The sequence below is a fragment of the Microcystis wesenbergii NRERC-220 genome, from assembly GCF_032027425.1.
GTDB classification, from domain to species: Bacteria; Cyanobacteriota; Cyanobacteriia; order Cyanobacteriales; family Microcystaceae; genus Microcystis; species Microcystis wesenbergii_A.
In genome coordinates this window covers 3,360,001-3,417,671 of the sequence record NZ_JAVSJA010000001.1, presented here as the reverse complement: position 1 = coordinate 3,417,671, position 57,671 = coordinate 3,360,001, and the positions used below count along the sequence as shown (strand labels likewise).

Annotated in this window: 41 protein-coding genes and 5 pseudogenes (2 of these 46 only partly in view); 26 read left to right on the top strand and 20 right to left on the bottom strand. The window is 43.7% G+C overall.

Going from position 1 to position 57,671, the window contains the following annotated elements; all coding sequences use genetic code 11:
- On the top strand, positions 1 to 2,499 hold the 3' portion of the coding sequence (locus tag RAM70_RS16645) for a tetratricopeptide repeat protein (protein WP_376750921.1). Its footprint begins 234 nt before the window's first position; only the last 2,499 of its 2,733 coding nucleotides appear in the window; its start codon lies beyond the left edge, outside the window; the stop codon is at positions 2,497 to 2,499.
- 206 nt (positions 2,500 to 2,705) lie between these two features.
- Here the strand turns inward: RAM70_RS16645 and RAM70_RS16640 are convergent, their stop codons facing one another.
- From RAM70_RS16640 to RAM70_RS16630, 3 genes are all read right to left on the bottom strand, one after another.
- Positions 2,706 to 3,245: a DUF4164 family protein gene (locus tag RAM70_RS16640; protein WP_312674697.1), complete on the bottom strand. Its 540-nt coding sequence runs from the start codon at positions 3,243 to 3,245 to the stop codon at positions 2,706 to 2,708.
- Positions 3,246 to 3,485: 240 nt separating this feature from the next.
- Positions 3,486 to 4,319 (bottom strand): M48 family metallopeptidase, encoded by an 834-nt coding sequence (locus RAM70_RS16635; protein ID WP_045357754.1) that lies wholly within the window; start codon positions 4,317 to 4,319, stop codon positions 3,486 to 3,488.
- Between the two features lie 167 nt (positions 4,320 to 4,486).
- Positions 4,487 to 4,771, bottom strand: a complete 285-nt coding sequence (locus RAM70_RS16630; RefSeq protein ID WP_045357752.1) for a hypothetical protein — start codon at positions 4,769 to 4,771, stop codon at positions 4,487 to 4,489.
- A 463-nt stretch (positions 4,772 to 5,234) separates the two neighbouring features.
- Between RAM70_RS16630 and RAM70_RS16625 the strand changes: the two genes are divergently transcribed.
- Positions 5,235 to 6,230, top strand: coding sequence for a LysR family transcriptional regulator (locus tag RAM70_RS16625; protein ID WP_045357750.1), 996 nt, complete (start codon positions 5,235 to 5,237; stop codon positions 6,228 to 6,230).
- Between the two features lie 40 nt (positions 6,231 to 6,270).
- Here RAM70_RS16625 and RAM70_RS16620 read toward each other — a convergent pair whose 3' ends face one another.
- Positions 6,271 to 6,936: an ImmA/IrrE family metallo-endopeptidase gene (locus RAM70_RS16620; RefSeq protein ID WP_312674690.1), complete on the bottom strand. Its 666-nt coding sequence runs from the start codon at positions 6,934 to 6,936 to the stop codon at positions 6,271 to 6,273.
- 5 nt (positions 6,937 to 6,941) lie between these two features.
- Positions 6,942 to 7,298: a helix-turn-helix domain-containing protein gene (locus RAM70_RS16615; RefSeq protein ID WP_045357746.1), complete on the bottom strand. Its 357-nt coding sequence runs from the start codon at positions 7,296 to 7,298 to the stop codon at positions 6,942 to 6,944.
- 195 nt (positions 7,299 to 7,493) lie between these two features.
- On the opposite strand from RAM70_RS16615, the gene RAM70_RS16610 reads away from it, so the two are divergent.
- From RAM70_RS16610 to RAM70_RS16585, 6 genes are all read left to right on the top strand, one after another.
- Entirely contained in the window at positions 7,494 to 8,285 is a 792-nt protein-coding gene (locus tag RAM70_RS16610; RefSeq protein ID WP_312674689.1) for a PD-(D/E)XK nuclease family protein, read from the top strand.
- Between the two features lie 3 nt (positions 8,286 to 8,288).
- Entirely contained in the window at positions 8,289 to 10,532 is a 2,244-nt protein-coding gene (locus RAM70_RS16605) for a Piwi domain-containing protein (protein WP_312674688.1), read from the top strand.
- Between the two features lie 11 nt (positions 10,533 to 10,543).
- Positions 10,544 to 10,774 carry a hypothetical protein gene (locus RAM70_RS16600; protein ID WP_312674687.1) on the top strand — a complete coding sequence of 77 codons (231 nt, stop codon included), beginning with the start codon at positions 10,544 to 10,546 and terminating at the stop codon, positions 10,772 to 10,774.
- Between the two features lie 123 nt (positions 10,775 to 10,897).
- A complete protein-coding gene (locus RAM70_RS16595; protein ID WP_312674686.1) occupies positions 10,898 to 13,267 on the top strand; it encodes a glycogen debranching protein in 2,370 nt (789 codons plus the stop codon).
- Between the two features lie 280 nt (positions 13,268 to 13,547).
- A complete protein-coding gene (locus RAM70_RS16590; RefSeq protein ID WP_288000332.1) occupies positions 13,548 to 14,198 on the top strand; it encodes a TVP38/TMEM64 family protein in 651 nt (216 codons plus the stop codon).
- A gap of 204 nt (positions 14,199 to 14,402) precedes the next feature.
- Positions 14,403 to 15,410, top strand: a complete 1,008-nt coding sequence (locus RAM70_RS16585) for a DnaJ C-terminal domain-containing protein (protein ID WP_190380635.1) — start codon at positions 14,403 to 14,405, stop codon at positions 15,408 to 15,410.
- Positions 15,411 to 15,587: 177 nt separating this feature from the next.
- Here RAM70_RS16585 and RAM70_RS16580 read toward each other — a convergent pair whose 3' ends face one another.
- From RAM70_RS16580 to RAM70_RS16570, 3 genes are all read right to left on the bottom strand, one after another.
- Positions 15,588 to 15,932, bottom strand: coding sequence for a hypothetical protein (locus RAM70_RS16580; protein ID WP_312674682.1), 345 nt, complete (start codon positions 15,930 to 15,932; stop codon positions 15,588 to 15,590).
- A 119-nt stretch (positions 15,933 to 16,051) separates the two neighbouring features.
- Positions 16,052 to 17,095, bottom strand: a complete 1,044-nt coding sequence (locus tag RAM70_RS16575; protein ID WP_045357735.1) for an N-acetyltransferase DgcN family protein — start codon at positions 17,093 to 17,095, stop codon at positions 16,052 to 16,054.
- Positions 17,096 to 17,218: 123 nt separating this feature from the next.
- The gene (locus tag RAM70_RS16570) at positions 17,219 to 18,265 is read right to left on the bottom strand and encodes a dipeptide epimerase (RefSeq protein WP_312674680.1); all 1,047 of its coding nucleotides are present in this window, start codon (positions 18,263 to 18,265) and stop codon (positions 17,219 to 17,221) included.
- Between the two features lie 207 nt (positions 18,266 to 18,472).
- Between RAM70_RS16570 and RAM70_RS16565 the strand changes: the two genes are divergently transcribed.
- The 4 genes from RAM70_RS16565 to RAM70_RS16550 all read left to right on the top strand — a co-directional run bounded on the left by RAM70_RS16565 (position 18,473) and on the right by RAM70_RS16550 (position 21,920).
- Entirely contained in the window at positions 18,473 to 19,636 is a 1,164-nt protein-coding gene (locus RAM70_RS16565) for an LptF/LptG family permease (RefSeq protein WP_190380637.1), read from the top strand.
- A gap of 60 nt (positions 19,637 to 19,696) precedes the next feature.
- Positions 19,697 to 19,864, top strand: a complete 168-nt coding sequence (locus tag RAM70_RS16560) for a hypothetical protein (protein ID WP_190380638.1) — start codon at positions 19,697 to 19,699, stop codon at positions 19,862 to 19,864.
- 127 nt (positions 19,865 to 19,991) lie between these two features.
- Complete coding sequence (locus RAM70_RS16555) at positions 19,992 to 21,335, top strand: adenylosuccinate synthase (RefSeq protein WP_045357727.1); 1,344 nt, start codon at positions 19,992 to 19,994, stop codon at positions 21,333 to 21,335.
- A gap of 27 nt (positions 21,336 to 21,362) precedes the next feature.
- Positions 21,363 to 21,920 (top strand): 50S ribosomal protein L25/general stress protein Ctc, encoded by a 558-nt coding sequence (locus RAM70_RS16550; RefSeq protein WP_045357724.1) that lies wholly within the window; start codon positions 21,363 to 21,365, stop codon positions 21,918 to 21,920.
- A gap of 638 nt (positions 21,921 to 22,558) precedes the next feature.
- Here the strand turns inward: RAM70_RS16550 and RAM70_RS16545 are convergent.
- A pseudogene (locus RAM70_RS16545) lies at positions 22,559 to 22,990 on the bottom strand (hypothetical protein); the annotation flags it as partial.
- 122 nt (positions 22,991 to 23,112) lie between these two features.
- Here RAM70_RS16545 and RAM70_RS16540 point away from each other — a divergent pair.
- The 4 genes from RAM70_RS16540 to RAM70_RS16525 all read left to right on the top strand — a co-directional run bounded on the left by RAM70_RS16540 (position 23,113) and on the right by RAM70_RS16525 (position 26,187).
- The gene (locus RAM70_RS16540; protein ID WP_312674677.1) at positions 23,113 to 24,102 is read left to right on the top strand and encodes a DUF389 domain-containing protein; all 990 of its coding nucleotides are present in this window, start codon (positions 23,113 to 23,115) and stop codon (positions 24,100 to 24,102) included.
- An 86-nt stretch (positions 24,103 to 24,188) separates the two neighbouring features.
- Positions 24,189 to 24,452 carry a DUF3146 family protein gene (locus tag RAM70_RS16535; protein ID WP_002787479.1) on the top strand — a complete coding sequence of 88 codons (264 nt, stop codon included), beginning with the start codon at positions 24,189 to 24,191 and terminating at the stop codon, positions 24,450 to 24,452.
- Between the two features lie 540 nt (positions 24,453 to 24,992).
- Positions 24,993 to 26,054 carry an N-acetyl-gamma-glutamyl-phosphate reductase gene (gene argC / locus RAM70_RS16530; RefSeq protein WP_045357713.1) on the top strand — a complete coding sequence of 354 codons (1,062 nt, stop codon included), beginning with the start codon at positions 24,993 to 24,995 and terminating at the stop codon, positions 26,052 to 26,054.
- A 10-nt stretch (positions 26,055 to 26,064) separates the two neighbouring features.
- Complete coding sequence (locus tag RAM70_RS16525) at positions 26,065 to 26,187, top strand: hypothetical protein (RefSeq protein ID WP_274518324.1); 123 nt, start codon at positions 26,065 to 26,067, stop codon at positions 26,185 to 26,187.
- An 87-nt stretch (positions 26,188 to 26,274) separates the two neighbouring features.
- Here the strand turns inward: RAM70_RS16525 and RAM70_RS16520 are convergent, their stop codons facing one another.
- Complete coding sequence (locus tag RAM70_RS16520; RefSeq protein WP_045357711.1) at positions 26,275 to 27,567, bottom strand: D-alanyl-D-alanine carboxypeptidase; 1,293 nt, start codon at positions 27,565 to 27,567, stop codon at positions 26,275 to 26,277.
- Between the two features lie 149 nt (positions 27,568 to 27,716).
- On the opposite strand from RAM70_RS16520, the gene plsX reads away from it, so the two are divergent.
- From plsX to fabD, 3 genes are all read left to right on the top strand, one after another.
- A complete protein-coding gene (plsX, locus tag RAM70_RS16515; protein WP_312674675.1) occupies positions 27,717 to 28,772 on the top strand; it encodes a phosphate acyltransferase PlsX in 1,056 nt (351 codons plus the stop codon).
- Between the two features lie 321 nt (positions 28,773 to 29,093).
- Positions 29,094 to 30,095, top strand: a complete 1,002-nt coding sequence (locus tag RAM70_RS16510) for a beta-ketoacyl-ACP synthase 3 (protein ID WP_312674674.1) — start codon at positions 29,094 to 29,096, stop codon at positions 30,093 to 30,095.
- Positions 30,096 to 30,282: 187 nt separating this feature from the next.
- A complete protein-coding gene (gene fabD / locus RAM70_RS16505; protein ID WP_045357707.1) occupies positions 30,283 to 31,209 on the top strand; it encodes an ACP S-malonyltransferase in 927 nt (308 codons plus the stop codon).
- Positions 31,210 to 31,433: 224 nt separating this feature from the next.
- Here fabD and RAM70_RS16500 read toward each other — a convergent pair whose 3' ends face one another.
- Positions 31,434 to 32,654 (bottom strand): molybdopterin molybdotransferase MoeA, encoded by a 1,221-nt coding sequence (locus RAM70_RS16500; protein WP_312674673.1) that lies wholly within the window; start codon positions 32,652 to 32,654, stop codon positions 31,434 to 31,436.
- Between the two features lie 15 nt (positions 32,655 to 32,669).
- Here RAM70_RS16500 and RAM70_RS16495 point away from each other — a divergent pair, with 15 nt between their 5' ends.
- Positions 32,670 to 33,557, top strand: coding sequence for a glutaminase (locus tag RAM70_RS16495; protein WP_312674672.1), 888 nt, complete (start codon positions 32,670 to 32,672; stop codon positions 33,555 to 33,557).
- A 141-nt stretch (positions 33,558 to 33,698) separates the two neighbouring features.
- On the opposite strand, the gene RAM70_RS16490 is transcribed toward RAM70_RS16495, so the two are convergent.
- Positions 33,699 to 36,815 carry a TIGR03032 family protein gene (locus RAM70_RS16490; RefSeq protein WP_312674670.1) on the bottom strand — a complete coding sequence of 1,039 codons (3,117 nt, stop codon included), beginning with the start codon at positions 36,813 to 36,815 and terminating at the stop codon, positions 33,699 to 33,701.
- A gap of 624 nt (positions 36,816 to 37,439) precedes the next feature.
- Between RAM70_RS16490 and tumA the strand changes: the two genes are divergently transcribed.
- Positions 37,440 to 37,670 (top strand): antitoxin TumA, encoded by a 231-nt coding sequence (gene tumA / locus RAM70_RS16485; RefSeq protein ID WP_002771674.1) that lies wholly within the window; start codon positions 37,440 to 37,442, stop codon positions 37,668 to 37,670.
- A gap of 175 nt (positions 37,671 to 37,845) precedes the next feature.
- On the opposite strand, the gene RAM70_RS16480 is transcribed toward tumA, so the two are convergent.
- From RAM70_RS16480 to RAM70_RS16465, 5 genes and pseudogenes are all read right to left on the bottom strand, one after another.
- The gene (locus RAM70_RS16480) at positions 37,846 to 45,474 is read right to left on the bottom strand and encodes an FG-GAP-like repeat-containing protein (RefSeq protein ID WP_312674668.1); all 7,629 of its coding nucleotides are present in this window, start codon (positions 45,472 to 45,474) and stop codon (positions 37,846 to 37,848) included.
- A gap of 139 nt (positions 45,475 to 45,613) precedes the next feature.
- Positions 45,614 to 46,642 (bottom strand): annotated as a pseudogene (locus RAM70_RS16475) (RpnC/YadD family protein).
- A 50-nt stretch (positions 46,643 to 46,692) separates the two neighbouring features.
- A pseudogene (locus RAM70_RS23010) lies at positions 46,693 to 46,758 on the bottom strand (DUF4351 domain-containing protein); the annotation flags it as partial.
- A 74-nt stretch (positions 46,759 to 46,832) separates the two neighbouring features.
- The gene (locus RAM70_RS16470; protein ID WP_312674667.1) at positions 46,833 to 48,257 is read right to left on the bottom strand and encodes a carotenoid oxygenase family protein; all 1,425 of its coding nucleotides are present in this window, start codon (positions 48,255 to 48,257) and stop codon (positions 46,833 to 46,835) included.
- A 114-nt stretch (positions 48,258 to 48,371) separates the two neighbouring features.
- The gene (locus tag RAM70_RS16465) at positions 48,372 to 49,025 is read right to left on the bottom strand and encodes a Uma2 family endonuclease (RefSeq protein WP_190380750.1); all 654 of its coding nucleotides are present in this window, start codon (positions 49,023 to 49,025) and stop codon (positions 48,372 to 48,374) included.
- Positions 49,026 to 49,379: 354 nt separating this feature from the next.
- On the opposite strand from RAM70_RS16465, the pseudogene RAM70_RS16460 reads away from it, so the two are divergent.
- Positions 49,380 to 52,394: pseudogene (locus RAM70_RS16460) on the top strand (DEAD/DEAH box helicase); the annotation flags it as partial.
- A gap of 41 nt (positions 52,395 to 52,435) precedes the next feature.
- On the opposite strand, the gene RAM70_RS16455 reads toward RAM70_RS16460, so the two are convergent.
- Complete coding sequence (locus RAM70_RS16455; RefSeq protein WP_045357694.1) at positions 52,436 to 53,650, bottom strand: aminotransferase class V-fold PLP-dependent enzyme; 1,215 nt, start codon at positions 53,648 to 53,650, stop codon at positions 52,436 to 52,438.
- A 297-nt stretch (positions 53,651 to 53,947) separates the two neighbouring features.
- Between RAM70_RS16455 and RAM70_RS16450 the strand changes: the two genes are divergently transcribed.
- Both RAM70_RS16450 and RAM70_RS16445 read left to right on the top strand, forming a co-directional pair.
- A complete protein-coding gene (locus tag RAM70_RS16450) occupies positions 53,948 to 55,381 on the top strand; it encodes a TM0106 family RecB-like putative nuclease (protein ID WP_312674664.1) in 1,434 nt (477 codons plus the stop codon).
- A gap of 102 nt (positions 55,382 to 55,483) precedes the next feature.
- On the top strand, positions 55,484 to 55,726 hold the full coding sequence (locus tag RAM70_RS16445; protein ID WP_045357690.1) for a hypothetical protein: 243 nt from the start codon (positions 55,484 to 55,486) through the stop codon (positions 55,724 to 55,726).
- A gap of 10 nt (positions 55,727 to 55,736) precedes the next feature.
- On the opposite strand, the gene RAM70_RS16440 is transcribed toward RAM70_RS16445, so the two are convergent.
- Positions 55,737 to 56,117, bottom strand: coding sequence for a hypothetical protein (locus RAM70_RS16440; protein ID WP_045357688.1), 381 nt, complete (start codon positions 56,115 to 56,117; stop codon positions 55,737 to 55,739).
- Positions 56,118 to 56,270: 153 nt separating this feature from the next.
- A complete protein-coding gene (locus RAM70_RS16435) occupies positions 56,271 to 56,468 on the bottom strand; it encodes a hypothetical protein (protein WP_312674660.1) in 198 nt (65 codons plus the stop codon).
- On the opposite strand from RAM70_RS16435, the pseudogene RAM70_RS23005 reads away from it, so the two are divergent.
- Positions 56,454 to 56,642 (top strand): annotated as a pseudogene (locus RAM70_RS23005) (hypothetical protein); the annotation flags it as partial. The gene RAM70_RS16435 and the pseudogene RAM70_RS23005 overlap by 15 nt on opposite strands.
- A gap of 100 nt (positions 56,643 to 56,742) precedes the next feature.
- Positions 56,743 to 57,671, top strand: partial view of an RNA-guided endonuclease InsQ/TnpB family protein gene (locus RAM70_RS16425; RefSeq protein ID WP_312674658.1) — the 5' portion only. 259 nt of this gene lie beyond the right edge of the window; 929 of the gene's 1,188 nt are visible here — the first part of the coding sequence; the start codon lies at positions 56,743 to 56,745; its stop codon lies beyond the right edge, outside the window.

Below are 57,671 nucleotides of genomic sequence, written 5' to 3'. Positions count from 1 at the left end.
CCCGTCCCCGAAAAAGAAATAGATTTACAGGAAGCTTTAATCAGACAATTGCAACGCCATCGCCACCTAATTATTATCGATAATCTAGAGAGTTTATTAGGGGAAGATGGTTCTTGGAATAATGAATTTTATCAGCAGTTTTTCACTGCTTGGATAGAAAAAGGTGACACGAGCAAAATTATAGTCACCACCAGAGAAAAGCCAAAAACTAGGGGTTTTAACCGTTGGCGTTGGATTGAGCTAAAAGGTTTGAAACCTCCTGAAGGGGCGCAATTGTTAGCAGAATCGCAAATAACAGGGGATCTAGAGAACTTTTCTCGACGGGTGGATGGTCATCCATTACTCCTGCGATTGGTGGCGGATTTAATCTTAGCCGAATTTCCGCAAAACCCCAGTTTAGAAAGGTTAGCGGATTTAGGATTAGGAAATTTATCGCAACTTTTGAGCGATTCGCAGGTGGTGGGGAGTCATCGTCAAGAGACAGTGGGAATTGCTTTAGTTTTAGATGCTAGTTTTCAGCGACTTAGCCAAAGACAGCAAGAATTATTCACTAAAACCAGCATTTATCGCCGAGAATTTGATTCTCCGGCAGCCAAAGCGGTGATGGATAATTACCCGGAGATCGCACTGTCCGAGATCACGGCAGATCTGCGAGAATTACAGCGACGATCATTATTAGAAGAAAAAGAGGAAAATCGCCAGCGAATTTTTAGTTTTCAGCCTTTAGTTTGGGAATATGCACAATACAAAGCCGGCGATCAAAGGGAATTACACCAAAAAGCGATCGCCTATTATCTTTCTATTGCTAAACCCGACTCCTGGGAAATCCTCAACGATGTGCAACCTTACCTAGAAATTTTCTATCATCACTATCAGTTAACCGAGTACGACAATGCTTTTGATATTCTCCGTACTATCGAGGATTTTCTCACCCGACGGGGGTATTATCAAACCCTAGCGGATTATTACCTTGAATTAGTCACTGTTTACCAACAACAGGAGGAGCAAACCAACTGGAAATATACCGCATCCCTCACCAGTTTAGGCAATGCTTACGGTTCACTAGGAGAATACCAAAAAGCGATCGAATTTCATCAACAGTCCTTAGCAATCAAACGGGAAATCGGTGATCGGGGGGGTGAAGCGAAATCCTACGGTAATTTAGGCGTTGTTTACTATTTACTAGGAAAATACCAAAAAGCGATCGAGTTTCATCAACAGTCTTTAGCAATCACACTGGAAATCGGTGATCGGGGGGGTGAAGCGGCATCCTACAATAATTTGGGCCTTGTTTACAAATTCCTAGGAGAATACCAAAAAGCGATCGAGTTTTATCAACAGTCCTTAGAAATCACACGGGAAATCGATGATCAGGGGGGTGAAGCGGCATCCTACAATAATTTAGGCATTGTTTACGATTCCCTAGGAGAATACCAAAAAGCGATCGAGTTTTATCAACAATCCTTAGCGATCGAACGGAAAATCGGTAATCGGAAGGGTGAAGCGTATTCCTACATGGGTTTAGGCAATGTTTACGATTCCCTAGGAGAATACCAAAAAGCGATCGAGTTTCATCAACAGTCCTTAGCAATCACACGGGAAATCGGTGATCGGGGGGGTGAAGCGTATTCCTACAATAATTTAGGCATTGTTTACGATTCCCTAGGAGAATACCAAAAAGCGAGCGAGTTTCATCAACAGTCCTTAGCAATCTTTCGGGAAATCTTTGATCGGGGGGGTGAAGCGTATTCCTACATGGGTTTAGGCAATGTTTACAAATCCCTAGGAGAATACCAAAAAGCGAGCGAGTTTCATCAACAGTCCTTAGCAATCTTTCGGGAAATCTTTGATCGGGGGGGTGAAGCGAAATCCTACAATAATTTAGGCATTGTTTACGATTCCCTAGGAGAATACCAAAAAGCGATCGAGTTTTATCAACAGTCCTTAGCAATCAAACGGGAAATCGGTGATCGGGGGGGTGAAGCGAAATCCTACAATAATTTAGGCAATGTTTACCTTTCCCTAGGAGAATACCAAAAAGCGAGCGAGTTTTATCAACAATCCTTAGCAATCACACGGGAAATCGGTGATCGGTGGGGTGAAGCGGCATCCTACAATAATTTAGGCTCTGTTTACGGTTCCCTAGGAGAATACCAAAAAGCGAGCGAGTTTTATCAACAGTCCTTAGCAATCCTTCGGGAAATCCGTGATCGGGGGGGTGAAGCGAAAGCTTGGTTTAGTCTGGGACTTACCTACTATAAACTCGATCGTATATCGGAAGCGAAAGAAGCATTTCTTCAGTCGCGGGAATTATTTCAAGCATTGGGGTTAGCAGGATATGTTCAAAAGTGCGATGATAAAATTCGGCAATTAGAAACCCGAAAATATCCCTTAATCGTTGCTTTCTTTCTGGGGGTGGTTATGTTTCCTTTCGTTTTAATTGGGGGGATTATCGTGGCATTGTGGCGATTGTTAAAAAGATGGTTGAGGAAAGCATAATTAGGGGTAGGATGGGTTAGGAATCCCTTATTTTTAACCTGAGTTTGACATCTGCTAAGTAGTCGTGCAAAATAAATTTCCTAGTGAAGAAAGGCAAAAGGCAAGAGGCAAGAGGCAAGGGGGGGTTAGATATGTGTAATTAATTTTGCTTAGGTACTTAGTTTCCCCTTATAACTACCGTAAAGTGAGAAATTATAGTAATATTTCTAAGGATTACCAGAAAAGAAAGAGCGCCACGCTGCTGTTCCGATCGCTCCTCCTAAAAGAATAATCAACGTCCAAACTTGATTTTTTTGGGTTCCTTCCAGCTTTTCTAGTCTTCTATCCATCCCATCGACTTTCTCAGTTAGTTTTGCCTGTCCCACCTCTAGCTTAGTTAACCGTTCGTCGATTTTCTCAAATTTCTGGTTAATATCTTTCTGTAGGCTGTCAAATTTCTGGTTAACATCTTTCTGTAGGCTGTCAAATTTCTGGTTAAAATCCTTCTGTAGGCTGTCAAATTTCTGGTTAAAATCCTTCTGTAGGCTGTCAAATTTCTGGTTAAAATCCTGTTGCAAGGTATCGATTTTTTGGTTAAAATCCTTCTGTAGGCTGTCAAATTTCTGGTTAACATCTTGTTGCAAGGTATCGATTTTTTGGGTGACATCTCTTTGTAGGATATCGATTTTTTGGTTAACTTCCTTGATGCTGTCTTTGATTTCCTTGAGGACAGATTCAAGACTATAAGTAACGGTTTCGTTGGACATTTTGGTAAAGTCCCTGTGAGTAAGTTTTCTTAAGCGCTCTCCGTTGATAGTACACTAATTTTATCTTAACCTCCAGTTGACAGAACCTAAAATCCTAGACTTTCGCATCTAACGCACACTGGAAGTTTTTCGGTGATGTTTTTGCTAATTTGATTCTTACTCATCCACCTAGCAGTATGGCGATTGTTAAAACGCTGGTTTAGGAAAGCATAATTGCGTAGGGTCAATTTTATCTCTAGATTAGCGGAGAGAACGAATCTGCAATTGGTAATAATTCTCGTCTAAACCTTGATTATGCTTGTTATTAACCGAATTAAGCTGTTTTTGCAGTGCCAAAATGCGATCGCTGGTAGCGGGATGGGTGCTGAGAATTGCGGGGGTAGAAGCCCCCTGTTGTGCTAATTTTCCCATAAAGGAGATCATCGCCTTGGCTGCATAACCGGCCTCAGCTAGATTGTTTAAACCCAGTTGGTCCGCCTCTAATTCATCCTTGCGACTATTGGGCAGATTATAGGCGAGATTGACCCCCAATTGTACCCAAGTTTTTGTGTCTAATCCCGCCGCGCTGAGAAGTCCTTGGGCGAGGGCAGTATTGCGTAATTGGGTGATAGAATGACGACCGACGATATGGCCGATTTCATGGGCAATAACACTGGCTAATTCTGCCTCATTATCAGCAGTTTTAATCAATCCCGTGTGTAAATAGACAAATCCGCCCATAGTAGCGAAGGCGTTAATGCTATTGTCGCGCAGCACGTGAAAAGTGTAGGGAAGGTCAGGGCGATCGCTAGTTGCCGCTAATCGCTGCCCGATTTCTTGGACATATTGGTTAATTCTGGCATCTTTGGACAGTTGTATCTTGCCTGATTCTAATAAACCCTGATTAATCTGCTTACCGAGGGCGACTTCCTGCTGAGGAGAAATAGTGGCGAGTTGAATAACTTGCACACCGCGAAAAAGTAAATCCATCCACGAGCGTGCGAAACTAGGTTGGGGATTGATCATCCCGATACTGAGGGTGAGCAGCAGAGTAATAAGGGTTAATAGCCAAAAACGGCAGAAAATAGGGCGCATAGACGATTCGATCCCATAAAAACCTCATTCCCATTCTAGACAGTCAACATCACCCTTTGCCGGTTACGTACCTAAGCAAAATTAATTACACATATCTAACCATCTCTTGCCTCTTGCCTCTTGCAAGAGTGCCTATCTTCACTAGGAAATTTATTTTGCACGACTACTCACTGTCCCCGATTGGTTTGATAGACGTAAAAGTTAAATAAATCGAATAAACTGCCAACAAAAGCAAAGGTGACAGCGATGGTGAACATTCCTTGTAGGGGATAACCGCCGCCGAAAATGGTTAAAAATTGCAGGATTTGGCTAAAACCGGTCTGAGAAACCCAAGTAAAGCCGGGGACGTGACTGGTGGCGAATAAAGCAGCTAAAATAGAACCCACCAAGAGGACGGGGGCAACAAAACTTAATAGGGTGGAAAATAGCAGGGAACGGAGCAAAGTAAGCATGAATGCTGATCTCCAGAGAATTAGCGGGCGATCGAACGGGAATAGGAATCTACACTCGCTCCCCTCTAGGATATACGTTCATCTCGGCTGGGGGCGGTTTGTTAAAAAATCTTAAAATATCATTAAGATTCTTGGTTAACAACGATTAAGTGGTACACGGCGTCGGGTGTGGGGTGTGGGGTGTGGGGTGTGGCCCCCCAACCCCCCCGACATCGGGGGTGTGGGGTGTGGGGAGAATAAATAGAAATAATCTCCTGCCTTTTGCCTCCTGCCTTTTGCCTTTTGCCGACCGCCGACCGACGACCGACGACCGATCACGGGTAACTGATCACTGATAACTGGAACTACCTGAAGCATTGATCCCCGTGGTGTGGTACTGTCAATTCAGTGTGTTTATCGGCACTGGCTTAAGATTTGTCGCTATTGTCCTCCCCTTCTCCTGTCGCTGTTTTTGAGGCTTTCTATGACCGACATTCCTTTCACCCTAGACCAACTGAGAATTATCAAAGCGATCGCTGCCGAAGGAAGCTTTAAACGGGCGGCAGATACCCTGTATGTATCTCAACCGGCGGTCAGTCTTCAGGTACAAAACCTCGAAAAACAGCTAAATGTGCCGTTATTTGACCGGGGCGGTCGGAAAGCCCAATTAACGGAAGCGGGACACCTACTCTTAAGCTACGGCGAAAAAATTATCACTCTCTGTCAAGAAACCTGTCGGGCGATCGAAGATCTACAAAATCTGCAAGGGGGAACCCTGATCATCGGAGCTTCCCAAACCACGGGAACCTATCTTCTTCCCCGCATGATCGGGCTTTTTCGGCAAAAATACCCAGAAGTATCCGTACAGCTACAAGTTCATTCCACCCGTCGCACCTCTTGGAGCGTTTCTAACGGTCAAGTGGATTTAGCCATTATCGGGGGAGAAGTTCCCGCCGAATTACAAGAAACCCTGCGGATTATCCCCTACGCAGACGATGAACTGGCTTTAGTCCTGCCTATTTTTCATCCTCTGTCTAAGGTAGAAATGATTCAAAAAGAGGATTTATATCGACTAAAATTTATCACCCTCGATTCCCAATCGACGATTCGCAAAGTCATCGACAAGGTTTTAACCCGTTGCGAGATCGATACCAAACGCTTAAAAGTGGAGATGGAACTTAACTCGATCGAGGCGATTAAAAATGCTGTACAATCCGGGTTAGGGGCGGCTTTTGTCTCGGTGACAGCGATCGAAAAAGAACTACAAATGGGCGTGATCCACGCTACCAGAATTAAAGATGTGGAAGTACGTCGCACTTTATCGGTAATTATTAACCCGAATCGTTATCGATCGAAAGCTGCCGAGGCTTTTACCCTGGAAATACTACCCCAATTCTCCACCTATCCGGAATATCTGGCTGACGACCACAACTTTGAACCGATTCCTAACTCGCAACCCGCCGAAATTATGAGTAAATAAGTCGATCGAGACGGGCTAAATCTCCCTCGGAACATTTAAGCTATCTCTTGGGAAAATTACTGCCGGGATAAATTACTTTTTTATCGACTTTAATCCAATGGAGACTCTCTAAACGACTTCTAAGATTAGTAATAGTTACTCCCAACTCGTCGGCGATCGCATACAGATGTCCCCATTTAGTCAAGTCACGGCCCTTGATGGCTTTCTCTAACTCACTCATCGCCATTAGTAAACAACTGGCAAAATATTGGGCTTGCCATTCAATTCTTTGGCTAGAATCAACTGTCCGACATAGAAAAGGTTGAATTGTCTCTAGGGAATCTCCCTGATTGATTCGATCCAAAAAATTAGAGACAGCCGTTTGATTAATATGAAGGACAAAATGACCAATTTCATGGGCTAAACTCGAATTTTTAAAACCTTCTTTTGCTAGGGATGAATTTTGGGAATCTTTTAAGAATTTTACATCTTCATTGAGAATAATTTTCTTTTCTGTGGGAATAATCATTGCGGCGATTTCTCCCTCTTTATCTGCCTTTATATCCGTCCATTCAATAGCCAAATCAAAATGATCGGCCGTCGCTTCCGCAATATCGCAATTTTTTAAGGGACGACGACGATGAGCTTTTACTTTCTTCAGAATATCGTCTGCCTGAGTTTCAATCACTGCTTTGGGAATAAAACTATAGGGTTTAATAATATCCAAGATATCTACTCCTGCTCATCTAATTTTGTCGCCTCAGAAATAATTTTTTTGGCAAAATTGGGATTGTCTTTCATGCGACGCAATAAAATCGGCATTTGTTGGTATTTTTGAACTAATTCTTTAAAGACTTTTTGATCATCTGAACTAATTCGTCCCGCCAATTCCCCTAAGGTTTGAGCATTTAATTTTAAATGAGTCGCTAAGGACTCAATAACTTGCTGACTAGGAGGATAACCCGCATGATCATTTTCTAGCTTCGATAGATAGGTATAGTCCACCCCAATCAACTTAGCTAGTTCTCTCTGACTATATTCTTCCTCTCGACGAGCTTTGCGGATAACCTGTCCAAATGTTTCTGACACTGCTTTTCTCTCAATCGCTCAAAAAAATTATATCAAGGGTTGACTTAAATAGTCAACATAGGCTAGAGTTAGTTTATTGGCGTTGATTATTTTAGTCAACACCAGAGCAAACACTGCCGTATCATCCTAGCATTATCCTGACCGAGGGAAAAAATCGTGTCCTGCCAGTTACCCAAAAAGCCTTGGGATCCTCCGATGAGCTATAGTCTTTGGCGATCGCTTAAACCGGCGATTGGCTATGAGAATTGGCATTGTCAGACAAAACGGGGGTTTGAAAAAGCGCGAAACAAAGAACCAGAAGTCCAAAGATTAATATCGCAAGATAATCAGTCGCAAAAAATTGGTAAGTTGGCACAACGAGGAGTTTTTGAGTTTCATCAAGAGCCGGCGAGATTATCCGGTTCTGATGGGGTGGAACAAGTGGCAGAAATCCTGCAATTAAATCAAGAATCTCCAGAAATTCAAGCCAGGGTTTTAGTAATTTTAAACAATTACTATCAACAACCAATTTTATTGAATAAAGAGATTATTAATTTATCTAGAGGCGATGAAGGTTATCCAGAACCTATTGTTATCGAGCAAGGTAACTATCGGTTTAATTTGTCCGCTGCCTTTGATTGTATTTTTAGAGAAGCTGATGACACTATACATATTTTAGATTTGAAAACTGGTCAATCTAATTTTGATCGTCGTCAGGCTCATGTTTATTTACTGGCGGCTAGTTACCGTTATCCTCAGGAAAAAATTGTCGCTTCTTTTTACAATTTAGAAACCCAAACAAGCTCAGAAAATATCTCCCTGTCTTCCGAGGCAATAGAAGCAGTTAAAATCGAACTAGCTTTCCTGTCCAAAAAACATCAGCAACAACTACAAAAATATAAAGATCACCCCGAAGATTTTTATCATATTTTCCCGCCCCAAAGTGGCTATGCCTGTCGTTATTGTCCTTTTACATCGATTTGTGATTATGCAAATAAGGAGGTTTAGATCATGAATTACACAGTAGCTAACACAGCCAACTCTCCAATATTTTTGAGTGAAATTAGTTCCTTAACTCTCAACAATAGTTGTTTGAATTGTTTTAAGTTTAATCATCAAGTTACTAAAAAAATAGGCAATCGTTTTAGTTGGCAATTCAGTCATAAGTTTCCTGCTGTGGTGGTTATTTTTGAAGATAATTGTTTTTGGGTATTAGCTAAAGATGAAAAATCTATTCCTTCTCTACAACAGTGGAAAGAAGCTTTATCAGATATTCAAGAGGTTTTACGAGAAGATATTGGCGATCACTATTATTCTATTCATTGGCTAAAAGACTTTCAGATAACAGCTTTAGTTACAGCACAATTAGCAGTTAGAATTCTGAAAATATTTGGTAAATTTTCCTATCCAATAGTTTTTCCTAAAGATAGTGAGATAAGTGAAAACCAAGTACAGGTAAGGAGAGAAGTTGATTTTTGGGCAGAAATCATCAATGACACCGATCCGGCTATTTGTTTAACTGTTGACAGTAGTATTGTCTATAGTGGAGATTTAGAACAATTTTATGAAAATCATCCCTATAGACAAGATGCTGTTAAATTATTAGTAGGGTTAAAGGTTAAAGATATAGAAACCAATGGGACAGCTAAAATTATTAAAATAGCGGGTACAATTGGGGAAAAAAGAGAGGAAATATTTAAAAAAGCTACGGGTTCAATTAGTCGAAGAAAATTAGAAGAAGCTCATCTGGGGCAGCCAGTGGTGGCGGTACAATTTGGCAAAAATCCCAAGGAGTATATTTATCCATTGGCAGCTTTAAAACCCTGTATGACAGATAAGGATGAGAGTTTATTTCAAGTCAATTACGGAGACTTATTAAAGGAAACAAAAATTTCCTATGCTAAACGACAAGAACTATTAAAGTTGTATAAACAGGAAGCACAAAAGACTTTGAATAACTTTGGTTTTCAGTTAAGAGAAAGAAGTATTAACAGCCAAGAATACCCCGAAGTCTTTTGGACTCCTTCTATTTCTCTTGAGCAAACTCCTATCTTATTTGGTAAGGGAGAAAGGGGAGAAAAAAGAGAAACTCTCAAAGGATTATCGAAGGGGGGTGTATATAAACGTCATCGAGAATATGTTGATCCTGCTCGTAAAATTCGTTTAGCTATTCTCAAACCAGATAGTTTTAAAGTAGGAGATTTTAGAGAACAATTAGAAACCCGATTAAAGCTTTATAAATTTGAGACTATTTTGCCACCAGAGAATCAAATAAATTTTTCTGTCGAAGGTGTAGGATCCGAAAAAAGAGCTAGACTGGAAGAAGCAGTTGATCAATTAATTCGAGGAGAAATTCCTGTAGATATTGCCTTAGTATTTCTTCCCCAGTCTGATCGCAATGCGGATAATACTGAAGAAGGGAGTTTATATTCCTGGATTAAAAAAAAGTTTCTGGATCGTGGAGTTATAACTCAAATGATTTATGAAAAGACTTTAAATAATAAGAGCAACTATAATAATATTCTCCATCAAGTTGTCCCAGGAATCCTAGCCAAATTAGGAAATTTACCCTATGTCCTTGCTGAACCTCTAGAAATTGCCGATTATTTTATTGGTTTAGATGTGGGAAGGATGCCTAAAAAAAATCTTCCGGGGAGTCTCAATGTTTGTGCAAGTGTGCGACTATATGGCAAACAGGGAGAATTTGTTCGCTGTCGGGTAGAAGATAGTTTAACCGAGGGAGAAGAAATTCCTCAACGGATTCTGGAAAATTGTTTACCGCAAGCTGAACTAAAAAATCAGACAGTTCTCATTTACAGAGATGGTAAATTTCAAGGAAAGGAGGTTGAAAATTTACTGGCAAGAGCTAGAGCAATTAATGCTAAATTTATTCTCGTAGAATGTTATAAGACTGGCAGTCCTAGACTTTATAATCTTCAGCAAAAACAGATAAATGCTCCCTCCAAAGGATTAGCTTTAGCTTTATCAAATCGGGAATTTATCCTGATCACGTCCCAAGTTTCTGAACAAATAGGTGTTCCTCGTCCCTTGCGCTTAAAAGTTCATGAATTAGGAGAGCAAGTAAATTTAAAACAGTTAGTTGACACTACCTTAAAATTAACTTTACTTCACTATGGTTCTCTCAAAGATCCCCGTTTACCTATCCCTTTGTATGGAGCGGACATTATTGCTTATCGACGCTTACAAGGAATTTATCCTAGTTTATTAGAAGATGATTGTCAATTCTGGCTTTAGAGAGGAAAATTATGTATAATTCCCATAGCAATCTACACCATCTAGAAAAATTAGTCAGTGATTTAGTTAACCAAATTAGTTTACTGACGGCAGAAAATCGAGCAATTAAAGAAAGATTAGCCTATCTTGAATGGGACTTACACCGAGAAAATGGTTGTTTACAATCTGAAAATTTATCTCTACGTCAAATGGTTGACTACTGCTCCGAAGAATATAATCCTCTTGAGGATTCTCTAAGATAATTACTATAGCAGTTACTAGGAATTGCATAGCCGTTTTTTCTGGGGGAGCAAGCTTTAGATTTTTTTCTTATTTCTTTGAGCGAAAAATGTCTATTATCAAAGGCGATATTATCCCGCCAATTTATGTTACCAGCGATCGGTCAAAATCATCCCCAATCTGGTAATTATGCGCCCTTAGATAGCCATCTCTGGGCCGATGCCACCTATCCCCTCGGGGCGCATTATCGGGGCGATAGTGTCACCTTTGCCGTCTATTCTAAAAATGCCAGTCAGATTCTTCTGGAAATCTACGATCGCCCGACGGGAGAAAACGCTAAGTATGATTACTGGTTGACAAAAAACCGAAATGATGATATATGGCGGGCAAAAATCGCCGGTATTGCCCAGGGCAGTTACTACGCTTTTCGCTGTTGGGGTTCCAATTGGCAATTTGATCAAAAATGGCAAAGAGGCCACAGTAACGCTGGTTTTCGGGCAGATGTGGACAATTTCGGCCATCGTTTTAACCCCAATAAAGTCCTCTTCGATCCCTACGCGCGAGAACTTTCCCACGACCTTGAAACCCCGGCCATGATCGCGGCCGGAGAAAATGCGGGAATGTATGCCACGGGAGAAGGGGACTACAAAGGAGTGATCCAGCGGCAATACGATACGGGTAAATGGTCGCCCAAAGGCATTGTGATCGCGCCGGATGGGACTTCTACCGGGATTCGTCCCCGTCTGGGGTCCGAAAAAGCGATCATTTATGAGGCCCATGTGCGCGGTTTAAGCAATCACCCCTCTGCTAGTCGTTTAGAAGATATTCTCAAGGGAATTAGGGGTTTTGAGGAAGTGGCCAACGTTCCCGACCAGTACAGAGGAACTTATGCAGGGGCCGGCTATATGGCCAAATACCTGAAAGCGCTAGGATTTACCACGATCGAACTCTTACCGGTCCAAGAAACCGCTAACGATAATAACCCCGACGATCGCCCCAGCGGTAACTATTGGGGTTACATGACCTTTGGTTATTTCGCCCCCGATCGCCGTTATGCTTATGATCGCTCCCCCGGGGGACCGACCAGAGAATTTAAGGCCATGGTCAAAGCTTTCCACGACCAAGGTATGGAAGTTTATCTCGATGTGGTCTATAATCACACCGGAGAAGGGGGCAATTGGGGCAGCAACGATGTCACCGGATTTGTTAGTTTTGGTGGTTTTGATGTGGTGGAATACTATCAACTCACCGATGAACATTATCTAGTCGATGGGGCGACAGGCTGCGGAAATCAATTAAACTTTTCCCATATTGTCACCTGTAATCTGGTTCTTGATTCCCTCACCTATTGGTTAGAAACCATGGGAGTTGATGGTTTTCGTTTTGATCTGGCCCCCGTCCTCGGCCGAACTCCTTCTAGTCATCAACGAGAAGATCGGGGCAAACAAAAACAATTCTTCCCTAAACATACTTTGTTAGAAAAGATCGAGAAATTAGGCAAGAAATACGATGCGGAAATGATCGCCGAAGCTTGGGATAGCTGGGGTTACGAAGTGGGGAATTTCCCGACGGGTTGGGGCGAGTGGAATGGCCGTTATCGCGATGCAATTCGGCGTTTTTTAAAGGGAGATGGTAATACTTTTAAATTCATCGAACAGGTGAACGGAGATTATTGCAATTTTAACGACCAAGGCGGACCACAAAAATCGATCGATTTTATTGTTGCCCACGATGGTTTTACCCTGATGGATTTGGTCAGTTATAACCACAAAAATAACCTCACTCCCTGGCCCTTTGGTCCTTCCGATGGCGGCAATAATAATAACGATTCTTGGGATTCTGGGGGCGATCAGGCCTTACGTCGCCAAAGATTACGCAACTTTTGGACGATTCAATTTTTGTCTCGCGGTGTGCCGATGACTGTCTGGGGCGATGAATTTGGCCGCAGCCAAAATGGTAATAATAATCCCTACAATATTGATAGTGTGGCCACTTGGAATAATTATGATATGATTGCCACCCGTTCACCCCATCTACTGCCCACGGGTTATCGGGAAGCTTATCACAATAATTTTGGCACGGGAACTAATCAAGAAGAACGCAATCCTTTATTTATTTTTGCCGCTTATATTGCTCACTTAAGAAACAATCATATAGCACTAAAACAGCGCCGCTACGGTGATATGGTTCTCGATGCGGGCAATAATGTCACCTATTTATTTAAGAAACCCAATGGTATTAGCGATTTAACTGCCGATGATCGCTGTATTTGGTTTTTAATTGATGGTAGTGCCGTCGGCGATCACGATTTTTTGGTGTTAATTAATATGTATCATCTGCCGGTCGATTTTCGTCTTCCCTCATCATCCAATAATTATCGTTGGCTAAGAATTATTGACACGGCCGCTTGGGCAGAAACCAATTATAATTGTTGGTCTGTGGATCAAGGGACAGTAATTGCCGATAACTATAAAGTCAATGGTTTTTCGATCGTGGTTTGCGAGGAGATTAACTGATACTAAATCCGTTGAGTATAGGCTACATATCAGGAGAGGCAATAGGCAATAGGCAAAAGGCAAAACGGAGAATAAATAATCAATTTTTAATAACCGGATTTAGTATGAACTACCCACACCGATATCGGGGGTAATTTGGGGACCGATCGGGCAGCTGGCTAATATTGAGATCGAGAGCGATTCTTAGCCGATTTCTGCTATATTTTTGGCAATAGGGAAATATTGACCCCGGCTGCATCTTATGTTTTGCAACCCGAACTTAGCCCAAAATTGCCGTTAAATGTCTAAAACTAAAAGTAGTGTCATTATCCTAACCGTAATTTGTATTATCGCCACGGCGATCGGAATTTATCTGATCGGTGGTATCGACTCCCAACAATTACAGATCTGGTTAAAACAAATGGGAATTATGGCCCCCATTTTGTATATTATTCTCTATACGATCGGAACAATTTTAATCCTGCCTTCTACCCCCTTAAACCTCAGTGGTGGGGCTATCTTTGGGGTAGTTATGGGAACAGTTTGGACAACGATCGCCGCTTTGGTGGCCGCTATAGTTGCCTTTGCTTTTACTCGTACTATTGGCCGGGAATATACCGCCAAAAAATTTCAGGGAAAATGGCAAGCGATCGATGCAGAAATGCAGCAAGGCGGCCTATTTTATATGTTTGCTATCCGTCTATTACCGATTATTCCCTACGGTATCGTTAACTTTGTTGCGGGATTAACTTCTATCCGTTTTCGCGATTATTTGATCGGTACTTTATTAGGCACTGTCCCCGGAATTTTACCCTTTGTCATGATGGGTGCGGGTTTAAAATCTTTAGGAAAAGGCGATATATTGCCCCTAATGGTGGCTTTTACCCTCATTGCTCTGTTAGTAGGTGTGGGAACTTGGTATCGTCGTCGTCGGCAATTTCCCTTTCAGTGATCAGTTATCAGTTATCAGTTATCAGATTGGAGTTTTAAGTAGATAGTGTTAAGTGAAAACTTTGGCACTTTATTTTCACTGATCACCGGTTACTGGTTACTGTTCACCGATCACTGATCACTGATTCAAGCCTGACAGCGATAAAATTAAGTTAGATTAGGAATATCCCGACTGAATCCTCATTGCTAAGGAGATAGCGTATCGATGCCTGCCGCAGATTATAAAGATTATTATGCCGTTCTGGGAGTAGGTAAAACTGCCAGCGCTGAAGAAATTAAAAAAGCTTTTCGTAAATTAGCCGTCAAATATCACCCCGATCGCAATCCTAACGATAAAAGCGCCGAAGAACGTTTTAAAGAAATTAGTGAAGCTTACGAAGTCCTCTCCGATAGCGAAAAACGCCAAAAATACGATCAATTTGGACAATATTGGCAACAGGCTGGGCGATCAAATTGGCCGGGTGGTAATCCGGGGGTTGACTTCGGTTCGGACGGTTTTGACTTTAGCCAGTACAGCACCTTTGATGATTTTATCAATGAACTGCTCGGTCGCATGGGTCGCCCCGGCGGTACTCGCACCCGTTCCTATTCCTACGGTACTCCGGGGGGAGGATTTGGCGATTTTAGCAATTTTAACGACTTTGCCGGCGCTCGTACTCCACCGCAATCCGTCACTTCTGGTATCTCCACCACTAAACTGCGTCTGAGTTTTGCGGAAGCTTTACGAGGAGTACAAAAACGGGTTAATTTAGCCGGAGAAATGATCGATATCAAAATCCCCCCAGGAACCAAAACCGGTAATCGTCTCCGGGTACGGGGTAAAGGACTAATCGATCCCTTGAGTAAACAACGGGGAGATCTATTTCTCGATGTGGAATTAGAACCCCATCCTTTCTTTGCTTTTGAAGGCGATAATTTAACCTGTGAAGTGCCGATTACTCCCGATGAGGCGGTTTTAGGCACAGCGATCGAAGTTCCTACCCCCGATGGCCTGGTGACGGTAAAAGTTCCTGCCGGTATTCGTTCCGGTCAATCCCTGCGCTTACGGGGCAAAGGTTGGATCGACAATAAAGGACAACGCGGCGATCAATTAGTCAAAATTGTCATCGATACTCCCAAAGAATTAACGGCGATCGAACGGGAATTATACGAGAAAATTAAATCTCAGCGTAGCACCGATCCCCGTCGTCATCTCAGACAGGTGCAAATTTAGTCCCTATATCTTAATAGTGAGGTACGAAGTCTTCGTTTTGGGGAGTCAGGAGACAGGATCAGATTAGCCTATACTTCATCTTGATGAGAAACGCTATATCAGTTATCAGTGGTTATTGATTGGTCACTGTTTACTGCTTACTGTTTACTGATCACTGTCTCTGGGGTTTATCCTTGGCTAGAATTTAACCTTACTAGCCAACCAATTAGTAATTAATTTGGGGCTATTTTTTTTTACCCAATAGAGAGCATAAATTCTGAATATAGGCTTAGAAAAACGAGCGATCGCCTTCATAATACAATTTAAGTAACGACGATGAAACTTTTTATTAATTAAATTTAACGAACCCACATCGTAAAGACAGTCAATGATAATTCTAAAAGTCGTTTCCTCTCTTTGGAATAAACTATCTATTAACAATAGCACTTCCTGAATCCGTTGCTGTTTAAGCTGTTCTTCTTCGGAAACAGCCGAGAGAATCTGCTGCTGCTTAGATAATTTACTATCCGATGGGGTTAACATGATATGGTCGCCGAAAAACTAATTTGTTTTGATTTTATCCCTATTTGCTGATTTGGCAAGGCAAAACTCCCCATCTATCGCCGTTTTTAGGATAACAGGAGTCATTAACTGATCACTGTTTACTGATCACTGATCACTGATAATAACCCTTGACCGCCAAAACGGACAACATCGGTACAAAATAACCCCGTTTCCTCCTGCACAGTTTTTATAGCTTTAACTGCCGCCTCCGGACTAAGATGAAAAGTATTTAAACTAATCCCCTTTACCTTCACCTCCCCGAAACTTCCCCCAGCGCTGGCAGTCATTTCGTAGAGTTTAATCACTTCTGTTAGGGGAGGGATGAGAATATCGGGTAAATCTTTGATGTGAATTTGTCCGGCGCGATGGACGAGAATTAACCCCGTTGGTTGACTGCCACGCATTAAGGGCAAGGTAGCCGTGGATCCAGGGTGTAAAAGAGAGCCTTGACCCTCAATAAACAAAATATCGTTATTTTCCGCCGATTCTAACACCAAAGCCTCGATCGCACCAGCAGCATAATCGACGCGCACTGCATCCAAGGGTACACCTTTCCCCGCGATCATAATTCCCCCCTGTCCAGTGGCTAAAAATTGCGATTTTAGCCCTTTTTCTGGGGCAACCCGATGTAATTCGATGCTAGTGGACATTTTGCCCACACTCATATCCGTGCCTACGGTTAAAATACGCTGACAGGTTAAATTTTTCGCCCGCGCTTGCCCAATTTTTAAGCCTTGGGGTTCCAGACGGATATCCCAAATCCATTGATCCGGTTTAAGCTGAGGAAAAAGGGGTTTTAGGGGTGTATGGAGACCATTAACGAGGGATAACCCTGCATTTACCCCCTCTTTGATTTCTTCTAGCCAATGGGGGGGTAAAATGCCTCCTGAGGGTGCGATGCCAATTAACAGGGTATCGGGATGATAGGTTAGAGCTTCCCTAACAGTAGCAACAATCGGCAAGGGGCGATCGATTCCAGCCACTTCTTTTAAGGTGCTGCCGGCACTTTCTGCGTCAATAATCGCCACTACCTGCGCTTTCCCGTAACGCAGATAACTTAATCCGGTTTTGCCCCGGGTTCCTTTGATTCCTTCATGGAGAAGAATCGCTACTTTCTTGTCAGGAGTCAAATAATTAGTCATCTTTTAAGCTGTTCGTAATTTAAATTGCTTGTTGAGACGAGGCAAGAGGCAACAGGCAAAAGGCAACAGTAAAGGGATTGGGGGAGATTCGGCTAATCTAAGAATAAGCGGTTTAAATACGTCTTAGCTTATCCGTAAACTAACACCCAAACCGGGTGAATTATTTGGTTGTAAACGTCCCTTTTCTAAGCTTAATCCCGTGAAGGGATCATCGCGTAAATTTAAATGACTATCTAGGTCAAGATAGTTGACAAGCGGGCCAAGATGTGCTAGGGCAGTATTGGCTAAACTGCTGTCAGAGTAACATCCGAACATAATTTGCAGTCGGCAAGCTTGGGCAATATGAATCATTCTTTGCACTTCGGCTAATCCGCCAGCTTTCATTAGTTTAATATTAATGCCGTGGACTCGATCGGCTAGTTTCGGGATATCTTGACTAGAAAAACAGCTTTCATCGACGAAGATGGGTAAGGGCGATTTTTGGTATAAATCAATTAAATCTCGTTCTTGTCCCACGGATAGGGGTTGTTCCACATAAATAACGCCTTTTTCCTCTAACCATTGGCACATTTTCACCGCATCGCTAAATTTCCAACCACCATTAGCATCGACAGTTAGGGGCAAATGGGGGACAATTTCTTTAATGGCCAGAATTATGGCTTGATCGGCTTCTATACCGTCCGGTGAGCCTAATTTGACTTTTAATAAGCTAAAATCGCCGATTTCTAGCCAATCTAACAGCCTTTTCTGCACATTTTCTGGAGAATTTAAACCGATAGTAACAGAAACCGGCGGAATTAAAGAGCGATCGAGTCCAAAAATTTGCCAGAGAGGTAAATTAGCTTTTTTGCCTAACCAGTCGTGCAGTGCCGTATCAATAGCGGCACGAGTAGCCGAAGATATCTGATTTTGCCATAAAATTTTCTCAATTTCTTGGCGTTGACAGGGGTGAAAAGATTGTAAAAGAGGAGCGATCGAGTTTAATTCTTGCAGGATTTTATCGGGTTTTTTCTCCTCGCTGGTAATATCAAAAGGGGATGCCTCTCCCCACCCTTCGATATTTTCCTCGCTAATTTTCAGCCAGATATTAGTATTTTCGCTGGTAGTGCCGCGACTAATCCTTAAAGGTACTCGTTTATGAATAGTAAAAGTTTGCCAGTTTAGCAGCATAATTCACCTCGGGATGATCGGGGAATAGGAACAGAAAAATTATCTACACTTACCCAAATCCTTACTTCTGTCCACTCTCCCCGCAATCATACAACTTCCGGCGGTGTTTTTCGTCAAAGACAAAATATGATAGGCTAACCGAAGGTGTAAGCAAGACGGCCGCGGGTTAGGAAATGGGATGAAATAGGAGTGAGTTAACCAAAATCAATGATTAAGAAAAAGATTTCTTACTGGGTAAATGGAGGTATTGCCCTCATTGATCGCTATCTGATCAGCCAACTACTACCCCCATTTTTATTTAGTGTTGGTTTATTTGCCTCTTTGGGAGTAGCGATCGGCAATCTTTCCGATTTAGCTAATCAGGTAGTTGATGCCAATCTACCCCTTGCCTCGGCCCTAGAAATTCTCCTGTTAAAAGTGCCAGAATTTGTCACCTATTCCCTGCCAGTTTCCCTTTTACTGGCCACTTTAATCACCTACGGACGTTTAAGTAGTGATAGCGAAACCGTTGCCCTGCAAAGCTGTGGAGTCACTCTTTACCGTCTTTTTATACCCACTTTTTGCCTGAGTTTAATAGTTACAGTGGTGACATTTTTATTAAACGAATATGTGGTTCCCAATGCTAATTATCGAGCCACAGAAATTTTAGTGCAGAAAATTAATAAAGAAGCAAGTTTTTGGAAAAATAAAGATTTTTATTATCCCGATTATGAAATAAAAAACTTAGAAAATGGTACGATTAATCGCAATTTAATAAGTTTATTTTATGCGGAACAATTTGACGGGGAAAAGATGAAAGCCGTCACCGTTATCCGTTGGCTAAAACAAGAATTAAATCAAATTATTATCGCCGATTCGGCCCGTTGGAATGCCGTCGATAACGTCTGGGACTTTTTTAACGGCATTATCTATGAATTAACCCCCCCTAACGCCTCCTATAGCCAAGTTATCCCCTTTAAAGCCGAAAAAATCGCTTTATCTCGCTCCGCTTTCGATTTTGCTCGTCAAAGCCGCGATCCCTACGAGATGAACATACCACAGGCGATCGAATATGTGCAACTGCTCAAACTCAGTGGCGATGATAAGAGAGTCAGGTTTTTTCAAGTGCGAATCCAGCAAAAAATCGCCTTTCCCTTTGTCTGTATGGTCTTTGCTACCATAGGTTGTGCCTTGGGTTCTCTACCGCAAAGAATCAGTCGGGGAACCAGTTTCGGTCTCAGTGTCGCCATTGTTTTCCTCTACTATCTTTTAAACTTCTTAGTGGGCAGCTTGGGACTAACCGCCACCCTTTCCCCCTTCCTAGCTGCCTGGCTGCCTAACTTTTTCGGTTTTGGGTTAGGTCTGTGGTTATTATGGCGACTTAACGGTTAGACTTTTTTAAAAATTTTCGTCAAGATAGGAGACGTAGAGTTATAGCAGGCCTCTTAGTCTATGTTTCCCTTCTTCTTCAACACTGGTGGCAGCACTTCCCGCCAAGAATGTCAAGAGCGTAAATTAACATTCCTCAAATGGATGCGCGATGACCTCGAAACCCGTCTAGCGGGATTAAATGCCGCTATCGAAACTATCGAGCGTCAAATCAGTCGGGAAGGTCAATAAACCCTGAAAATAGGCGAGTTTTCCCCTCGCCTTCTCCCCACAATTAGCTAAGAGAGATAACTTGACAGTTGTATTGGCCAAGAGGGATAATAGAAGTTTGTGTGAACTTTAGCTAGACTAAAATACCTTGGCTAACGTTATTGTAATCGGCGCTCAGTGGGGCGACGAAGGAAAAGGAAAAATCACGGATCTGCTGAGTCGATCGGCGGATGTGGTGGTGCGTTCTCAAGGTGGCGTAAATGCGGGTCATACCGTCGTCGTCGAGGGGCAAACGTTCAAACTCCATCTAATTCCCTCTGGGATTCTCTACCCGGATACGGAATGTATAATCGGCTCGGGAACAGTCATAGATCCCTCGGTGTTACTCAAAGAGATGGCGCAATTACACGCCCTCAATGTTACTACCGACAATCTCTATATCTCGCAAACGGCTCATGTCACTATGCCCTATCATCGGCTGCTCGATCAAGCATCCGAGGAAAAACGGGGTAAATATAAAATCGGCACCACGGGACGGGGTATTGGCCCCACCTATGCCGACAAATCCGAGCGCATCGGCATTCGAGTCATCGACTTGATGAATACCGAGAATCTGCGGCAAAAACTAGAATGGACGATCAATTATAAAAACGTCATTTTAGAAAAGTTATATAACTTACCGCCTTTAGATGCGAAGACGGTGATCGAGGAATATCTAGAATATGCCGAGATACTGCGTCCCCATGTGGTCGATAGTTCCCTAAAAATCTACGAAGCAATCCGCAAGCGTAAGAATATTCTTTTTGAAGGGGCCCAAGGCACCTTACTCGACCTCGATCACGGAACCTATCCCTACGTTACCTCCTCCAATCCGATCGCTGGTGGTGCTTGTGTGGGTTCTGGCATCGGTCCGACGGTAATCGATCGAGTGATCGGTGTGGCCAAAGCTTACACCACTAGGGTAGGGGAAGGTCCATTTCCCACGGAATTAGAGGGGGAGATCGAGCAGTTATTGTGCGATCGGGGGGCAGAATTCGGGACCACCACCGGGCGTCGTCGTCGCTGTGGTTGGTTTGATGCGGTTATCGGTCGTTACGCAGTGCGAATCAATGGTTTAGACTGTCTAGCGATCACCAAATTAGATGTTCTCGATACCCTAGAGGAAATCAAAGTCTGTGTCGCCTACCAATTGGACGGCAAAACCTGTCGCCATTTACCCAGCAGTGCGGTGGAATTTGCCCGTTGTCAACCGATTTACCGAACGATGCCGGGGTGGCAACAACCCACCAGCGATTGTCGGAGTCTGGAAGAGCTGCCCAAACAGGCCCTCGATTATCTAAAATTCCTAGGGGCGATCATGGAAGTACCGATCGCGATTATCTCCCTAGGAGCTAGTCGCGACCAAACCATCATCGTTGAAGACCCCATTCATGGGCCAAAACGCGCTCTTTTGGACGAAAATGGCTCGCCTTGGGATAATTACGAATTTTAAATCATTGCCAAAGAGGATTAGTCAACTATGCAAGTTAGCGTTGAATGTCAAAAAAGACCCGAAAATATTAACCCCAGGGCCCTACGTCGTCAGGGTTTGATCCCAGCGGTTCTCTACGGCCACAACGGCACGGAATCGGTTTCCCTCGTGGTTCCTGAAAAAGCGGCCTTAACCCTACTGAAAAAAGCCTCGGTAAATAATACCCTGGTGGATGTGAATGTCCCCGAAATGCCCTGGACGGGAAAAGCTTTGATCCAAGAGGTACAATCTCATGCTTGGAAAAGAAATCTCTATCACCTCAGTTTCTTTTCGGTATCTGCCCACGGTAAGCTCGATATCGTCGTTCCAGTTAAAGCCATAGGAGAAGCGATCGGAACTAAACAGGGCGGTTTAATCGAACAGTTCGTCAACGAAGTTAATGTCTCCTGTACTGCTGATAATATCCCAGAAGTGATCGAATTTGATGTTTCGGGCATCGGTGTGGGGCAATCCCTGCTCGTGGGTGATTTAAAAATGCCGGAAGGGGTGACTTTAAAAGATGATCCCCATACCACCGTTTTTGCCGTTGTTGCCGCTAAACGGTAAATTCAGTGATCGGTGGTCGGGTGATAGGGTTTTGGGGTGATAGGGTGATGAGACAGCTTCCCCCTCCCCAACCCCCACTCTGCCATAACTACTACTGCATACTTTGTGCTTTTTGTCAAAAAAACTTTTTCTTTGCAATAAAACTACACAAAAAAAAGATCATCGTTGTGGGTGAAATTGACCGATTTACCCGTCTTAATTAGGATCACCCTGTAGCTGTAGCAAGGGTTTCAACCATTGCTGTCCAAAAAAGCACAAAATAACCCACTATGAAATTCTATCAAATCGCTGTTACCATTACAACATCGTTGTTAAATAAAAATCTTTCTCAATTAATTCTTAAGAATTTGTAAATATTGCGGAATGTTAATTTAAATATTCTCAAGTTTTTGGAGTCAATAGATAATTTTTGTTTATCTTTGGCGGAAAATAGAACTCCTGCAAAAATCCAACATCTACCATTGGGTTAGGATTCAGGATTGAGGATTCAGGATTGAGGAGACAGACTTCGGCGTGAGCTCAGTCGAACGCTTTTTTCTCCCTTTTCCCCTCTCCCCTGCTCCCCTCTCCCTGCTTCCATCTACTGGGGAGTTAGATCACAAAAACGCTTAAATAGCTCCTCGCGGGCGGATTCGATTGATAATAGCCGTGCGCTGTAAAGGAGGCAAGAAATAGACCCCTTCGGGCCAATTCGGGTCTAAGGCCACCCCAAAACCGTTTAATATAGTTTCACTAACCAGAGGAGCAAGAATCCATAAACGGGGCAAATTTTCCTCATTGTAGGGGCTATTTTCTCGTTTGGCCTGTCGCTGTAGTTCAGCAAAAACGGCGGTTAATTTCGAGAGACAATTACGCACATCGGCACGAGTGGGAGAATTACGATCGGGTTCTAGGAGAGTGCTATTTAGGGCAATTTGACCTAATAATCCTAGATTATCGACAGTTATTTGCCCCTCTGGATGAGGCGAAAAAAATAGATCAATCTCTCGGGTTTCGTCGGTAATTTCTTTGCTAATTTCTACTTGGCCTAGGGGCGTTAACGAAGGCAGGAGGCGGTCGGCAGAGGGCAGGAGGTTTCATCAATCGAGGCCAAGAAAAAAATGGTAAGATTAGTTAAAGAAAATGATACAAATATACATTGATTAGACAAAAAAAGCTATAAGTAAAAGAAAAGTTTATCTTCCTCAGCCCCATGACCAGAAAAGAACAACCCCACTCGTGGTTTTCAAGAAAACCCTTGACCTGGCAACAATCGCGGGCTATGTGGCGCGATTTATGGTTAGAAGCGTCCCTTGATTTTCCCTATCTAGCTTTGATTGTTAGTTCTTGTGCGATCGCTACTTTTGGCTTAGTTGCCAATAGTGCAGCCGTGATTATTGGGGCGATGATTATTGCCCCTTTAATGTTGCCGATTCGTAGTCTGGCTTTTGGTGGTTTAATTGGCAGTTGGCGATTAATTCGTAAGTCAGCCTTGGCGATTTTAGTCGGTACGATTATCGCTTTAGCGATAGCTTGGTTGCTAGGATTATTGATCGGAATTTCTGAATTTGGTAGTGAAATTCAAGCCCGTTCTCAACCGAATCTTTTAGATTTAGGAGTGGCAATTACCGCGGGGGCAATCAGTGGTTATGCCAAAATAGAACCGAAAATTTCAGGTACTTTAGCAGGAACAGCGATCGCCGTGGCTTTAATGCCACCAGTTTGTACGATTGGTTTAGGATTATCCCAAGGCAATTGGGTCCTAAGTTTGGGAGCAACTCTGTTATATATTACCAATTTATTAGGCATTGCTCTCTCCTGTTTATTGGTCTTTTTGCTGGCTGGTTATTCTAATTTTCATCGGGCGCGTAACGCTCTAATTTTGACTTCTATCCTGACAGCAGTTTTGCTAATTCCGTTAGGAATAAGTTTTGCAACTCTGGCTAATCAAGCTCGCTTAGAAAGGTTGATCAAAAAAGCTTTATTACAACGAACGATTACTTTTCAACGGGCAGAATTATTGGAATCTTCGATTAATTGGCTCAAGCAGCCTCCCCGGGTGAGATTAGTAGTGAGAACCGCCGAAAGCATTACTCCCAGACAGGTGGAATTGTTGGAAGAATTCATTACTAAGGAAATGGGGCGACCTTTTCAATTAAACGTCTTGGTTTCTAAGGTTAATGAAGTCACTTCCCCAGAATAGAGTCGAGAAAATTGGCTCAAGTAATGACAAACAAGGATTAATTCGCTATCTTAATGTTTGATATTTAATCTATAGGTAGGGTTCAGGTGAGTGGCGGCAATCGACCAGAAAGCACGGCTTATGTGCGGATAATTAAGCAATCTTGGCAAACGGGTAAATTAGAGGGGGAAGTGCGGACGGAAGAATATCAATGGCGTTTTCAATGGCATTTTCTTCAAGGCAAGTTATTAGTACAACCTTCCCTAGGTAGGGCTTTGATTTTTGAACCCTTGAATCGGTTTTTAGAACGCTACGATTATCAGTTAGAACCGGGGGGAGATTATGAATTTACAGTGCGATCAAAATTTTAAATATGGGGGATTGAATTACAGCTTTTCTCCTGAGGATGAATTTTAACCTAAGTAGTCGTGCAAAATTAATTTCCTAGTCAAGATAGGCAAGAGGCAAGAGGCAAGAGGCAAGAGGTGGTTAGATATGTGTAATTAATTTTGCTTAGGTACTTAATTTGGCATCATAAAAGGAAAACTTTGTACCTCATCATTAAGATAACAGCCTATTGATCAAGAGAAATTAAACCTCTTGCATAATTAATTTTTCAGAGTTCAAAAACGGCAAAAATAAGCATTAAATAGCATAAAGTCTATAAATAGACCATTTAACTGATTATTATTCATTCTTAATTCTCCTGACTACTGGCTACTGGCTACTGACTCCTAACCCTAACAACAATTTTTGATTTTTACAAGAGGTCTATTGACGGTTTATGGACAACCCGGCCGAGATACTAGATTTTTACAGGAAGTTTTTTGATTTAAATCCTGCCGGTTAGGCTAAAATTCGGCCATAGCAAAGCGTTATATTAACGATAAGAATTTTTAGGAACAAGGGAAATGACGCAAGGACAGAAGGTTTCAGTGGGTATTGTCGGTGCTTCGGGATATGGTGGCGTACAGTTGGTACGTTTGCTCAAAGAACATCCCCTTGTCGAATTAGTCTATCTGGGGGGCGATAGTAGTGCGGGGAAACCCTACAGTGATTTATATCCCCATCTCGGTCATAGTATTAATCTTAATGTGGAGGCGATCGATTTGGAGATAATTGCCTCCCGTTGTCAAGTGGTTTTCTTGGGTTTACCCAATGGTTTAGCCTGTGATTTAGCCCCTCCTTTGCTCGCTAAAGGCTGTAAAGTGTTGGATCTGTCGGCAGATTATCGTTTTACTAGCCTAGAAACCTATAGTAAATGGTATGGCAAGGAACGTCAGGATCAAGCGATCGCATCTACGGCTGTGTACGGTTTACCGGAACTTTATCGGGAAGATATTAAAAATGCCTCTTTGATCGGTTGCCCCGGATGTTATCCTACTGCTAGTTTAATGGCGATTTCTCCCCTGTTAAAACAGGGTTTAATTATCCCGGAAACCACGATTATTGATGCCAAATCAGGAACTTCGGGAGGGGGAAGACAAGCTAAGATTAATATGTTATTGGCAGAAGCAGATAGTTCGATCGGGGCCTATAATGTAGCGGGAAAACACCGTCATACTCCCGAAATTGAGCAGATTTGCAGTGATTTAGCCGGTCATGAGGTGCGCGTCCAGTTTACTCCCCATTTAATGCCCATGGTTCGGGGTATCCTGTCCACAGTTTACGCAACTTTGCGAGATCCCAATCTGGTGCGGGATGATTTAATCACTATTTACAATGCTTTTTATCGCGCTTCTCCCTTTGTCAAAATCCTACCCGGGGGAGTCTATCCACAAACTAAGTGGGCCTGTGGTACTAATTTATGTTATCTCGGTATTGAAGTGGATCCGAGAACCGATCGAGTGATAGTGATGTCAGCGATCGATAATTTAGTAAAGGGACAATCGGGACAAGCGGTACAATGTCTCAATCTCATGATGGGTTGGGAAGAATCCCTTGCTTTGCCGCAAATGTGTTTTTATCCTTGAAAATTCCAGGATGCGTTTAACCACGCATCCTTTGCTCAATTTCGGGAAAAACTGGCAAAATTTTGTCACTATGATGGAGATGCGATGTTTCCCGATTGGCAGCAAAGACAAGGAGAAAATGGCAGAAAAGTAGTCAGTTGATCGGCAAAAGTGAATATAAAACCTTGCTAAAGTTCCTCATCACCAAACTAAATTTGATTGTCAAGTTGATATCAACCCCTTAGAAACCCTGACTTATCCGACTGGGATCACCTAAAAAAGCCCTTTCAGGAATCGATCCTTTAGTAGCTTCCGGGAGAATTTGCCAGTGTTGATCTAAAGCTTGTAACACCCGATCCTGCTGATTTCTGAATCCCTCGATATTGCCACTACCAGCATTCATAATTACAAACCAAACTTTACCCCTTTCTTGGGTGGGAATTTCTCCGGCTAAAGCGCTAACTTGGGCTAAAGTTCCAGTTTTAATCACCACTCCTTTAGGAATGGCCCGCCACTGCATAGTTCCTTTGGTATCGCGTCCCCCCACCGGAAATAAATCAGCTACTTTAATCGGTTGATTGGCTAACTTGCGATCCAAGGCCTTGAGAATCTCAATAACTGCCCGGGGAGACAAGCGATTTTCTACACCCAATCCCGAACCATTAATTAATTGAATTTCTTCCGCTCCTACCCCGGTAATTTTAGTATTAATTGCGTCCACTGCTGCCGGACCACCGAGCAGCTCCGCTAACATTTCTGACATGACGTTATTACTATAAATATTCATCTGACGCAACAGTTCCGTTAAAGTCAAGGACTGATGACGCAATAATAATCGGGCATTTTCGGGGCGAATTGGACTGGCTCGAACCATGCCCAAAATCTTCACCTGTGGGGCTTGTGTGCCGCTAGGAAGGCTCTGAAAAGCTTTTTGGGTTTCTTTTGACCATTTCGATTGATCAAGCCCAATTTTCAACAATTCTCCCGCTTTGAGGGGATCGGTTTGAAAATTCATGGCGAATTTACCCGTAATGATCAGATCGCCTTTGACCTGACGGATACCTAATTGATCGAGGCCATTGCCCACTGCGATCGCTTCTTCCCAGACAAAGAGAGGATCCCCTTCCCCTTCAATAATTAAATCTCCCTCTAACACCCCGTTTTTTAGCTCTCCCGTGCTGTAAAAACGAGTAGCAAAACGATGATCGAGAGGCCAGGTTTCCACGGCGGCGAGAGTAGTGGCGATTTTAGTTAAAGAAGCCCCCGAAGCGGGCAGATTACCCTGATGATCGGCTAAATCAGCCCATTCCGTCTCAATTAAGACCCGTTGTTGACTAGAGTTTAAACCTTTTTTCGTCAAGTCTTGCAGATAATCGGCCACGATCGCCGCCACCCGCGGATCAGGATCGGTGGGAAGGTCGAAAATAGGTTGATTTTGCCAAGAAATTAGGGGAATATTGGCGATCGGTTGGGATTGCCCCCCCAGCCAACCGAAGAGAAAGCCGAAAACTGCCAAATTAAAAACTGAGAACATCTTTTCCTTAATCGCAATGATGCCTTATTGTATAGAGATGATTGGTAATTTTTAACAATTGCTCGATCAGAAAACACTAATCCTCGATCGGCCAGCTTTTCTCAAGAGCTGCCGCTCAACTTATTAAAGATTTCTATCCCACTGACTCAATGGCAGAAACGGCATTAAATCGGGCAAGAATCGCGGTAGATGCGATGGGAGGTGACTACGCTCCCAACGAGATTATCGCGGGATCGATGCGAGCTTCCGAAGAATTAGATGTAGAAGTATTATTAGTCGGCGATTCTGAACGGATTGAGGCTTATTTCCAGCATCATCCCCGTCCCAAGAATCTCACCATCGTCCACGCAGAGGAAGTGGTGGCCATGGACGAAGAGCCGATCACCGCTATCCGTCGCAAACCAGCGGCCTCGATTAATGTGGCCATGGATTTAGTCAAACAAAATCGCGCCGATGCGGTGGTGTCCGCTGGTCACTCCGGAGCGGCCATGGCGGCAGCGTTACTGCGTTTAGGTCGTTTAAAAGGAATCGATCGCCCGGCGATCGGTGCGGTGCTGCCGACGATGTTGGCGGGTAAATCGGTGATTATTCTCGATGTCGGGGCGAATGTGGACTGTAAACCCAAATATTTAGAGCAGTTTGCCCTAATGGGGACAATTTACAGTAAATACGTTATGGGTGTTGAAGAACCGCAAGTCGGTTTACTCAATATTGGCGAAGAAGCCAGCAAAGGTAACGATCTCGCCCTAAAAACCTACGAATTATTAGAAAATAACCAGCAAATTCCCTTTATCGGCAATGCTGAAGGCCGGGATGTGCTATCGGGACAATTCGATGTGATCGTCTGCGATGGTTTTGTCGGTAATGTCCTGTTAAAATTTGCCGAAGCGGTGGGGGGAATTATCCTACAAATTCTCAAAGAGGAATTACCTAAGGGGATACAGGGTAAAGTCGGGACGGCTTTAATTAAACCCAATCTTAAACAGATCAAACAACGCATGGATCACGCAGAACACGGTGGTGCGCTGTTATTTGGAGTCGATGGGGTCTGTGTGATCAGTCACGGCAGTTCCCAAGCGCCTTCAATTTTTAACGCCATCCGACAGGCGAAAAATGCCGTCGATAATCGCGTTTCTGAGCGCATTCAAGCCTACAATGACCACCATCATCAATTAAAAAAGTTGTCGGTGAACAGTGAAGATTAGGCCGTGAGCCTTTTCAGTGATCAGTTATCAGTAATTAGTGAAAAGACAGTAGGAAACTGCTATTTAATACTTCTCACCTAATACTCAAATCTGGTCACTGATAACTGACCCACTGATAACTGACATCATCAATTAAAAAAGTTGTCGGTGAACTGTGAAGATTAAGCCGTCAGCCATCTTGAAGCGGTCAGGAGACAGGAGACGGGAGACGGGAGACTATTTTTATTTATTCTTCCCACTTCCCCACTTCCCACTTCCCACTTCCCACTTCCCACTGATAACTGATAACTGATCACTGATAACTGAAAAAGGGGGAATATTTTGAGCGGATTCGGGGCAGCAGTCGTCATTACCGGTTGTGGATCGGCCACACCAGGGCAATTTCTTAGTAATGAAGAACTCAGCCAAATTGTCGAGACTTCCGATGAGTGGATTAAAAGTCGTACAGGCATCGGTCAACGGCATTTAGCGGATCAATCGGTGTCTTTAAGCCAACTAGCGGCCCAAGCGGCGATTAAGGCTCTAGAAATGGCTCAGGTATCACCTAGGGACATCGATCTGATTCTCTTGGCTACTTCTACCCCCGATGATCTGTTCGGTAGCGCCGCCCAAGTTCAAAGTCAGATCGGGGCAAATCGGGCGATCTCTTTTGATCTCACCGCCGCCTGTTCGGGTTTTCTGGTGGCATTAGTCACCGCCACTCAGTTTATCCGTACTGGTACTTACCGCAATGTCTTGGTTATCGGGGCCGATGTTCTCTCCCGTTGGGTGGATTGGAACGATCGCGCTACCTGTGTCCTCTTCGGGGATGGGGCAGGGGCGGTGGTTTGTCAAGCAAATGATACAAAAGATAACATTCTCGGTTTTGAACTCCATAGCGACGGCAGCCAGAATGGTTCTCTTAATCTCGCCTATCAGGGGGAAGAATTACCCCTTAAGGAGGGGGTAAGGGTTCAAAAAGGGACCTATAAGCCCCTAACGATGAACGGACGGGAAGTCTATCGTTTTGCCGTGGCGAAAGTGCCAGAGGTCATCGAAAAAGCTCTCTATCGGGCTAATTTAACCACCAGTGATATCGATTGGCTAGTTTTGCACCAAGCTAATCAAAGAATTATGGACGCGGTGAGCGAGCGCCTGAAACTGCCTCCGGAAAAAGTGATCAGCAATCTCAGCGAGTATGGCAACACTTCCGCGGCATCGATTCCTCTAGCCCTCGATGAAGCTGTCAGGAGTGGTAAGGTCAAAAAAGGTGATATTATTGCTTCTTCCGGCTTTGGTGCCGGTTTAACTTGGGGTGGGATTATCTTCCGTTGGGGAGATTAATTCAGTAACCAGTAAACAGTAACCAGTAACCAGTAAACAGTAAACAGTAAACAGTAAACAGTAACCTAAAAACTCACATCTGATCAGTGATAACTGATAACTGATAACTGATAACTGATCACTGATAACTGATCACTGATAACTGATCACTGACCCAAACACATCTATCTATCTATTTTAAGAACTTATGCAAACAGCGTGGATATTCCCGGGACAAGGATCGCAAGCGTTAGGAATGATTGGAGATTTAGCGGAAAGCGCACTTGGCCAAGAGAGATTAGAAATAGCAGAAAGAATTCTTGGTTGGTCAGTCCTGGAAAAATGTCAAGGGGATGAAGAAACCCTATCTCGTACTCTTTATACCCAACCTTGTTTATTTGTGGTGGAGAGTATTTTAGCGGATTTGTTGCAAGAAAAAGGTCATTTTCCCGATCTAGTTGCCGGTCATAGTCTCGGTGAATATTCCGCTTTGTATGCGGCCAGGGTGTTTAATTTTGAGACAGGATTAAATCTAGTTCAAAACCGTTCCCGTTTGATGGATGCGGCCGAAGGTGGTAAAATGGCCGCCTTAATGAAATTTGATCGCACCAGTCTAGAGACAGTGATTAATCAGACGGAAAATGTAGTTATTGCTAATGATAATAGTGCCGAACAAGTGGTGATTTCTGGGACTCCTGAAGCGGTGGATTTGGTATTAGGTCAAGTGAAAGTTAAGCGCGTTATGCCGTTAAAAGTATCCGGCGCTTTTCACTCTCCTTTGATGGAAAATGCCGCTATTCAATTTCAGCAGATTTTAGAATTGGTTAATTTCCAAAAAGCGAAAGTTCCCGTGATTTCTAATGTCGATCCGAGCAATCCTACCCAGGACGGGGAACAATTAAAAAAATATCTAATCCAGCAGATGACTAGCTCGGTTCGCTGGCGAGAAATTATGTTAAGATTGCCGGATGTGGGTGTGGAAAAAGCGATCGAAGTGGGACCGGGTAAAGTTTTAACTGGTTTAATTAAACGAACTACTCCCGCAATTGAGTTAGAAAATATTAGTCAATTAGCCGATATATACAAAGGTAGCGACGATGTTAAATTGCAGGGTTCATTAATTGGTGTTGGTTAAATTATCTAGCAACATTTTCACTCAAAGGAGTAAATTGATGGATACCTAAGTAGTTAGGTGTTAAAAACTATCAGACACCCCCCTTATTAAGGGAAGGTAGGGTTGATTCATGAATCAACCCTACCTTGAATCAACCCTACTTATCAAGGGGGCATCGAACCCAAAATCTATCTTCAATTTAATTATAACCAGCTACCTAGCCAAAAATTTGGTTAGGTATTTTTTTAGGAAACTATCATAACTTCTACTGTTTCTCCTGCTTGTATAGTAGTTTTACCCTGGGGAATTATGGCTAAAGCATTAGTACCGGCTAAATTAATTAAATTAGCCGAATTGTGTTGTCCAGAAGCGAGTTGAAATTGATAAACTCCCTCGATAATTTCTATTTTTCCCCAGAGATAAACTTCTCTTTGTCCCTGAGATTTGAGAGTATCGCGGGTGACAACTCGCAGAAATTTGTTCTGATAATCTGTCAATCCCGATAATTTTTTAATTGCCATTTGCACGAAGCGCCAACAGGAAACTAAAGCAGAGACGGGATTACCGGGGATACCAAAGTAAACACAACCATTAGGAAAAGTGGCAACGGTTAAGGGTTTACCCGGTTGAATAGCAACGCTGCCAATCAGAATTTTTCCTCCTAATTCCCCTAAAATTCCCTCGATATAATCATAATCTCCTACAGAAACACCACCGGTGGAAAGGACGATAGCACTAGAATTAATTGCTTTTCTGATAGTTTCTCTGAGAAGTTCGGGACTATCTTTGATTATACCTAAAGGTCTGGGAATTGCCCCTAAACTGGCGACAAATGCGGTTAAAGCGTAGCGATTTGAGTCAATAATTTGACCTTTTTGGAGGGTTTCATCGGGATTAATTAATTCATCTCCCGTGGAGAAAATTGCCACTTTCGGACGGGAAAAAACTGTTAATTCGGTAGCTTGTGCCGTGGCTAAAACTGCTATTTCTGGAGAATTAAGGGCAATACCGGCTTTTAATAAGGTATTTCCTGCTTGATAGAATGTGCCACGTTGACGCACGAAAAGACCTATTTTTTCGGGAGGGATAAGAATCGCCACTCGCTCCCCTTTTTTGTTAGTATTTTCCTGCATGATAATCGTATCACTGCCGGCGGGTAACATCGCTCCTGTAAATATTCGGGCTGTTTCTCCTGGTTGAATAATTTTTTCGGGGGCTTTGCCGGCGGGAATTTCGGCGATAATCTTTAAAGTAACGGGATTTTCTGGGTTAGTGTCTTTGACATCTTCGTAGCGGACAGCATAGCCATCCATTGCGGAATTATCCCAGTAGGGAAAGTCTAAATCACTGCTGATATCTTCGGCTAAAATGCGCCCAAAAGCTGCCTCTAGAGAAACTTTTTCGGTTTCTTGTCGGGGTTGAATTTGAGTTAAAATTATAGATTCTGCTTCTTTGACTGAGTACATGGATTAAACAAACAAATGAACCGATTAGCTAGATTAAGGGTGGAAGATATACAAGCTTGGGTCGGGGAAGTGCATTTATCGGATAGGAAGGGTCAGACTCCCTATTATATACCGGTTTTGAACCAAGTTCATCCCGAGGTTTTCGCTCTCCAGATTCACTGTCTTGAGGGGGAGATTTTGTCTTGGGGAGATGAAACTGTAACTTTTCCTTTGATGAGTGTGATTAAACCTTTTTTGTTATTATATCTTTTAACCCATTTAGGGGAAGATGCTGTTTTTCGTCGCGTGGGAAAACAAGCTTCTAGTTATCCTTTTAATTCTTTAACTCAACTGCAAGAGGATCGCTGTTTTCCCCGTAATCCTATGATTAACAGTGGTGCGATCGCTTTAGCGGATTTATTAGCAGGAGAAACGCCAGAATCTCGCTGTGAAAATTTGCTTTTATGGTTAAATGAAATGGGTAATTGTCAATTATTTCTCGATGGCTCTGTGCTTGATTCTGTTCACTCCTATCCTAATGCACACAATCAAGCTTTAAGCTTAGAATTAGAAAAAAACGGTTATATCAGTCATCGTTATTTAGCCCTAGAAACCTACAATCGAATCTGTTGTTTATCTGGAAAAATTGCCGATCTTGCTAATTTAGGTAAGTTGATTTTAGCTGCTCCTTTTGGTGAAATTATTCTAGAAATTATGACTAATTGTGGACTCTATGAAGCTTCCCAACAATTCGCCCTTGATGTAGGTTTTCCCACTAAATCGGGAGTCAGTGGGGCCCTATTATCAATTGTACCGCAACAGGGAGCGATCGCTTGTTATAGTCCTCTGTTAAATGAGCAAGGTAATTCAATTTTAGGACTTAATTTGCTAACACATATAAGTCATTTTGTCAAGGAAATTTAATCTATGAAAATAAGCTTTAATTCTCAAAAAAACACCGATACTTTTTCTGATTTTTCTGGCCAAGTACCGTGAAAACTGGGAGGGATAAAGTTGATTTTGTCAAGGATTGTTAAGATGCGCTTACCCTGATAATTCCAGTGATCAATTGGCTATCCTGATCATCTCTGGTGATTTTACCGCAGCATAAATATCCCACATTGTCCGATAAGCTTTTTCTAAATTGCGGGTAAAACGAAGGGTATCAAATAACGGATAAGTAAGACGATTTTGGGCTAGTTTCTGTTTAATTTCGTGCAATTTATCAGGAGATTTTGCTAAATTAATCGCTAAATTTTTATACTCATCTAAATTCTTAGTAATTAATTCAGGTAGGCCAATAGCTGTCAGTAAACTAGCACCAACACGGGAAGGAAAAGTTGCACCAGGACAAGTTATAATCGGTAAACCTGCCCATAAAGCATCACTCCCAGTAGTATGAGCATTATAGTATAAAGTATCAAGAAATAAATCAGCTAGTTGATGTCGCGCCAAATGTTCCGGCTTAGGTTCGAGATGGGCAAAAATTAAGCGATCGCCCTCAATTCCTCGCGCTTGTGCTTCCCGACGTAGATTTGCTTCCGCTTCAGCTACTCTCGAAAATAACCATAACACACTACCTGGAACATTAGCCAAAATTTGCATCCATACAGTGAATATTTGCGGCTCAATTTTATAGGTGTGGTTGAAACAACAAAAGACAAAACCCGATTCAGGAAGACCATACTGGGAACGAGTAACAGGTTTAGATGATATAATTTGTTGATAATCATTAGCCTGATAACTATCCGGTAAAATTACTAATTTTTCAGTAAAATTATCAGCAGACTCTGGTGGTGTAACTATGGCATCACCAATAATATAGTCGATAAAATCTGCTCCCATTGTCCCCGGATAAACCAAATAATTAACTTGAATCGGTGCAGGTTTTAAAGCCAATATTTGCGTCCGCGCTTTATCAATATATCCCATCAAATCCACTAAAATATGCACCCCATCATGAAAAATACGTTGTGCAGATTCCGTAATTGATAAAGTAGCAATATCATAAAAGCGATCGCAATCATTGGCAATGCGACGACGATACTCACTACCATCATCAGGACCATAGGAATAGGCAATTATTTCAAAGTTAGCGCGATCATGTAAACCAAAGACACTTTGCATCAAATGACTGGTGGGATGATTACGAAAATCATGGCATAAATAACCTATTTTTAATCGTCCAGATCGGGTGCGGGAATGGTTAAAGTTGAGGGGTTTAGTCCCTAAGGCTAATTGTCTTTTAACCTCTTGAGCATAGTTACAAGCTACTTTTAACTGTTGACTAGCAGACCAAGGTTTATATAAGGTATCAAAGGGAGTTACTGCGGTAGATTTTCCCTCTTGTAACTGGTTTTCGGTTAATTGCCAAAGTTGGATTAAATCAGCTTCTCTTGTCTCCCAATTACAAGTCATTTCCTTCATAGAAAATAAGCAAGCAAAAGCCTCTGGGGAATTAGGTTGAATAGCTAAAGCTTGCTTAAATACGCTCATAGCCGTTTCTACTTTGTCCTGTCTTCCTAAAGCTAAAGCCAAACTATTATAAGCTTTAATGTATTTAGGATTAAGCTTAATTGCTGTTTGAAAATAAGCGATCGCTTCTTCAGTCTTTCCCTGTAGTTGTAACACATTGCCTAAATTAAAGTGTGCCTCTGGATAATTAGGTTTTTTCCTGATTGCTTCTTGAAAATTGACCACAGCATCCCCTAACTTATCCTGCATTTGTAAGACTAAACCTAAATTATTATCAGCAAAAGCATAGTTTTGATTGCCACAAATAGCGTGGTTAAAGCAAATAATCGCCTCGTCTAAATCTCCCTTGCTAACTGCTATTATTCCTAAATTATTGTGGCTTTCTGCATAATTAGGATTAATCAATAAAGCTTGCTTATAAGCCAAAATAGCTTGATCAATTTGTCCTAAACTATCCATGATCACCCCCAACTGATGCCAAGCAGCTGCATATTGGGGATATTGATTAATTAATTGTTGATAGAGAGCGATCGCTTCTTCAAGCTTAAGCTGTTTTTGCAAGGTGTATGCTTGCTGATAAAGGGTATCTGCTGGCGAAGTATCAGGCTGATTATTTGCTATATTTACCCCAACTAAAGGAGAAATAGGATCAAGAGTAATAATTTTACTGATGTCATCATTTTGGAATCCTAAAGCTTGGGGACGTTTAACTCCTTCTAAGATTTGTATATCATAAAGTTCAGTCACTTCACCTTCTAAGCGTATCCAGTGAACAACTTCACCTGTTTTCAAGTCAATAATTAGCAGACCACAGCGAGGATCTGCTTCTTTAGCCATTAAATTATCATCTAAGATTAACCCCGAAAAAGTCTTATCTACCCCACGATTTTTAGATAATCCAACAATGGCATAATTTCTGACAAATGCTAAACCGCGCAGAAAACCAGGACAAAAAGTAACAGGCTCAAAAATGCCTTTGTCTTGATCAATATAACCAAAGTAACCCGTACCCGCATTTAATAACCATAACTTACCCTGATAAAATCGGGGAGAATGAGGCATAGATAAACCAGTAGCAATTACTTCATTAGACTGAATATCAATGACACAACCGCCAGTTTGTCTTCTGTCTCTCCACCCATCCACCACATCTGATTGACTACAAGCGGTGACATAACGCGCCTTCCCATCTACCAAAGCTAAACCATTGAGATGACAACGATCTTCATTGACTAAAGCGGAAATAAACGATGGTTTCCATAGGGGAATACAACTATGGCGATCGCTGACTGTCGCCAGACAATTTAACATCGTACTGATAAATACAATTCTTTCAGAGAGATTTTCTATTGCCAAATCGTGAATATCTAAATCCCCAGTAGTATAACTAATGCGGGGGATATAAAGTTTATCGTAACCATCATAAAGCTGTGGGGATGATAACACATTATCTAGTTGCCAGATTTGATAGCGAGAACTAAGATAAATCCTTTCTGGGGTAGTATATAAACCCATGGCGCGGTCAAATATCCGCTCAAATCCCGACATCCCCCTGTGGGGGTTAACTCCTAAAAACATCAGTCGAGAACTTTGATAGGTAGTAAAAGCCAGACTAATCTGCTGAGACTCTAACCAATCAATGAAGTTACGGGAAGCAATTATCTCTACGGGGATAGATTGATTAGTATTGGGAGTTGATTGATTCATCGGTTGTCTAGTCCAAATCTAAAGCAAATTTTATTTTTACATAAGTAGGTAGGCGTTAAAAATTATCAGATGCCCCCCTTATTAAGGGGGGATTAAGGGGGGACTAAGGGGGGATCGGCACCCCCCTTATCAAGGGGGGCAGGGGGGATCGAACCTAAAATCCATTTTTAATTTAATTATAACCAGCTACTTATCGTAGGGTGTGTTAGCGATAGCATAACGCACCAATTTAATGATAGAGGTGGTGCGTTACGGCGGCTTGTTAATTTTGGTTTTTTGACCGAATTGATGGCCGCAAATACGCACCCTACACCTAAATTAGGTGTGTCAGTCCACTACGATTTATGTTTTTGTTTGAGCGCGATCGTTTATAATCAAAATATCATTATTTTGGGTTTGCTGAATAAGTACGGGCGAAGCATTCGGATAGAAAATCTACCTTTTCACCGATAGGTTATTGTCCGAATGCTTCGCCCCTACAGGACGCGGGCCGATGAAGACGCAAGGTTTTGAACGACGATTCTCTCAAAATCTTGCACCTGTTTCGCTCGTAAAGCCCCAAAACCTTTACTTTGCCTACATTTCAAATTTATTCAGCAAACCCTATTTTGGAGTAAAAGAAAAATGCGTAAACAGACCATTCAATATACATCATCTTTAGATGCTTTGATTGCTGTTGCCAAGCGACTTAGCGTTTATGAGAACCAACATAAAATGGATTCCGAAGATTTTTATAACCAATACAATCAGGGAACATTATCAGATGATATAATATTTATAGAATGGGCAAACGATTATCGTCATTACCTTGCTTTGCGTCAAGAATTAGAACAAATATTAAATCATGCTGCTTAAACTTTTATCTGATTACCTCAATCAAGTAGAGCAAGCAATTGTGCAGCCAGTAGGGTGTGTTAGCGATAGCGTAACGCACCAATTTAATGATAGAGGTGGTGCGTTACGGCGGCTTGTTAATTTTGGTTTTTTGACGGAATTGATAGCCGACTAACGCACCCTACACCTTAGACACTTAGATAAAGAAATTACTCACTGGAATGTTCCCTAAAGCAGGTAAAGTACCAGTAAATCCGGTGATATTTATTAATAAATCATTGCTGGATTGGAAGCCAGCCGTGCTATCATTAATAATCAGGTAAGTTCCAGCTATTGCACCAGTTGTTACCTGCACTAAGGCGGCACTATTAACCCCTAATCCTTGATTACCTGTAATCGCTCCATTAGCATCAGTAAATACTTGATTGACTAAATTCTGTAAAGTGGTGACAGTGCTATTAGCAGCTCGACTGAAACTACTAGGCGCACTCATGGGAAGTCCACCTTGAGTTAATAAGTCAATTTTATCACTATTGATGGCAAAATCTGTGATACGATCGCTTGTTGATATGGTAGATTGGCCAAATTGGAAGACGAAGGTATCTGCACCTAAACCACCGGTTAAAGTATCAATTCCCGCACCTCCATTGATTTGATTAATGCCACTATTTCCGGTGATATTATTGTTACCAGCGTTACCTGTACCATTAATATTATTACTGCCAATTAGTCTGAGGTTTTCGACATTGTTGGGTAAGGTGCGAGTGAGACTGGTTTGCCAAGTATCAGTAATGATAACTTCTCCTATTCCTCCTTCGGGGTTAATGGTAGCATTAACCGGATTTGACAGGGTTACTGTAAAGGCTTCATCAGGTTCATTGAGGTTATCATTGAGGATGGGAATGCTAATAGTAGCGGTGGCAGTATTAGCAGCAATGGTGAGGGTTCCTGTCTGGCTAGTGTAATCTACATTGGCGGTAGCATTAATGGGTGCAGTGGTATAGTTGAAGGTAATTGGTTGCGGATTGGGATTATCAACTGTGACGGTGAGGATGGCATTATTATCTTTACCTTCCACTACGGTGATGTCATTGATGGAGAGTTGAGAGGTGACAGTGGTATCATCATTGGTAATTGTCCCAGTAACTGCGGTGGTCGTACCTACTGTATAACCTGTCCCCGCAGCAAGGGTTAAAATGACAGTTTCATCACTTTCTACTGTAGTATCAGCAGTGGGGTCAACTGTTACAGTCGCAGTCGCTGAATTAGCAGCAAAGGTGACTGTATTGTTAGTCCCTGTACGAGTGTAGTCGGTATTGAGAGTAGCTGTCCCTCCGAGGGTGTAATTGACAGTCAAGGCGTTAGTTGTTACACCAGTACGGGTGAAAGTATAAACCAGATTATTTGTCCCGTCTTCGGTAACACTTCCAGGAGAGACCGCAAGAGTAACATTGGTATCATCATTATTAATCGTCCCCGTCACTGCGGTTGGTGTACCTATTGTATAACCAGTCCCGGTCGCGAGAGTTAAGACGACCGTTTCATCACTTTCAACAGTTGTGTCAGCAGTTGGGTCAACTGTTACAGTCGCCGTCGTAGCATTAGCTGCGAAAGTCACTGTCCCAGTTGTACTGGTGAAACTGGCTGCACCGGTTTGGGTGTAATCTGTGTTAAAAGTAGCTGTCCCCCCAACTGTATAGTTAGCGGTTAAGGCGCTAGTTGTTACACCAGTACGAGTGAAGGTATAAATCAGATTTGTTGTCCCGTTTTCGGTGACGCTTGCGGGAGAAACTGCTAGGGTGACACTGGTATCGTCATTGGTAATTGTTCCCGTGGCTGCGTTAGGAGTACCTATTGTATAACCTGTCCCGGAAGCGAGGGTTAAAGCGACGGTTTCATTGCTTTCTACTGTAGTATCAGCAGTCGGGTCAACGATTACGGTAGCAGTAGTAGCATTAGCTGCGAAGGTGACAGTATTGTTAGTCCCGCTGCGAGTGTAGTCGGTATTAAGAGTAGCTGTCCCTCCGAGGGTGTAATTGACTGTTAAAGCGTTAGCTATTACTCCGCTACGGGTGAAGGTATAAACCAGATTACTTGTCCCATCTTCGGTGACACTTGCAGGAGAAACAGCAAGGGTGACACTGGTATCGTCATTCGTAATTGTCCCCGTAACTGCGGTAGTCGTACCTATCGTATAATCAGTCCCCGCAGTGAGAGTTAAAGCGACGGTTTCATCCGCTTCAACAGTAGTATCAGCAGTCGGGTCAACTGTTACAGTCGCAGTTGTAAAATTAGCCTCGAAGGTGACACTGGTAGGAAGCAAAGTGTAATCGGTTCCGTTGGTTGCTGTCCCACCAATACTATAGTTAACCGTTAAAGCATTACTTGTTACTCCGGTACGAGTGAAGATGTAGATGAGATTACTTGTCCCGTCTTCAGTAACACTACTAGGAGCAACCGCAAGAGTCACACTGGTATCGTCATTGAGAATTGTTCCCTGTCCCTGATTATCGGCTAAGGTGACGTTACGACCATTGGTTTGTAAATTACTCAGATTAACGAAGAAAGTCTCGTTACTTTCAACTTGGTTATCGCCATTAACAGCAACAGTAATCGTCTTAGAAGTCTCACCAGCATTGAAGATTAAGGGAGTAGCAGCAATCCCTATATAATCATTATCTGTTGTCGTAGCGGTTCCATTGGCTGTGGCGTAATTAACCGTTACTGCTGTATCAACTGCATTAGAAAGAGTGACAGTAAATACTGCATTAGTTGTCCCACTATTTCCTTCTGTTACTGTGACATCAGTAATCGCAATAGATGCACTGTCATCATCAGTAATCGTTCCCTGTCCCTGATTATCGGCTAAGGTAACGTTACTGCCATTGGTTTGTAAATTACTGAGATTGAGGAAAAATGTCTCATTGAGTTCAACTTGGTTATCGCCATTGACTGGAACTGTAATCGTTTTAGAAGTTTCTCCCGGATTGAAGGTTAAGGTGGTGGGAGGAATAGCAGTGTAATCGGTTCCGGCGGTGGCTGTACCGTTAGCGGTGGCATAATCGACGCTAACAACCGTACTGGCGGCACTAGAAAGGCTCACGGTAAAGACTGCATTGGTTGTCCCGCTATTGCCTTCGGTAACGGTAACATCGTTGATGGAAAGAGAAATTGCGGGTTGAGAAACATCGGTAATGGTGACGGTAGCGGTGGGGTCGGCATTGAGGAGGACTGAGACGTTGTTGCCGTAACTGTTCGCCGTAGCCAAATCGGATTTGCCGTCGCCGTTGAAGTTCCCTACCGTCACGGAAGTGGGATAACTCCCCACGGTAAAGTTAGTGGCAGTACCGAAACTGCCCGTGCCAGTTCCTAATAACACTGAGACGTTGCCACCGTTCAAGTTCGCCGTTGCCAAATCGGATTTGCCGTCGCCGTTGAAGTCTCCTACCGTCACGGAAGTGGGACGACTCCCCACGGAAAAGTTAGTGGCGGGTCCAAAACTGCCCGTGCCGGTTCCTAATAGTACCGATACGCTGTTGCCCAAATAGTTCGCCGTTGCCAAATCGGATTTGCCGTCGCCGTTGAAGTCCCCTATTGTTACGGAACCGGGAGTAATCCCCACGGAAAAGTTAGTGGCGGTGCCAAAACTGCCCGTGCCGGTTCCTAATAACACTGAGACGTAGCTGCTGTTAGCGTTCGCCACAGCCAAATCGGATTTGCCGTCGCCGTTGAAGTCCCCTACTGTCACGGAACGGGGAAAACTCCCCACGGAAAAGTTAGTGGCGGTGCCGAAACTGCCTGTACCGGTTCCGAATAACACCGATACGTTGTTGCTGTACAAGTTCGCCGTTGCCAAATCGGATTTGCCGTCGCCGTTGAAGTCCCCTACCGTCACGGAAAAGGGACTAATCCCCACGGAAAAGTTGGTGGCAGGTCCAAAACTGCCCGTACCGGTTCCTAATAGCACCGATACGTTGTTGCCGCCACGGTTCGCCGTTGCCAAGTCAGATTTGCCGTCGCCGTTGAAGTCCCCTACCGTCACGGAAAAGGGACGACTCCCCACGGAAAAGTCAGTGGCGGTGCCAAAACTGCCTGTACCGGTTCCTAATAGCACTGAGACGGTGCTGCTGAAATCGTTCGCCACAGCCAAATCGGATTTGCCGTCGCCGTTGAAGTCCCCTACTGTCACGGACTGGGGACTAATCCCCGCAGCAAAGTTAGTGGCAGGGTTAAAGCTGGTGCTGGAGTTGGCACCAAGGATGTAGTCTCCCCCCGATGTCAGGTTGACTTTGACGGTTTCGTTGGGGTCATTTACCGCATCCGCTACAGCGACAACGTTGAGGGTGGCGGTGGTGGCTCCGGCGGCGATGGTGAAGGTGTTGGCGGTTACTGCGGTGGTATTTGTGCCAGCAGTGAGGGAATAGTCGGCGAGAATGGTGGCGGTACTGCCGGTGGTGTTGAAGTTGACTACTATCCCACCCGTGGGCGCGGGGGTGTCTAGGCTGATGATAAAGGTGCCGACGGTTCCCCCTTCTACGGGGTTGGTGCCGGAGGCGATGGTGATTTTGGGGCGCTCATCATCATTGGTAATCGTTCCCTGACCTTGATTATCAGCTAGGGTGACATTACTGCCATTGGCTTGTAAATTGCTGAGATTGAGGAAAAATGTCTCATTGAGTTCAACTTGGTTATCGCCATTAACTGCAACTGTAATCGTTTTAGAAGTTTCTCCCGGATTGAAGGTTAAGGTGGTGGTAGGAATAGCAGTGTAATCGGTTCCGGCGGTGGCTGTACCGTTAGCGGTGGCGTAGTTGACGCTAACAACCGTACTAGCAGCACTAGAAAGGCTCACGGTAAAGACCGCGTTAGTGGTGCCGCTATTGCCTTCGGTAAGGGTTACATCGTTGATAGTAAGAGAAATTGCGGGTTGAGAAACATCGGTAATGGTGACGGTAGCGGTGGGGTCAGCATTGAGGAGGATTGATACGTTGCCGCTGTTAATGTTCGCCGTAGCCAAATCCAATTTGCCGTCGCCGTTGAAGTCCCCTACCGTCAAGGAACGGGAACCAAACCCCACGGAAAAGTTGGTAGCGGGTCCAAAACTGCCCGTGCCGGTTCCTAATAGCACTGAGACGTTGTTGCCGAAATAGTTCGCCACAGCCAAGTCGGATTTGCCGTCGCCGTTGAAGTCTCCTACCGTCACGGAATTGGGACGATTCCCCACGGAAAAGTTGGTAGCGGGTCCAAAACTGCCCGTGCCGGTTCCTAATAACACTGAGACGTTGTTGCCGAAATAGTTCGCCACAGCCAAGTCGGATTTGCCGTCGCCGTTGAAGTCTCCTACCGTCACGGAATTGGGACCATTCCCCACGGAAAAGTTGGTAGCGGGTCCAAAACTGCCCGTGCCGGTTCCTAATAACACTGATACGTTGTAGCCGTTCCGGTTCGCCGTAGCCAAATCGGATTTGCCGTCGCCGTTGAAGTCTCCTACCGTCACGGAATCGGGACTAAACCCCACGGAAAAGTTAGTGGGCGTGCCAAAACTACCCGTGCCGGTTCCTAACAGCACCGAGACGTTGTCGCTGTAACGGTTCGCCACAGCCAAATCGGATTTGCCGTCGCCGTTGAAGTCTCCTACCGTCACGGAAAAGGGACGACTCCCCGCGGAAAAGTTAGTGGGGGTGCCAAAACTGCCCGTGCCGGTTCCTAATAGCACTGAGACGTTGTTGCTGTTCCAGTTCGTCATAGCCAAATCGGATTTGCCGTCGCCGTTGAAGTCTCCTACCGTCACGGAACGGGGACTACTGCCCACAGTAAAGTTAGTGGCAGCACCAAAACTGCCTGTGCCGGTTCCTAATAGCACCGATACGTTGTTAAAGTTAGGGTTCGCTACAGCCAAATCGGATTTGCCGTCGCTGTTGAAGTCCCCTACCGTCACGAAATCGGGAATCCCCAGGTAAAAGTTAGTAGCAGGATTAAAGCTGGTGCTGGAGTTGGCACCGAGGATGTAGTCTCCCCCCGATGTCAGGTTGACTTTGACGGTTTCGTTGGGGTCACTTACCGCATCGGATACGGCGACCACGTTGAGGGTGGCGGTGGTGGCTCCGGCGGCGATGGTGAAGGTGTTGGCGGTTACTGCGGTGATATTTGTGCCAGCAGTGAGGGAATAGTCGGCGGGAATGGTGGCGGTACTGCCAGTGGTGTTGAAGTTGACTACTATCCCACCCGTAGGCGCGGGGGTGTCTAGGCTGATGATGAAGGTGCCGACGGTTCCCCCTTCTACGGGGTTGGTGCCGGAGGCGATGGTGATTTTGGGGGTGGTATTGAGGATGACTGAGACGTTGTTGCTGTTAGAGGTTGCCGTTGCCAAGTCAGATTTGCCGTCGCCGTTGAAGTCCCCTACCGTCACGGAACGGGGAAAACTCCCCACAGTAAAGTCAGTGGCGGTGCCGAAACTGCCCGTACCGGTTCCTAATAGCACTGATACGCTGTTGCCAAAATAGTTCCCCGTTGCCAAATCGGATTTGCCGTCGCTGTTGAAGTCTCCTACCGTCACGGACAAGGGATAACTCCCCACAGTAAAGTTAGTGGCGGTGCCGAAACTGCCCGTACCGGTTCCTAATAGCACTGATACGTTGCCGCTGTTAAAGTTCGCCGTTGCCAAATCGGATTTGCCGTCGCCGTTGAAGTCCCCTACCGTCACGGAAGTGGGACTAATCCCCACGAAAAAGTTGGTGGCGGGTCCAAAACTGCCCGTGCCGGTTCCTAATAGCACCGAGACGTTGTTGCTGTAAAAGTTCGCCACAGCCAAATCGGATTTGCCGTCGCTGTTGAAGTCCCCTACCCTCACGGAAAGGGGACCAGCCCCCACAGCAAAGTTAGTGACGATGCCAAAGCTACCTGTACCTGTACCTAAGAGAATTGAGACGGTGTTGCTGCCATAGTTCGCCACAGCCAAATCGGATTTGCCGTCGCCGTTGAAGTCCCCTACCGTCACGGAACGGGGAACACTCCCCACAATAAAGTTAGTGGCAGTACCGAAACTGCCCGTACCGGTTCCTAATAGCACTGAGACGGTGCCGTTGAAATTGTTCGCCACAGCCAAATCGGATTTGCCGTCGCCGTTGAAGTCCCCTACTGTCACGGAAAAGGGTTCATTCCCCACAGTAAAGTTAGTGGGCGTGCCAAAACTGCCCGTGCCGGTTCCTAATAGCACCGAGACGTTTTGGCTGATGCGGTTCGCCACAGCCAAATCGGATTTGCCGTCGCCGTTGAAGTCCCCTACTGTCACTGAATAGGCAGAACTCCCCACAGTAAAGTTAGTAGGGGTACTAAAGGCCATTTCCACACTAATCGCTTGCCCATCAACCGTAATAGTCGCCGCGTCATTTTCCTCTCGTATCGCCGCGATTTGCTCCTCTGTCAGCACTTCTCCCCGCACCAACGCCGAAAATAACTGCCCCTCATCCCCCGGCGTATCGCTGCTGTTGATTTGCGCGTCGATAAAATGCCCAATTTCTTCTAATAACACCGCGCTGAGGGTGGTAGCGTCCCCCGAATCAATCAGCGCTTGAGAAATATAAATCCTATTGGTACTGCTGGAATATGCGCCGAAAATCCCTGAATTGCCAAGGTTTTTAACTGTAATAGGGGGAAGTTGACTAAAATCTCGACTTTGCCACTGCTGTCGTAATTGCGTCGCTTTAACCACATCATAGTTTGTGCCAAAAGCAGTTTCTAAATTTGCCCAAAAACCATCAGATTGAGCGAAATCGAACAAAATATCGTAAACAGCAGGAAGAAGCGGCAACAGGGTAGAATTCATGACATTGAACGCAGAGGATGACTGGTGCTATTTTATGCAAAAAATCCCCAATCTTTCAAGGGTGCTATGACAAAAATTAACATTTATACAAGAAAACGGGTTCCTTCGAGAAACCCGTTTTCTAGATATTAGGATAAGATTATTGGATTCTTGCGAAAGACTGCTTAAATTCTGCGAGAGAATTAGCGGTAGCTGCTAATTTTAGTAGCTCTTCTAAGATAGTAGGGTTAGTGATTTTGCCGATTATCTCTTCAATTTCTGAAGAAATTTGTCCAAAACGCACAGTTAAAACTGTTTTGATGTCATCGCGGCTTTTTTCTAACGCGCCAATTTCCTTGCCAATTTCCTTGCCAATTTCCTTACCAATTTCCTTGCCAATTTCCTTACCAATTTCCTTGCCAATTTCCTTACCGCGTTCTATTCCTCGTAACTCCATATTACTCATTAAAGCCATGGTTCTTTCCTCCTCAAATTGTTTGATTTTACTCTCTAAACTTGTCTGCAATTCAGTTGATAAAGTCATCATATTGTCGATGATTTCAAACAGTTTAACTATCTGTTCCCTCTCGAACTCCTTTTCATACAATCCCCTGATTAACCTCCACTTCCACTGTTCCCGTTCTGGCAGCTTCCCAGTAGTCGCTTTTGTTTTCAGGTGTGCCATGACTATTATAGCAAAGGGATTGCTACTTGTTTCTAGTTCTGACCAGCTTTCCTCATAGTCCAGTAATTTAACCGTTGGGAATTTGAGGCTGACTTCACAACCAGCGATAGTATAATTATAGGAATCTGGTCGCCAATTTACTCGTTCATCTCCTAATATAGCGAGACTGATAACCGGTTTCTGATACAAATCAAAAGCCCGATAGTTATAAATATACATCCTCTGAGGGAAATTTTCTTCGTATTGGCTTTGAATTTCAATATGAATCAAAATCCAGACTTCTTCTCCACTGAGTAACCAGACTTTATAGAGTTTGTGAGCGAAACGTTTTTTTGTCTTTGCTGAAGCGGTAATCCGTTTGAGTTCTTTTTCTAGGGATTCGGGAGTTTTTGTCCAATCAATTAGTTGGTGAACTTCAGAAAAAAAGAAGTATAAAAACGCTTCAAAATACTCGGTTAATGCTTCTTTTCAAGGTTCATCATAATTGGCGGTTGTTTGTTTCATTATGACAATTTTAGTGGGTTGTTGTCAGAAGGATATCGCTAACGTCAAAGCTAGGCAGTTAAAGTATTTAACCAATTGATTAAATCTTCAACCGTAGAGAAATCGAATAAAGCTTCTCTCTCACAAGTCCAGAAAACAGGTTTCTCGAAAAAAACCGTTTTCTAAATAGTTTCTCGCAGAAACCCGTTTTCTAAATAGCACCTTTTTCTGATTTTTCTTGCCAAGTACCGTGAAACCCTGGAGGGATAACACTGGGTAATTGCAGACAGCAAAGGGGTTCTTTTTCTAGCTGCTGACTATCATAGATTCTTACTTGGCTGCTGTGATTATTGCCGTCGTAAACCACGACGATTAACCATCCCGTTTCTGGAGATAAACCATCGGAGATAAAAATCGGTTCACTACCATAACAGTTATTTTCTAGATAGGCAATAGTTAACTTACCTGTGGAGTGATTATAACAAGCGGGAAGTCCGATAATTTCCCGACGAATATCGCTATCGGGACGATGGACAGCTAAAAAAGTATTTTGCCATTTTTGTCCCACCAGTTGCGGGGAAACCACGGGAAAATCACAGCTTAAATCCGAGAGAATTTCCTGATTAATTACCTTTGCTGATAGGGGATTAATGGTAATACTTGCCAATTTTCCGATGGCTAAAGTTTCGGTTTTACCCGTGGCAACTTCTTTTAAAAATTGATTAGTTTTAAAGTCGTCATAACGGACAAAAACAATTTCAAGATTGCCTTGGTCATTCACACAACCATTAGCGAAGTGCCATTGAAACCATGAATCTGTAACACTTTCACTGACTAATTGCAGAGAATCTCGCTCAAAAATTAGTATTCTTGTTCCTAATTCTGGCTGCCACTGCATGGCATCACTAAAAGTTTTAAATCCCAACAGTATCGATAATTTATCCGCTTTTATCGGTGGGACAAAAAAGACGAGATACTGTCCCGCTAAAACAAAGTCATGCAGCAGAGACAATCTATCTAAATTAAAAGTTTTTTTCTGGATAATTTGACCAGTGGAGTCAGACTTATAGAGATTTAAACTAACTTTGGCACTGATTGTCACCCCGAAATTAAAAATCTCTCCTCTGGACAAATCTAGCTTAGGATGAGCGGAAAAAGTTTCCTTTGCTTGTAAGCTAGATAAATTATCTAAGCCTAGGGTTTCTAAAGATTGTAAATCTAATTTATGGGGAAAACCTCCTTCCCAGAGAGCTAATAATTTATCTGGTAAAGCTAACACCGAGGTATTAGCGGCATTTTTTACCTCTTTTCCCCAATTATTCCAAAAAAAGCCGGGGGCATTCATGCCATAATTAGGAAATAAATATTGATTAGCGGCGCTTTCTTGCTGATAACCAGCAGTCTGAACATAACGATAGGTGGCACTGGCTCCATTATCATGAAAATTTACAGCTAAAACTGCCCCATCTCCATCAAACCAATGACCAACTTTCTGCTTACCTCTTTCTAATCTCCCCGGACCATTGCGATAGAGACTCCCCCGCAATCCATCGGGAATTTTCCCCGATAATAAGGTTAATTGCGTTTCAGAAAATTCCACTGCTGGTTTTTCTAAAGATTTTGCCCAAGCTTTCATAGATTTGTTTTTTTAGTGATTACATAGTTTAAGTATAGCCCTAGACTAGGTTCAATGACGATAATTTCGCCAGTTTACCAGTTAATTAGTATTCACCGCAACCCATCAATTATGTCATGATAAAGTGTCGGGATCAATTCCCAGAGAACGGATATATTCAGCTAAACGTTCAGCTTTAAGACGCTCTTGTTCTAACCTTTTAGATAACTCAATAGAAGTTAAAAATTTCTGACCATCTAAACTATAAATTTCTAACTCATCTCCTCTCAATTCAAATCGGATATTTAACCGAGGACTAATCCATCCCTTAATCTCAGGTATAGAACTTAATATTCCTTCCCGTCTCAACCATCCTTGAAAATTATGAGAATCTGGATCATAGAGATAGTATTCTTCCACTCCATAACGTTGATAAAACAGGAGTTTTCGCTCCATTTCTTCTAAACTATTAGAAGGGGAAAGAATTTCAAAGACCACTTGAGGAGCAATATTATCTTCTTCCCATTGTTTATAGGAACCCCTTCTTCCTTTCGGACGACCAAATACTACCATAACATCGGGAGCAACGGGTCCAGTAATTTTTTTATCTTGGACGGGATACCAGAGCAGATCCCCCGCAATAAAAACGTTAGGAGAATTAGCAAAGAGAATCTCTAGGTTTTCTTTAATTTTCACGATCCATTCATATTGTTCGGTATTATCGGCCATGGGTTTACCGTCACTATCTGGGTATTCAATATCTGGATCAATAGCTGGTGTAAAGGTCATAATTTATGCTCTGAGGTTATTTGTCTGAAGATTATAATTTTAGCATCTGTAAGACCTGATCTATTCCCCTATATCTAGGGAGACATAACATCGTTATATCCCGACAGGTTACGTTGATAGGATTGATTTGCCTAAGTCTATATTTGTAGAGACTTGTCATGTTTAGTCTCTACAAAAGGGGTTAGAAAATAACGGACATATTGATCACTGATGGGACTACTTCTAAGCTAAGACGCATTTAAAGCGCTTATTCTTAAGATTAGCCGAATCTCCCCCAATCCCTTTACTGTTGCAAGAGTGCAAGAGCGCAAGAGTGCCTCGTCTCAACAAGCAATTTAAATGCGCGGGCAGCTTATCTGTCTCTACTGGATGAGTAGCAACATCGCTAAAAAACATCTGCTCCGCCTACTGCTGCCCCTCTACAAAGATGCCAAGGCGGCCGGCTACCATTGGTTAGCCCTAGAAACTGGGGACCTACTGTCCCGACTTGATCGAACCCCGGAAGTGGAGGTGCTTAAAAATCAGGCCCTCCCTTCCCCCCTAGTAGATGCGCTCGAACCCCAAGAAGCTTGGCAACTGTGCCTGAATGCCTTGGCTAATCTGTGCGCGCCAACACCAACCCCGGGTAAATCCAACCCCGTCGTCCGCCTTGCTTGGTTTCTCAGTATCTATTCCGAGGATTATTTCCTGCAACCAAAAGAACAGAAACTCGACGCGCGGGGCAATGGTCGTCGCGGCCGTCCCGTCTCCCTTAAACGTCTGCGAAAAACTGGGGAAATTGACTATTTAACCCCGCAAGACCTGAAAATTTGCGCCCATATCTTCGTGGAATCCAGTTACTATGGCCAGAACGAGTATCACTTTGAGCGCCGGGCAATTCTCGAACTGATCGGTCATCCCCTGGTGTTTTGGGAAGATTCCCCCAGAACGAGGGTAGAAATCGTCGCCGGGGAACTGGAATTGCGAGTAAGTAGGGAAAAATCGGGTAAATTAATCCTGTCTTTACTGCCCGATCTCAGCGAGCGCCAAGAAGTGCTGATTTGGAAAGAAACCCCCACTCGCGTTAAGGTAATCGAAGTCAAGCCGGAACACCGAAGCATCGCCGACATTATCGGCAAAAGCAACCGCTTAGAAGTCCCCGACAAGGGCCGGGAAAAAGTGCTGGCCGCAATCAATTCCCTGTCCGGGATGGTGACAGTACATTCCGATATCGGGGGAGGAAAAGCAGCCCGGTCAGTGGCAGCCGATAGTCAACCCCGGATTCATCTCTTACTGGCCGGAGAGGGTTTAAAAGTGGCGGTTCTCACCCGTCCTTTTGGGGCAGCCGGTCCCTATTTCCGGCCTGGAAAAGGGGGCGAAACAGTGATCGCCGAGATCGAGGGGGAACGGCTGCAAACAACTAGGGATCTAGCCCTAGAGAAAAAACTAGCGCAAACAGCGATCGATTCTTGTCCCACCCTGATCAGTTTTGAGGAAGAAAACGGGGAATGGCGGCTAGAAAATCCGGAGGATTGTCTCGATCTACTGCTGGAATTGCGGGAATTAAGCGATAGTGTCCTCGTGGAATGGCCAGAAGGGGAAAAATGGCGGGTGTCGCGTCAGCTTCGATTACAGGACCTACACCTAAATATCCACAGTCAGCACGATTGGTTTGCGGTAAGTGGGGAACTGCACCTAGAGGAGAAATCGGTGCTGAGTATGCAGGAGTTGATGAAACTGCTAGAGGGATCGCCGGGGCGGTTTATTCCCCTCGGAGATGGTCAATTTCTCGCCCTAACCGAGGCATTTCGGGAACGGTTACAGGAAATGCGCGCTTTCTCGGAAAAGTCCGGCGACGGTTTGCGGTTTCATCCCTTTGCTGCCCCGATTCTCTCCGAACTCAGCGAGGAAGTGGGACAACTCAAGGCCGATAAACGTTGGCGCGACAATTTACAACGCTTTCAGGAAAGTCAGGATTTTACCCCAGAAGTCCCCTCAACTCTACAGGCAGAATTGCGCGATTATCAATTGGAAGGCTTTCGTTGGTTAGCTAGGCTGGCCCAGTGGGGGGCCGGGGCCTGTTTGGCCGATGATATGGGATTAGGGAAAACTTTACAGGCCCTGGCAGTAATCCTAACCCGCGCCTCGGCGGGACCGACTTTAGCGATCGCTACTACTTCAGTATGTTTGAACTGGATTAGCGAGGCGGAAAGGTTCGCACCCACTTTAAATATCATCCAATTGGGAACAGGCGATCGGCAAGCCCGACTCGATCGACTGCAACCTTTCGATCTGTTGGTCTGTAGCTATGGGTTATTACAGCAGGAAGAAGTGGCAACCATGTGGGCCAGGGTAGAATGGCGGACAATCGTTCTCGATGAGGCCCAAGCGATTAAGAATTTCTCCACCAAGCGCTCGAAAGCGGCAATGAATCTGCGGGGGGATTTTAAATTAATCACCACGAGAACACCGATCGAGAATCATTTAGGGGAATTATGGAATCTTTTCCGTTTTATTAACCCCGGATTGTTGGGATCCTTGGAAAGTTTTGATCGCCATTTCGCCACCCCGATCGAAAAATACGGCGATAAAACCGCTCGCGAACAGTTAAAAAAACTGGTGCGGCCTTTCCTTCTCCGGCGCACCAAAAACCAAGTTCTGGCGGAATTACCGCCGCGTACCGAGATTTTAGTCCCGATCGAGTTAAGCGTCGAGGAGAAGGCGTTTTACGAGGCCTTACGGCGGCGCGCTTTGGAGAAATTAAGCGAGAGTGACAGTACCGCCGGGGCGAAACATCTCCAGGTACTGGCAGAGATCATGAAATTACGCCGGGCCTGCTGTCACCCGCAGTTAGTGGCTCCAGATTTGGATTTAGCAGGCTCGAAATTGTCCCGTTTCGGGGAAATTCTGGATTATTTATTGGATAATCAGCATAAAGCGTTGGTATTTAGTCAATTTGTCGATCATTTAGCGATTATCCGCAGTTATCTCGATCAAAGACAGATAAAATATCAATACCTCGATGGTAGTACCCCTGCTGGCGATCGGCAGAAACAGGTGAAAGCTTTTCAAGCGGGGGAAGGGGACGTATTTTTAATTAGTTTAAAAGCCGGGGGGACAGGATTAAATCTCACCGCGGCCGATTACGTTATCCATCTTGATCCCTGGTGGAATCCCGCAGTGGAGGATCAGGCCTCCGATCGCGCCCACCGCATCGGCCAAAAACGTCCGGTGACGATTTATCGCTTAGTGGCCAAGGATACGATCGAGGAAAAAATTGTTGATCTGCACCACCATAAACGCGATCTTGCCGATAGTTTATTGGCGGGAACCGACGCAAGCGGCAAGCTATCTACCGACGAATTATTACGCTTAATCGCCGAGGGATAAAAATATCCCCGACCCCGTTTAAATGCGGCAAATACTGCCAATTAAACTAACTTTTTGATAGCTGCTACTAACTGCTCGATTTCCGAGGACAAAGTGAAATAATGAACACAGGCACGGACCGAGAGGGGGTCGAGGAGAGTTCGCAGTAAAAACCCTTGTTTTTCTAGCTGTTGCACTAACTTTTGTGGGGTGATGGCCGAGTCAATTTGAAAGGAAACTAAACCGGATTCTGGTGGAGAATTTTTTAAACATTTCACCCCTTTAATCGTCTTTAATTCCCCCCAGAGATAAGCCGCTAATTGACAGATTTTTTCGTATCTTTGTCCCCCATCACCCCAGGCGTTATGTACCGCAATAGTTGCCCTTAAACCCTCAAATTGAGGATAGGCAGAAGTGGCCACTTCAAAGCGTCTGGCATCCGGTTTCCAACCGATAGGCTTTCCTCGGTTATCTGTTTCAATACCGCGCCAACCGATAAAAGTGGGCTGTAAACTAGGGAAAATTTCGGGACGAATATACAATCCTCCCACACCGGCCGGTCCACACCACCATTTATGACCTGTAAAAGCATAACAATCGGCGCCGGTAGCGCTTAAATCTAAGGGCAAACAACCCACGGATTGGGCAGCATCCACCACCACTAAAACGGGTTTTTCGGTGACAGAATTATCATGACAAAGTTGCGAGATTTCCTTGAGGGGTAAAACCTGTCCGGTATTCCAGGGAACATGACTAACCACCAAAACCCTAGTTTTTGGACGTAAATGAGCGGAAATGACTTCTATTGGGTTGCCGCCGTTTAAAGTTTCCCGAATAGGACAAGTGGAGATTTCCAGATGATAACGACGGGCAATTTCCCGAACTGTGGCGATAATTCCGGGGTGTTCACAATCGGTTAGTAAAATATGTTCCCCCGCTTGCCAGTCAACCCCCCAGAGGGCGATATTACAGCCTACAGTGACATCCTCAGTGATAGAGAGAGTGCTGGGGCTAATTCCCAATTCCTGAGCCATTTCTTGTCTGAGAAGTTCCGTTTTTCTGGTAATCCAATCGTTTACCCGTCCTGAAAACGGCCCCTGTTGTTGGAGAAAATTATGGGCATCGATAATCGCTTCTAATCCGGCCTTGGGCAAGGTTCCCTGACCACCGAAATTAAAATAAACTTTATTACTAAGTCCCCGAAATTCCTGTCTTTGTTCGGCTAAATCCGGTTTACTAACGGCGCAATCGAGGCTATTTTCGTCTAAATTCTGCATAAGCGAGGAGATGGGGGGGTCAGTTATCAATTATCGGTTATCAGTTATCAGTTAGAAGGTGTTGGGTTTTAAGGTTTTAGGGTTTTAGTTGAATTCCCCATTTCCCCATTTCCCCATTTCCCCACTTCCTGACGACCGACGACCGAAGGCTGAATTCTATCGACGGATTAAGTCGTAATTGTCACAATAGTATTAAAGTAGAGGAAACATACTTGGGAATGTTTTCTTTTTTTAAGTTTATTATTTTTTACTTTACCTCACTGGTCTAGGAAAGCTTAACTTTTCTCCTTGTATAGAATGCTACTGACCGATGATCTACTTCTAGACTACCAACGTTGTCAACGCCGTGCGTTTTTAAATCTCTACGGCAATAGCCAAGAAAAAGACCCTGAGCGAGATTTTTTGCTTAAATTGCGCCAAGAGAGTCAAAGTCACGTTAAAAAAGTCCTGCAAGACTCCTATCCCGATTATTGTTCCCTGACTACCCCCATCACCGATATTTTAGCCGCCGCTAGGGAAACGGAAGCTTTGATGCGTCAGGGGGTACCCTGTATTTATCACGGAGTCCTTTTACAATCTGGCTATCCCGTCTCTTTAACCGGGTCACCGCATTTATTAATTAAACAGGCAGGAGAGTCGAAATTTGGCGATTGGATTTATTATCCCCTCAATATACAACTCGGTCGCCGTCCTAAGCCTGAATATAAGATTATGGCTACTTTTTACGCCTATTTATTAGCCAGTATGCAGGGAGTTTTTCCGGGTTATGCCGAAATTGTCCTGCGTCGTCATAATCGCTATCGGGTGGAATTGAATCTCTGGTTAACTAAACTAGAGGAAATAATCAAAAAGTTCGGCGAAATGGTGATTAATCGCCAAGAACCAGAAGTTTTTATCTCGCGTCAGCGTTGCAGTTTATGTCATTGGTATAGTCACTGTTATGGTATCGCCCAAGCGAGTCAACATCTTTCTTTAGTTCCGGGGGTGACTCCCAGTCGTTACCAATTTTTACAGTCTTTGGGGGTTGCCACCATGGAATCCCTTGCGCTTACCTGTCCTACCCGTATGGGGGAGGGGATGGGGTTAGAGGTGGCTAATCAGTTACAATTACAGGCCCAAGCAATTATTGAAAATCGGGCCTTTCGCAAAAGCAACGGGAAAACTGCTTATTTGTCCCCCCTACCGAGAGCCGAGATTGAATTTTATTTTGACATCGAAGCGGAACCAGAACAGAATTTAGATTATCTTTTGGGGATTTTACGGGTTGATTATCGAGTTAATACCCAGCAATTTTATCCCTTTTTGGCAGAAAAGCCAGAAGATGAAGGCAGGATTTGGCAGGAATTTTTAACCTTAGTCATGCAGGATTATCAAGCACCAATTTTTCACTTTTCTGAGTACGAAGTGGAAACAATTAAGCGATTAGGTTATCTTTATAAAACCCCTTCTTCTTTGATTAATCAGTTAGTTTCTCGCTGTTTTGATCTACACTATCAGGTAGTTAATTCGGTAACTTTTCCCGTGGAAAGTTATTCTTTAAAATCCCTCGCTAACTGGATTGGCTTTCAATGGCGCGATCAAGGAGTAAGCGGGGATCAATGCGTTTGGTGGTATGACCAGTGGTTAAAAACAGGAGATCGGACTTTATTGGCGGCTATTTTGCGTTACAATGAGGATGATTGTCGCGCCACCTTTATACTAAAAGATTGGCTTGTAAACTTTTTAATTTGATTCTAAAGATTTATGACAAATAGGGGGGTAGGTAACATCTGCTACCCGTAGCTGCAAAGGGAAAATGATAGGCTATGAATGTGAAGACAGTCCCCTCACCCAATGGTGATCCCCATGTTCTCCCCACTTTTTCCGCTTCTACTCCTACTGCTTTCCTTCCTTAGTCTTCTCTGGTATCAAAAGACCGATAATGATATTTTTAAAGCTCTTGCCGTTAGTAGTTTGATTTTTGCAATTATTTGGGGCTTAATTCTCGTTCATTGGTCAATTCACCTGCTGGGACTGCTGTTATTGTTAAAATTCAGATCCCCCGCTTTCAGTTTGGTGCGCGTGCCTAGATGGTGATGGTTTGACCCTAATCTTCCAACTGTCGGGTAAGTACTTCGATCGCTTGTACATCGATCGTACCGGGAGGGGTGAGAATAATAAACTTACCCCCTGCCACTTTTAACGGTTCACCACAGTTAGGACATTGGCATTCTGTGCGATTAAAACCCGTAAATTCGTAGCTACAGACGGGACAGCTATCTTCAACTAAATTGCGTCGCAACCACCAGCGAAAAATCCCCCAAGCAATGACAGGGGAAAATATCAGGAATGCCACGAGAATTAAAAAACTATTGACTAACCAACCTAGTCCGATCGAGCCTAACAACAAGCCGACTAAAATCAAAGATAAGAAACAACCCAAACCAGAATCATTGACAGAATAGCTGCGGAAAAAGTTGTTATTCACGGCTCAACCCTCGATTCATCAAAGCTGCAATTATCTTTAACCTAACACATTCCCAACACATTGCCACGGTTAAATCTTCTTTTTGACTCACTGGTTCCTCGCTCTATTCTGCCTTGGGTTTAGTTTTGATCGAGATTATCCAGATTGACATCCTCATCGCTGGGGCCGGACGGTGATGACCGGCAGCTCGAACAGATTTAACCCAAAGAACTTCGGTTGGGCTTCGGCCGTGATCTCAGGCTTCGACGGTGAGATCAGCCGAACCGCCGAACCGCCGAAACGCCGAACGGTTGAAGCGTCAACCAGATGCGCCTTCTTTGCCGAAAGTCTTGAAGAAAAAAATTTAATCACCAGTTATCAAGAGAAAGAATTGTGAACGCAAAGCGCTCGCTATGCGAGATCGAACCTATTCACAGAAGGCTGAAGATATTTAGGGTTTGATCATCAAGATATAGGAATCGGAGACGGCGGTTTGGACTGAGATTTAATTTAATTGCTGGCATTGACAATTATGAACTTGCTTGAGGCTATCATCGAAAATTTGGGTCTGAAACCCCGTCGTTCTACGACGGCTTTACTGTTAAATATGAGCATCGTTTACGAAATATATGCTAAAATGTGAGGTATGGAAAAAGCCTACTCGTTTCGATTTTACCCCACACCAACACAAGAGTCGCTATTGCGGCGCACATTGGGCTGTGTAAGATTGGTTTACAATAAAGCTCTCCACGAACGAACACAAGCTTGGTATGAAAGACAAGAAAGAGTAGGCTACGCTCAAACTTCTTCAATGTTGACCGATTGGAAAAAGCAAGAAGAATTAGACTTTCTCAATGAGGTAAGCTGTGTACCCTTACAACAAGGGTTAAGACATTTACAAACAGCTTTCACTAACTTCTTTGCTGGTCGTACTAAGTATCCTAACTTTAAGAAAAAACATCAGGGAGGAAGTGCCGAATTTACTAAGTCTGCTTTTAAAATTAAAGACAAACAAATCTATTTAGCTAAATGCACAGAACCTTTACCTATTCGATGGTCAAGACAAATACCAGAAAGCTGTGAACCAAGCACAGTAACAGTCAGATTACATCCTTCTGGACGTTGGCATATTTCAATTAGATTTGATGACCCAACAATTAAGCCTCTACCAGTAACAGATAAAGCCATCGGAATTGACTTAGGAATTAGTAGCCTTGTGATTACCAGCGATGGTGACAAAGTATCTAATCCTAAGCATTTTAAAAAGCATTATCGGAGACTGCGAAGAGCATCGAAAAATCTTTCTAGAAAACAGAAAGGGTCAAAAAATCGGGAAAAAGCAAGAATCAAAGTAGCCAAGATTTACGCTCAAATCACCGATAGCAGAAAAGACCATTTACATAAGCTAACCACTCAATTAGTTCGTGAAAACCAAACGATTGTGGTTGAGAATTTAGCCGTCAAGAATATGGTCAAAAACCCGAAATTATCTCAGGCAATATCTGATGTAAGCTGGGGAGAAATTACCCGACAATTAGCCTATAAATGCCGTTGGTATGGGAGAAACTACATCGA

What these genes read in the sequence shown, in the direction of transcription:
- RAM70_RS16580 (WP_312674682.1), bottom strand. Translation starts at nt 15,932, where the DNA reads ATGTTAACCCCATCGGATAGTAAATTATCTAAGCAGCAGCAGATTCTC.
- RAM70_RS16625 (WP_045357750.1), top strand. Translation starts at nt 5,235, where the DNA reads ATGACCGACATTCCTTTCACCCTAGACCAACTGAGAATTATCAAAGCG.
- RAM70_RS16470 (WP_312674667.1), bottom strand. Translation starts at nt 48,257, where the DNA reads ATGAAAGCTTGGGCAAAATCTTTAGAAAAACCAGCAGTGGAATTTTCT.
- fabD (WP_045357707.1), top strand. Translation starts at nt 30,283, where the DNA reads ATGCAAACAGCGTGGATATTCCCGGGACAAGGATCGCAAGCGTTAGGA.
- RAM70_RS16500 (WP_312674673.1), bottom strand. Translation starts at nt 32,654, where the DNA reads ATGTACTCAGTCAAAGAAGCAGAATCTATAATTTTAACTCAAATTCAA.
- argC (WP_045357713.1), top strand. Translation starts at nt 24,993, where the DNA reads ATGACGCAAGGACAGAAGGTTTCAGTGGGTATTGTCGGTGCTTCGGGA.
- RAM70_RS16525 (WP_274518324.1), top strand. Translation starts at nt 26,065, where the DNA reads ATGCGTTTAACCACGCATCCTTTGCTCAATTTCGGGAAAAACTGGCAA.
- RAM70_RS16595 (WP_312674686.1), top strand. Translation starts at nt 10,898, where the DNA reads ATGTTACCAGCGATCGGTCAAAATCATCCCCAATCTGGTAATTATGCG.
- RAM70_RS16610 (WP_312674689.1), top strand. Translation starts at nt 7,494, where the DNA reads ATGAGCTATAGTCTTTGGCGATCGCTTAAACCGGCGATTGGCTATGAG.
- RAM70_RS16550 (WP_045357724.1), top strand. Translation starts at nt 21,363, where the DNA reads ATGCAAGTTAGCGTTGAATGTCAAAAAAGACCCGAAAATATTAACCCC.
- RAM70_RS16495 (WP_312674672.1), top strand. Translation starts at nt 32,670, where the DNA reads ATGAACCGATTAGCTAGATTAAGGGTGGAAGATATACAAGCTTGGGTC.
- RAM70_RS16450 (WP_312674664.1), top strand. Translation starts at nt 53,948, where the DNA reads ATGCTACTGACCGATGATCTACTTCTAGACTACCAACGTTGTCAACGC.
- RAM70_RS16455 (WP_045357694.1), bottom strand. Translation starts at nt 53,650, where the DNA reads ATGCAGAATTTAGACGAAAATAGCCTCGATTGCGCCGTTAGTAAACCG.
- RAM70_RS16520 (WP_045357711.1), bottom strand. Translation starts at nt 27,567, where the DNA reads ATGTTCTCAGTTTTTAATTTGGCAGTTTTCGGCTTTCTCTTCGGTTGG.
- RAM70_RS16640 (WP_312674697.1), bottom strand. Translation starts at nt 3,245, where the DNA reads ATGTCCAACGAAACCGTTACTTATAGTCTTGAATCTGTCCTCAAGGAA.
- RAM70_RS16445 (WP_045357690.1), top strand. Translation starts at nt 55,484, where the DNA reads ATGGTGATCCCCATGTTCTCCCCACTTTTTCCGCTTCTACTCCTACTG.
- RAM70_RS16590 (WP_288000332.1), top strand. Translation starts at nt 13,548, where the DNA reads ATGTCTAAAACTAAAAGTAGTGTCATTATCCTAACCGTAATTTGTATT.
- RAM70_RS16540 (WP_312674677.1), top strand. Translation starts at nt 23,113, where the DNA reads ATGACCAGAAAAGAACAACCCCACTCGTGGTTTTCAAGAAAACCCTTG.
- RAM70_RS16630 (WP_045357752.1), bottom strand. Translation starts at nt 4,771, where the DNA reads ATGCTTACTTTGCTCCGTTCCCTGCTATTTTCCACCCTATTAAGTTTT.
- RAM70_RS16600 (WP_312674687.1), top strand. Translation starts at nt 10,544, where the DNA reads ATGTATAATTCCCATAGCAATCTACACCATCTAGAAAAATTAGTCAGT.
- RAM70_RS16585 (WP_190380635.1), top strand. Translation starts at nt 14,403, where the DNA reads ATGCCTGCCGCAGATTATAAAGATTATTATGCCGTTCTGGGAGTAGGT.
- RAM70_RS16570 (WP_312674680.1), bottom strand. Translation starts at nt 18,265, where the DNA reads ATGCTGCTAAACTGGCAAACTTTTACTATTCATAAACGAGTACCTTTA.
- RAM70_RS16635 (WP_045357754.1), bottom strand. Translation starts at nt 4,319, where the DNA reads ATGCGCCCTATTTTCTGCCGTTTTTGGCTATTAACCCTTATTACTCTG.
- RAM70_RS16560 (WP_190380638.1), top strand. Translation starts at nt 19,697, where the DNA reads ATGTTTCCCTTCTTCTTCAACACTGGTGGCAGCACTTCCCGCCAAGAA.
- RAM70_RS16575 (WP_045357735.1), bottom strand. Translation starts at nt 17,095, where the DNA reads ATGACTAATTATTTGACTCCTGACAAGAAAGTAGCGATTCTTCTCCAT.
- RAM70_RS16605 (WP_312674688.1), top strand. Translation starts at nt 8,289, where the DNA reads ATGAATTACACAGTAGCTAACACAGCCAACTCTCCAATATTTTTGAGT.
- RAM70_RS16480 (WP_312674668.1), bottom strand. Translation starts at nt 45,474, where the DNA reads ATGAATTCTACCCTGTTGCCGCTTCTTCCTGCTGTTTACGATATTTTG.
- tumA (WP_002771674.1), top strand. Translation starts at nt 37,440, where the DNA reads ATGCGTAAACAGACCATTCAATATACATCATCTTTAGATGCTTTGATT.
- RAM70_RS16565 (WP_190380637.1), top strand. Translation starts at nt 18,473, where the DNA reads ATGATTAAGAAAAAGATTTCTTACTGGGTAAATGGAGGTATTGCCCTC.
- RAM70_RS16465 (WP_190380750.1), bottom strand. Translation starts at nt 49,025, where the DNA reads ATGACCTTTACACCAGCTATTGATCCAGATATTGAATACCCAGATAGT.
- plsX (WP_312674675.1), top strand. Translation starts at nt 27,717, where the DNA reads ATGGCAGAAACGGCATTAAATCGGGCAAGAATCGCGGTAGATGCGATG.
- RAM70_RS16490 (WP_312674670.1), bottom strand. Translation starts at nt 36,815, where the DNA reads ATGAATCAATCAACTCCCAATACTAATCAATCTATCCCCGTAGAGATA.